Origin of the sequence: Micromonospora sp. NPDC049523, assembly GCF_040676775.1 — a bacterium.
Classification (GTDB): Bacteria; Actinomycetota; Actinomycetes; order Mycobacteriales; family Micromonosporaceae; genus Micromonospora_G.
The window spans coordinates 282,996-339,620 of record NZ_JBFAPP010000006.1; the positions used below are offsets into that span (position 1 = coordinate 282,996).

Annotated in this window: 51 protein-coding genes (2 of these 51 running past the window's edge); 22 read left to right on the plus strand and 29 right to left on the minus strand. The window is 71.4% G+C overall.

Annotated features, from left to right (window positions below; translation table 11 throughout):
* Together AB0J90_RS11750 and AB0J90_RS11755 are read right to left on the minus strand one after the other, a co-directional pair.
* On the minus strand, window positions 1-36 hold the 5' portion of the coding sequence (locus AB0J90_RS11750; protein ID WP_363594812.1) for an NAD-dependent formate dehydrogenase. The gene continues 1,122 nt to the left of window position 1, outside the view; the window shows 36 of its 1,158 coding nt (coding positions 1-36); the start codon lies at window positions 34-36; the stop codon falls past the left edge of the window.
* A 177-nt stretch (window positions 37-213) separates the two neighbouring features.
* Window positions 214-1,191, minus strand: coding sequence for a LysR family transcriptional regulator (locus AB0J90_RS11755; protein WP_363594814.1), 978 nt, complete (start codon window positions 1,189-1,191; stop codon window positions 214-216).
* A gap of 258 nt (window positions 1,192-1,449) precedes the next feature.
* Between AB0J90_RS11755 and sthA the strand changes: the two genes are divergently transcribed.
* On the plus strand, window positions 1,450-2,853 hold the full coding sequence (sthA, locus tag AB0J90_RS11760) for a Si-specific NAD(P)(+) transhydrogenase (protein WP_363594816.1): 1,404 nt from the start codon (window positions 1,450-1,452) through the stop codon (window positions 2,851-2,853).
* Window positions 2,854-2,862: 9 nt separating this feature from the next.
* On the opposite strand, the gene meaB is transcribed toward sthA, so the two are convergent.
* The 3 genes from meaB to AB0J90_RS11775 are packed head-to-tail and all read right to left on the minus strand — an operon-like array spanning window position 2,863 to window position 7,915.
* On the minus strand, window positions 2,863-3,843 hold the full coding sequence (gene meaB, locus AB0J90_RS11765) for a methylmalonyl Co-A mutase-associated GTPase MeaB (protein ID WP_363594818.1): 981 nt from the start codon (window positions 3,841-3,843) through the stop codon (window positions 2,863-2,865).
* 8 nt (window positions 3,844-3,851) lie between these two features.
* The gene (gene scpA, locus AB0J90_RS11770; protein ID WP_363594820.1) at window positions 3,852-6,059 is read right to left on the minus strand and encodes a methylmalonyl-CoA mutase; all 2,208 of its coding nucleotides are present in this window, start codon (window positions 6,057-6,059) and stop codon (window positions 3,852-3,854) included.
* A complete protein-coding gene (locus tag AB0J90_RS11775; RefSeq protein WP_363594822.1) occupies window positions 6,059-7,915 on the minus strand; it encodes a methylmalonyl-CoA mutase family protein in 1,857 nt (618 codons plus the stop codon). Before AB0J90_RS11775 ends, scpA begins: the two co-directional genes overlap by 1 nt.
* Before the next feature lie 223 nt (window positions 7,916-8,138).
* Here AB0J90_RS11775 and AB0J90_RS11780 point away from each other — a divergent pair, with 223 nt between their 5' ends.
* The 3 genes from AB0J90_RS11780 (at window position 8,139) to AB0J90_RS11790 (ending at window position 11,593) form a co-directional block, all read left to right on the plus strand.
* A complete protein-coding gene (locus AB0J90_RS11780) occupies window positions 8,139-9,005 on the plus strand; it encodes an alpha/beta fold hydrolase (protein ID WP_363594824.1) in 867 nt (288 codons plus the stop codon).
* Between the two features lie 179 nt (window positions 9,006-9,184).
* A complete protein-coding gene (locus AB0J90_RS11785; RefSeq protein WP_363594826.1) occupies window positions 9,185-10,219 on the plus strand; it encodes a PHB depolymerase family esterase in 1,035 nt (344 codons plus the stop codon).
* A 126-nt stretch (window positions 10,220-10,345) separates the two neighbouring features.
* Complete coding sequence (locus tag AB0J90_RS11790; protein WP_363594828.1) at window positions 10,346-11,593, plus strand: esterase-like activity of phytase family protein; 1,248 nt, start codon at window positions 10,346-10,348, stop codon at window positions 11,591-11,593.
* A 104-nt stretch (window positions 11,594-11,697) separates the two neighbouring features.
* Here AB0J90_RS11790 and AB0J90_RS11795 read toward each other — a convergent pair whose 3' ends face one another.
* A complete protein-coding gene (locus AB0J90_RS11795) occupies window positions 11,698-12,408 on the minus strand; it encodes a carbonic anhydrase (protein ID WP_363594830.1) in 711 nt (236 codons plus the stop codon).
* Between the two features lie 451 nt (window positions 12,409-12,859).
* On the opposite strand from AB0J90_RS11795, the gene AB0J90_RS11800 reads away from it, so the two are divergent.
* The gene (locus AB0J90_RS11800; RefSeq protein ID WP_363594832.1) at window positions 12,860-13,882 is read left to right on the plus strand and encodes an endonuclease/exonuclease/phosphatase family protein; all 1,023 of its coding nucleotides are present in this window, start codon (window positions 12,860-12,862) and stop codon (window positions 13,880-13,882) included.
* Between the two features lie 4 nt (window positions 13,883-13,886).
* Here AB0J90_RS11800 and AB0J90_RS11805 read toward each other — a convergent pair whose 3' ends face one another.
* The 10 genes from AB0J90_RS11805 to AB0J90_RS11850 form a co-directional block, all read right to left on the minus strand.
* Entirely contained in the window at window positions 13,887-15,092 is a 1,206-nt protein-coding gene (locus AB0J90_RS11805) for a low temperature requirement protein A (protein ID WP_363594834.1), read from the minus strand.
* A gap of 77 nt (window positions 15,093-15,169) precedes the next feature.
* Entirely contained in the window at window positions 15,170-16,444 is a 1,275-nt protein-coding gene (locus AB0J90_RS11810) for an enolase C-terminal domain-like protein (RefSeq protein ID WP_363594836.1), read from the minus strand.
* A gap of 69 nt (window positions 16,445-16,513) precedes the next feature.
* Window positions 16,514-17,389: an NAD(P)-dependent oxidoreductase gene (locus AB0J90_RS11815; protein WP_363594838.1), complete on the minus strand. Its 876-nt coding sequence runs from the start codon at window positions 17,387-17,389 to the stop codon at window positions 16,514-16,516.
* Window positions 17,390-17,473: 84 nt separating this feature from the next.
* Window positions 17,474-17,785, minus strand: a complete 312-nt coding sequence (locus tag AB0J90_RS11820) for a DUF2470 domain-containing protein (protein ID WP_363594840.1) — start codon at window positions 17,783-17,785, stop codon at window positions 17,474-17,476.
* A complete protein-coding gene (locus AB0J90_RS11825) occupies window positions 17,782-18,450 on the minus strand; it encodes a biliverdin-producing heme oxygenase (RefSeq protein ID WP_363594842.1) in 669 nt (222 codons plus the stop codon). The genes AB0J90_RS11820 and AB0J90_RS11825 overlap by 4 nt, the downstream gene beginning before the upstream one ends.
* A gap of 48 nt (window positions 18,451-18,498) precedes the next feature.
* Window positions 18,499-19,698: a M20 family metallopeptidase gene (locus AB0J90_RS11830; RefSeq protein WP_363594844.1), complete on the minus strand. Its 1,200-nt coding sequence runs from the start codon at window positions 19,696-19,698 to the stop codon at window positions 18,499-18,501.
* 146 nt (window positions 19,699-19,844) lie between these two features.
* A complete protein-coding gene (locus tag AB0J90_RS11835) occupies window positions 19,845-21,143 on the minus strand; it encodes a low temperature requirement protein A (protein WP_363594846.1) in 1,299 nt (432 codons plus the stop codon).
* A gap of 100 nt (window positions 21,144-21,243) precedes the next feature.
* A complete protein-coding gene (locus tag AB0J90_RS11840) occupies window positions 21,244-22,851 on the minus strand; it encodes an MFS transporter (protein ID WP_363594848.1) in 1,608 nt (535 codons plus the stop codon).
* Complete coding sequence (locus AB0J90_RS11845; RefSeq protein ID WP_363594850.1) at window positions 22,845-23,540, minus strand: SDR family oxidoreductase; 696 nt, start codon at window positions 23,538-23,540, stop codon at window positions 22,845-22,847. Before AB0J90_RS11845 ends, AB0J90_RS11840 begins: the two co-directional genes overlap by 7 nt.
* A gap of 118 nt (window positions 23,541-23,658) precedes the next feature.
* Window positions 23,659-24,909, minus strand: coding sequence for a glycosyltransferase (locus tag AB0J90_RS11850; protein WP_363594852.1), 1,251 nt, complete (start codon window positions 24,907-24,909; stop codon window positions 23,659-23,661).
* Between the two features lie 200 nt (window positions 24,910-25,109).
* On the opposite strand from AB0J90_RS11850, the gene AB0J90_RS11855 reads away from it, so the two are divergent.
* The 3 genes from AB0J90_RS11855 to AB0J90_RS11865 all read left to right on the plus strand — a co-directional run bounded on the left by AB0J90_RS11855 (window position 25,110) and on the right by AB0J90_RS11865 (window position 28,585).
* A complete protein-coding gene (locus AB0J90_RS11855) occupies window positions 25,110-26,768 on the plus strand; it encodes an FAD-dependent oxidoreductase (RefSeq protein ID WP_363594854.1) in 1,659 nt (552 codons plus the stop codon).
* Entirely contained in the window at window positions 26,765-28,231 is a 1,467-nt protein-coding gene (locus AB0J90_RS11860; protein WP_363594856.1) for an ATP-binding protein, read from the plus strand. The genes AB0J90_RS11855 and AB0J90_RS11860 overlap by 4 nt, the downstream gene beginning before the upstream one ends.
* A gap of 78 nt (window positions 28,232-28,309) precedes the next feature.
* Window positions 28,310-28,585 (plus strand): DUF2087 domain-containing protein, encoded by a 276-nt coding sequence (locus AB0J90_RS11865; protein ID WP_363594858.1) that lies wholly within the window; start codon window positions 28,310-28,312, stop codon window positions 28,583-28,585.
* Window positions 28,586-28,611: 26 nt separating this feature from the next.
* Here AB0J90_RS11865 and AB0J90_RS11870 read toward each other — a convergent pair whose 3' ends face one another.
* Window positions 28,612-29,538 (minus strand): TIGR03620 family F420-dependent LLM class oxidoreductase, encoded by a 927-nt coding sequence (locus tag AB0J90_RS11870; protein ID WP_363594860.1) that lies wholly within the window; start codon window positions 29,536-29,538, stop codon window positions 28,612-28,614.
* A 179-nt stretch (window positions 29,539-29,717) separates the two neighbouring features.
* Between AB0J90_RS11870 and AB0J90_RS11875 the strand changes: the two genes are divergently transcribed.
* The 5 genes from AB0J90_RS11875 to AB0J90_RS11895 all read left to right on the plus strand — a co-directional run bounded on the left by AB0J90_RS11875 (window position 29,718) and on the right by AB0J90_RS11895 (window position 34,298).
* Window positions 29,718-31,229, plus strand: coding sequence for an MFS transporter (locus tag AB0J90_RS11875; RefSeq protein ID WP_363594862.1), 1,512 nt, complete (start codon window positions 29,718-29,720; stop codon window positions 31,227-31,229).
* A complete protein-coding gene (locus AB0J90_RS11880) occupies window positions 31,219-31,839 on the plus strand; it encodes a TetR family transcriptional regulator (RefSeq protein WP_363594864.1) in 621 nt (206 codons plus the stop codon). Before AB0J90_RS11875 ends, AB0J90_RS11880 begins: the two co-directional genes overlap by 11 nt.
* Window positions 31,840-31,946: 107 nt before the next feature.
* Window positions 31,947-32,567 (plus strand): cyclodeaminase/cyclohydrolase family protein, encoded by a 621-nt coding sequence (locus AB0J90_RS11885; RefSeq protein WP_363594866.1) that lies wholly within the window; start codon window positions 31,947-31,949, stop codon window positions 32,565-32,567.
* Window positions 32,564-33,421, plus strand: a complete 858-nt coding sequence (locus tag AB0J90_RS11890) for a bifunctional 5,10-methylenetetrahydrofolate dehydrogenase/5,10-methenyltetrahydrofolate cyclohydrolase (RefSeq protein WP_363594868.1) — start codon at window positions 32,564-32,566, stop codon at window positions 33,419-33,421. Before AB0J90_RS11885 ends, AB0J90_RS11890 begins: the two co-directional genes overlap by 4 nt.
* 283 nt (window positions 33,422-33,704) lie before the next feature.
* The gene (locus AB0J90_RS11895) at window positions 33,705-34,298 is read left to right on the plus strand and encodes a hypothetical protein (protein WP_363594870.1); all 594 of its coding nucleotides are present in this window, start codon (window positions 33,705-33,707) and stop codon (window positions 34,296-34,298) included.
* A 346-nt stretch (window positions 34,299-34,644) separates the two neighbouring features.
* Here the strand turns inward: AB0J90_RS11895 and AB0J90_RS11900 are convergent, their stop codons facing one another.
* Together AB0J90_RS11900 and AB0J90_RS11905 are read right to left on the minus strand one after the other, a co-directional pair.
* The gene (locus tag AB0J90_RS11900; RefSeq protein ID WP_363594872.1) at window positions 34,645-35,148 is read right to left on the minus strand and encodes a hypothetical protein; all 504 of its coding nucleotides are present in this window, start codon (window positions 35,146-35,148) and stop codon (window positions 34,645-34,647) included.
* Window positions 35,149-35,195: 47 nt separating this feature from the next.
* Window positions 35,196-36,416, minus strand: a complete 1,221-nt coding sequence (locus AB0J90_RS11905; RefSeq protein ID WP_363594874.1) for a PLP-dependent aminotransferase family protein — start codon at window positions 36,414-36,416, stop codon at window positions 35,196-35,198.
* Between the two features lie 201 nt (window positions 36,417-36,617).
* Here AB0J90_RS11905 and AB0J90_RS11910 point away from each other — a divergent pair, with 201 nt between their 5' ends.
* Window positions 36,618-37,223, plus strand: a complete 606-nt coding sequence (locus tag AB0J90_RS11910; protein WP_363594876.1) for a response regulator transcription factor — start codon at window positions 36,618-36,620, stop codon at window positions 37,221-37,223.
* 123 nt (window positions 37,224-37,346) lie between these two features.
* A complete protein-coding gene (locus AB0J90_RS11915) occupies window positions 37,347-37,949 on the plus strand; it encodes a response regulator transcription factor (protein ID WP_363594878.1) in 603 nt (200 codons plus the stop codon).
* Between the two features lie 84 nt (window positions 37,950-38,033).
* Here AB0J90_RS11915 and AB0J90_RS11920 read toward each other — a convergent pair whose 3' ends face one another.
* Together AB0J90_RS11920 and lanKC are read right to left on the minus strand one after the other, a co-directional pair.
* Window positions 38,034-38,162, minus strand: coding sequence for a SapB/AmfS family lanthipeptide (locus AB0J90_RS11920; RefSeq protein ID WP_363594880.1), 129 nt, complete (start codon window positions 38,160-38,162; stop codon window positions 38,034-38,036).
* A 61-nt stretch (window positions 38,163-38,223) separates the two neighbouring features.
* Entirely contained in the window at window positions 38,224-40,842 is a 2,619-nt protein-coding gene (gene lanKC / locus AB0J90_RS11925) for a class III lanthionine synthetase LanKC (RefSeq protein ID WP_363594882.1), read from the minus strand.
* Window positions 40,843-41,169: 327 nt separating this feature from the next.
* Here lanKC and AB0J90_RS11930 point away from each other — a divergent pair, with 327 nt between their 5' ends.
* Window positions 41,170-42,219: an FAD-binding oxidoreductase gene (locus AB0J90_RS11930; RefSeq protein ID WP_363594884.1), complete on the plus strand. Its 1,050-nt coding sequence runs from the start codon at window positions 41,170-41,172 to the stop codon at window positions 42,217-42,219.
* A 79-nt stretch (window positions 42,220-42,298) separates the two neighbouring features.
* Here AB0J90_RS11930 and AB0J90_RS11935 read toward each other — a convergent pair whose 3' ends face one another.
* The 3 genes from AB0J90_RS11935 to AB0J90_RS11945 all read right to left on the minus strand — a co-directional run bounded on the left by AB0J90_RS11935 (window position 42,299) and on the right by AB0J90_RS11945 (window position 43,852).
* Window positions 42,299-42,847 (minus strand): TetR/AcrR family transcriptional regulator, encoded by a 549-nt coding sequence (locus AB0J90_RS11935; protein ID WP_363594886.1) that lies wholly within the window; start codon window positions 42,845-42,847, stop codon window positions 42,299-42,301.
* A 62-nt stretch (window positions 42,848-42,909) separates the two neighbouring features.
* A complete protein-coding gene (locus AB0J90_RS11940; RefSeq protein ID WP_363594888.1) occupies window positions 42,910-43,377 on the minus strand; it encodes a nuclear transport factor 2 family protein in 468 nt (155 codons plus the stop codon).
* A 268-nt stretch (window positions 43,378-43,645) separates the two neighbouring features.
* Window positions 43,646-43,852, minus strand: a complete 207-nt coding sequence (locus AB0J90_RS11945; protein ID WP_326558013.1) for a hypothetical protein — start codon at window positions 43,850-43,852, stop codon at window positions 43,646-43,648.
* A gap of 115 nt (window positions 43,853-43,967) precedes the next feature.
* Here AB0J90_RS11945 and AB0J90_RS11950 point away from each other — a divergent pair, with 115 nt between their 5' ends.
* Window positions 43,968-44,861, plus strand: coding sequence for a pyridoxal-phosphate dependent enzyme (locus tag AB0J90_RS11950; RefSeq protein WP_363594890.1), 894 nt, complete (start codon window positions 43,968-43,970; stop codon window positions 44,859-44,861).
* Window positions 44,862-44,905: 44 nt separating this feature from the next.
* Here AB0J90_RS11950 and AB0J90_RS11955 read toward each other — a convergent pair whose 3' ends face one another.
* From AB0J90_RS11955 to AB0J90_RS11965, 3 genes are read right to left on the minus strand one after another with little or no spacing between them, the layout of a single operon-like run.
* On the minus strand, window positions 44,906-46,138 hold the full coding sequence (locus AB0J90_RS11955; RefSeq protein WP_363594892.1) for an LCP family protein: 1,233 nt from the start codon (window positions 46,136-46,138) through the stop codon (window positions 44,906-44,908).
* Window positions 46,139-46,194: 56 nt separating this feature from the next.
* Window positions 46,195-47,274 carry an MraY family glycosyltransferase gene (locus AB0J90_RS11960; protein ID WP_363594894.1) on the minus strand — a complete coding sequence of 360 codons (1,080 nt, stop codon included), beginning with the start codon at window positions 47,272-47,274 and terminating at the stop codon, window positions 46,195-46,197.
* On the minus strand, window positions 47,271-48,272 hold the full coding sequence (locus AB0J90_RS11965; protein WP_326558017.1) for a GDP-mannose 4,6-dehydratase: 1,002 nt from the start codon (window positions 48,270-48,272) through the stop codon (window positions 47,271-47,273). The genes AB0J90_RS11960 and AB0J90_RS11965 overlap by 4 nt, the downstream gene beginning before the upstream one ends.
* A gap of 220 nt (window positions 48,273-48,492) precedes the next feature.
* Here AB0J90_RS11965 and AB0J90_RS11970 point away from each other — a divergent pair, with 220 nt between their 5' ends.
* Together AB0J90_RS11970 and AB0J90_RS11975 are read left to right on the plus strand one after the other, a co-directional pair.
* The gene (locus AB0J90_RS11970; protein ID WP_363594896.1) at window positions 48,493-49,455 is read left to right on the plus strand and encodes an NAD-dependent epimerase/dehydratase family protein; all 963 of its coding nucleotides are present in this window, start codon (window positions 48,493-48,495) and stop codon (window positions 49,453-49,455) included.
* Between the two features lie 92 nt (window positions 49,456-49,547).
* Window positions 49,548-50,132, plus strand: a complete 585-nt coding sequence (locus tag AB0J90_RS11975) for a pentapeptide repeat-containing protein (protein WP_363595035.1) — start codon at window positions 49,548-49,550, stop codon at window positions 50,130-50,132.
* A gap of 49 nt (window positions 50,133-50,181) precedes the next feature.
* On the opposite strand, the gene AB0J90_RS11980 is transcribed toward AB0J90_RS11975, so the two are convergent.
* Window positions 50,182-51,444 (minus strand): nucleotide sugar dehydrogenase, encoded by a 1,263-nt coding sequence (locus AB0J90_RS11980; RefSeq protein ID WP_363594898.1) that lies wholly within the window; start codon window positions 51,442-51,444, stop codon window positions 50,182-50,184.
* A gap of 142 nt (window positions 51,445-51,586) precedes the next feature.
* Window positions 51,587-53,071 (minus strand): protein kinase, encoded by a 1,485-nt coding sequence (locus AB0J90_RS11985; RefSeq protein ID WP_363594900.1) that lies wholly within the window; start codon window positions 53,069-53,071, stop codon window positions 51,587-51,589.
* 274 nt (window positions 53,072-53,345) lie between these two features.
* Between AB0J90_RS11985 and egtA the strand changes: the two genes are divergently transcribed.
* The 3 genes in view from egtA to egtC are tightly spaced (at most 49 nt apart) and all read left to right on the plus strand, a layout consistent with a single transcriptional unit that may run on beyond the window.
* Window positions 53,346-54,578 (plus strand): ergothioneine biosynthesis glutamate--cysteine ligase EgtA, encoded by a 1,233-nt coding sequence (gene egtA / locus AB0J90_RS11990; protein ID WP_363594902.1) that lies wholly within the window; start codon window positions 53,346-53,348, stop codon window positions 54,576-54,578.
* Window positions 54,575-55,900, plus strand: coding sequence for an ergothioneine biosynthesis protein EgtB (egtB, locus tag AB0J90_RS11995; protein ID WP_363594904.1), 1,326 nt, complete (start codon window positions 54,575-54,577; stop codon window positions 55,898-55,900). The genes egtA and egtB overlap by 4 nt, the downstream gene beginning before the upstream one ends.
* Window positions 55,901-55,949: 49 nt before the next feature.
* Window positions 55,950-56,625: the 5' portion of an ergothioneine biosynthesis protein EgtC gene (gene egtC, locus AB0J90_RS12000; RefSeq protein WP_363594906.1), read on the plus strand. It continues 74 nt past the right edge of the window; 676 of the gene's 750 nt are visible here — the first part of the coding sequence; its start codon is at window positions 55,950-55,952; the stop codon falls past the right edge of the window.

Here is a 56,625-nt window from a genome sequence, read left to right on the forward strand (position 1 = left end):
CGGGTCGTCGTAGAGCACACACAGCACTTTCGCCATGAGCGGTTCCTCTTCTCATTGCGATTGGGACGGACGGCGGCCCGGAAATGGAGAGGGCGGCAAATGGCGTCGCCCGATGGCGGCGGATTTCCGTGGTCGCTCCCTGAACACTTTCCAGCCTGCGCCGCTCACGCACCGGTCACAATGAGCAGTTCCCGAACGGCCGATCGGCGGAACCTATCGAGACAGGTCGGGGGCGTCGTCGGCGGCGGCAGTCGATCCCGAAGCCGCGAAGGTCCCGGCGGGGACCAGGTCGTCCAGGCTGCGTTGCAGGTCGAGGCCCTCCGCGACGTGCAGCAGCGCGCTGGCCACCAGCGGGGGAGGGTCGCGGTCGAGCACGACCAGCCCGACGGTACTGGTTGCCGTCGGACCGGTCAGCGGCAGCACCCGGGTGCCCGGTGGCACCCCGAGCAGGCAGAGCCAGGCCTGCGGGATCACGCTCGCCCAGCGCCCACCGCGTACGTGCGAGCAGAGGGTGGAGATCGAGTTCGTCTCCATCCGGGGGGTGACCGTCACCCCGGCCCGGTGGAACAGTCCGTCGAGGATGCGCCGGTTCTGCATGTCCGGGGTGAGCAGGCAGAGCGGTAACCGGGCCACCTCGGCCCAACCGACCTCGGACCGGCCGGCGAAGTCCCCGTTCTCGCTGGTGAGCAGGAGGTAACGCTCGTCGTAGAGGGGTACGGTCCGGAATCCGGTCAGCGGCTCGTCGGTCAGGTAGGTGAGTCCGGCGTCGAGTTCGAAGTCGGTCAGCCGGCGCAGGATCTCGTCCGAGGTCAGCGACAGCACGGTCAGGGCGGTGCCCGGATGGCGCTCGCAGAACGGGCCGGTGAGCAACGACACCGGCGGCAGCGACGCCGGTACGGCGCCCAGGCGCAACTGTCCGGTCAGGCCCTCGTGACTGGTCCGGCCGAACTGGGCCAGTAACTGCTCCCGGTCGGCGAGCAACTGCCGGGACCAGGCGAGCAGTTGCTCGCCCTCCGGGGTGAAGCCCTCGAAGCGGTTCCCCCGCCGGACCACCGCCACGCCGAACTCGGCCTCCAACTTGCGGATGCCGTCGGACAGGGTGGGCTGACTGACCCAGCAGGCTGCCGCCGCCCGTCCGAAGTGGCCTTCCCGGGCGAGCGCGGTGAGGTATTCCAGGTGCCGCAGAAACACCGTGTACCAACCCCTCCGGCGTGCCGGCGACGCACGCCCACGGTGGCAAGCATCGCACTTCCGCCGCTCCCGATCGTCCCCGTCTTGCGCCTAGCCTCCTAGGACGCCGTACGGGTGGCGGGTCGGCTCACACGCGTAGCCGACAGGGCGGGACAGCCGCGCCGACAGGCGGGGGCGGTACTGCCGGTTGGGACGACAAATGAGGGTCGTTCGCGTACCGCATAGTCAACGGAAACCTGATCTTGAAAGACTGTAGCGGTGTATGACTTCGATCTCCTCGTAATCGGCTCCGGTCCGGGTGGACAGAAGGCGGCGGTAGCGGCGGCGAAGCTCGGCCGGCGGGTGGCCGTCGTCGAGCGCGTCGACATGGTCGGTGGCGTCTGCATCAACACCGGGACCATCCCGTCCAAGACCCTGCGCGAGGCCGTCCTCTACCTGACCGGCCTCAGCCAGCGTGAGACCTACGGCCAGAGCTACCGGCTCAAGGACGACATCACCGTCGCCGACCTCGCCGCCCGCACCCAGCACGTGATCCGGCGCGAGATCGACGTCATCCGCAACCAGCTCTCCCGCAACCGGATCCGGCTGATCGGTGGCACCGGTCGGTTCGCCGACCCGCACACCATCACGGTCACCGACCACAACGGACGCGAGTCGTCGGTCACCGCCGCGAAGATCGTGATCGCGGTGGGCACCCGTCCGGCGAGACCGGCCGGGGTCGCGTTCGACGAGCGTACGGTGGTCGACTCCGACGGCATCCTCAACCTCGAACAGGTCCCCAACTCGATGGTGGTGGTCGGCGCGGGCGTGATCGGCATCGAGTACGCCTCGATGTTCGCCGCGCTCGGTACCAAGGTCACCGTGGTCGAGCGGCGCGATCGGATGCTCGACTTCTGCGACCTGGAGATCGTCGAGGCGTTGAAGTACCACCTGCGCGATCTCGCCGTGACGTTCCGGTTCGGCGAGGCGGTGGCGTCGGTGGAGCGGCATCCGCGCGGCGCGATCGCCGTACTGGAGAGTGGCAAGCGGATCGCGGCCGACACGGTGATGTACTCCGCCGGACGGCAGGGCACCGCCGACGCCCTGTCGCTGGAGCTGGCCGGGCTGAGCGCGGACTCGCGCGGGCGGATCAAGGTGGACGAGTGGTTCCGCAGCGACGTACCGCACATCTACGCGGTCGGTGACGTGATCGGCTTCCCCGCGCTCGCCTCGACCTCGATGGAACAGGGCCGGCTGGCCGGGCACCACGCCTGTGACGAGCCGGTACGGGAGCTGTCCCAGCAGCAGCCGATCGGGATCTACTCGATCCCTGAGATCAGCTTCATCGGCCGGACCGAGGACGAGCTGACCGCCGCCCGGGTGCCGTTCGAGGTGGGCGTCGCCCGCTACCGGGAACTCGCCCGCGGACAGATCATCGGTGACTCGTACGGCATGCTCAAGTTGCTGGTGTCGCCGTCGGACCGGAGCCTGCTCGGGGTGCACATCTTCGGCACCGACGCCACCGAACTCGTACACATCGGACAGGCGGTGATGGGCTGCAACGGCAGCGTCGACTACCTGGTCGACGCGGTGTTCAACTACCCGACCCTGGCCGAGGCGTACAAGGTCGCCGCGCTCGACGCGATGAACAAACTGCGGCACATCGCCCAGCTACCGCAGTGAGCGGGTGGTTCAGGCGCGGCCGGTGAACACGGCCAGCAGGCGCTCGGCGGCGAGTGTCGGGGTGAGACTGCCGTCGAGTACCTGGCGTTCGAGTTCCGGTGCGAGCGCGCTGACCGCCGGATGCTCCCGCAGTTCGTCGAGCAGGCCGGTACGTACCATCGCCCACAGCCAGCCGACCTGCTGGCGACGGCGTCGGGCGGCCAGCTCACCGGAGGCGCTCAGGGTCTCCTGGTGCCGGACCAGTTGCTGCCACACCTCGGTCAGGCCGGTGCCCTCCAACGCGCTGCAGGTGAGCACGGGCGGCTGCCACCCGGCTTCGCCCGTACGCAAAAGCCGCAGTGCCCCGCCGAGTTCCCGGGCGGCGGCGCGGGCGTCGTCGGCGTGCGGGCCGTCGGCCTTGTTCACCGCGATCACGTCGGCGAGTTCGAGCACGCCCTTCTTGATGCCCTGTAGCTGGTCGCCGGTCCGGGCCAGGGCGAGGAGCAGGAACGAGTCGACCATCTCGGCGACCGTCGTCTCGGACTGCCCCACCCCGACGGTCTCGACCAGCACCACGTCGTAGCCGGCCGCCTCCACCACGACCATCGCCTCACGGGTCGCCTTGGCGACGCCGCCGAGGGTGCCGGCGGTGGGGGAGGGACGGACGAAGGCGGCCGGGTCGGTGGCGAGCCGGGTCATCCGGGTCTTGTCGCCGAGGATGCTGCCGCCGGTACGGGTCGAGGACGGATCCACCGCCAGCACCGCCACCCGGTGTCCCTCGGTGGTGAGGTGGCTGCCCAGCGCGTCGATGAAGGTCGACTTGCCGACGCCCGGCACCCCGGTGATCCCGATCCGGCGGGTGTTGCCCGCGTGTGGGGTCAGCGCGACCAGCAGTTGCTGGGCCAACGCCCGGTGGTCCGGGCGTCGCGACTCCACCAGGGTGATCGCGCGGGCGATCCAGGCGGGTGCACCGGCGAGCACCCCGGAGGTGTAGTCGTCGACGTCCGGCATCGGTCGGGTCATGCGGCCGTCGGGTGGCCGAGTCGTTTGGCGAGTTCGGTGAGCAGGTCGAGCGCGGCGTCGGGGATGACGGTTCCGGGTGGGAAGATCGCGCTGGCGCCAGCGGCGCGGAGCGTGTCGAAGTCCTGCTCGGGGATGACGCCACCCACGATGATCATGATGTCGGGGCGGCCGAGCGCGGCGAGTTCGTCACGCAGCGCCGGTACGAGAGTGAGGTGCCCGGCGGCGAGGGAGTTCACGCCGACGATGTGCACGTCGGCCTCGACCGCCTGGCGGGCGACCTCGGCCGGAGTCTGGAACAGCGGGCCCACGTCGACGTCGAAGCCGAGGTCGGCGAAGGCGGTGGCGATGACCTTCTGTCCCCGGTCGTGGCCGTCCTGACCCATCTTGGCGACCAGGATGCGGGGCTGGCGTCCCTCGGCGTCGGCGAACGCGGCGGTGGCGGCCCTGGCCTGTTCGATGGCGGTGTTGTCGCCGGCCTCGTTCCGGTACACACCGGTGATCGTACGGATCTGGGCGGTGTGCCGACCGAAGACGTCTTCCAGCGCGTCGGAGATTTCCCCGACGGTGGCCTTCGCACGGGCGGCGTCGACGGCCAGGGAGAGCAGGTTCCGGCTCAGGTCGCCCTGCCCGGCTGGCCCGGCGGCGGCCGCCTCTCGCAGGTTGTCGAGGGCGGCAGCCCACGCCTGCGGGTCACGTTCGGCGCGCAGCCGGCGCAGCTTGTCGACCTGCTCGGTCCGTACGGCGGTGTTGTCGACGCGCAGGACGTCGATGGGTTCGTCGGCGGTCGGCCGGTAGGTGTTGACGCCGATCACGGGTTGCCGGCCGGAGTCGATCCGGGCCTGGGTCCGGGCCGCGGCCTCCTCGATGCGTAGCTTGGGGATGCCGGCGTCGATCGCGGCGGCCATCCCACCGGCGGCTTCGACCTCCCGGATGTGCTCCCAGGCACGGATGGCGAGGTCGTGGGTGAGACGCTCGACGTAGGCGCTGCCGCCCCAGGGGTCGATCACCCCGGTGGTGCCGGATTCCTGGGCGATGACGAGCTGGGTGTTGCGGGCGATCCGGGCGGAGAAGTCGGTGGGCAGGGCGAGTGCCTCGTCGAGCGCGTTGGTGTGCAGGGACTGGGTGTGGCCCTGGGTGGCGGCCATCGCCTCGACGCAGGTACGGATGACGTTGTTGAACACGTCCTGGGCGGTCAGCGACCAGCCCGAGGTCTGGCAGTGCGTACGCAGCGACAACGACTTCGGGTTCTTCGGCTCGAACTCGCGGACGAGTTTGGCCCAGAGGAGCCGGGCGGCGCGGAGCTTCGCGACCTCCATGAAGAAGTTCATGCCGACGGCCCAGAAGAACGACAGCCTCGGGGCGAAGGCGTCGATGTCGAGCCCGGCGGCCCGGCCGGCGCGCAGGTATTCGATGCCGTCGGCGAGGGTGTACGCGAGTTCGAGGTCGGCGGTCGCCCCGGCTTCCTGGATGTGGTAGCCGGAGATGGAGATCGAGTTGAACCGGGGCATCCGGGTCGAGGTGTAGGCGAAGATGTCGGAGATGATCCGCATCGACGGCCCCGGCGGGTAGATGTAGGTGTTGCGGACCATGAACTCCTTGAGGATGTCGTTCTGGATCGTCCCCGACAGTTGTTCCGGTGCCACACCCTGTTCCTCGGCGGCGACGATGTACAGCGCGAGGATCGGCAGGACCGCACCGTTCATGGTCATCGACACGCTCATCCGGTCCAACGGGATCCCGTCGAACAACTCCCGCATGTCGTAGATGGAGTCGATCGCCACCCCGGCCATGCCGACGTCCCCGACCACTCTCGGGTGGTCGGAGTCGTAGCCCCGGTGTGTCGGCAGGTCGAACGCGACCGACAGTCCCTTCTGCCCGGCGGCCAGGTTCCGCCGGTAGAACGCGTTCGACTGCTGCGCAGTGGAGAAGCCGGCGTACTGGCGGATCGTCCACGGTTGGGTGGTGTACATCGTCGGGTAGGGGCCGCGCAGGAACGGGGCGATGCCCGGGTACGTGCCCAGGAAGTCCAGGCCCTCGAGGTCGGCGGCGGTGTACAGCGGGGGGACGGTGATCCCCTCCGGTGTCTCCCAGGCCAGCGCCTCCGGGTCGGTGCCGGTCTGTTCGCGTACGGCGTCGCGCCACCGGTCCGGGTCCGCGGTGGGATCCGGTGTGCCGAGTTCCAGGTTGGAGAAGTCCGGGATCATCACGCCACCCCCAGGTCACGTAGCGTCGTTTCGATTACCCGTACCGCGTCGCAGCCGGTGTACAGGTAGGAGTCCACCCCGTCGTGTTCACCGGGTGGGCCGGCCAGCCAGATCCGTTGCGCGCCCGCGGCGGTCAGCGCCGCGGCGACCGGTGCGGCCAGCGTCGCGTACGCCTTGTCGGTGCCGCAGAGGCAGGCGACGGACGCCCCGCTGGCGGTGAAGGCGGCAGCGATCTCGTCCGCTTCGGTTGCCGGGCCGCTGCGTGTCGTGGCGACCCCACCGGCGGCGAACAGGTTCGCCGCGAACGACGCCCGGCCGGTGTGCGCGGCGATCGGCCCGAGGGTGGCCAGGAACACGGTCGGTAGGTTGCCGGTGGTCGTGGCATGCGCATCGGCCCGGTCCCGCAGGTCTTCGAACAGTTCGGCGTACCGGTGCCGGGGCAGGCCGCCGGTGGGTGTGGGCGGTGCCGGGGAGCGGACCGGCCGGCGCTCCTCCAGGTTCGGGAACTCGCTCACACCGGTGATCGGGTCCCGGCGGTGGGCGAGGTTGTCCGTACGCCGGTCCCAGGTCGCGGCGAGCCGGTCGGCGACCAGTCCGCTACCCAGGGCGGAGGCGAGCCCACCGGCTCGTTCGATCTCGGTGAACCACGTCCAGGCCGCTTGGGCGAGGTCCTCGGTCAGGCGCTCGACGTACCAGGAACCACCGGCCGGGTCGATCACCCGGCCGACGTTCGCCTCGGCCAGCAGCAGCGACTGGGTGTTGCGGGCGATCCGGCGGCTGAAGCCGTCCGGGAGCCCGAGCCGGGCGTCGAACGGTGCGACGGTGACCGCGTCGGCGCCGCCGACCCCGGCGGCGAAGCAGGCGAGGGTGGTGCGGAGCATGTTCACCCAGGGGTCGCGGGCGGTCATCATCGCCGCCGAGGTGACCGCGTGCTGGCGTTGGGCACCGGCGGCCGGGACGCCGCACGCGTCGGCGACGCGGGCCCAGACCCGCCGCGCGGCGCGTAGCTTCGCGATGGTGAGGAACTGGTCGGCGGTGGCGGCGTAGCGGAACTCCACCTGGCCGAGGGCGGCGGCGGGGTCGAGACCGGCGTCGGTCGACGCCCGCAGGTATGCCACGCCGGCCGCGATCGAGCATCCGAGTTCCTCGGCGTCGCTGCCACCGGCGTCGTGGAATACGGTCGCGTCCACGGTCACCGCCCGCAGGCCGGGGTACTGCGCCGCGCACCGGGCGGCGAGGGCGGCGGCGGGCCGCAGGTCGGCGACCTCACCGGTACGGGCCTGCCAGCCCAGCGGGTCGGCGCCGAGGTTGCCGGTCAGTTGCGCCGGGGCGAGGCCCGCTCCGGCGGCGAGCGTGAACAGTGCCGCCGCTGCCTGTTCGGTTGCGGGGCCGGCGTCCAGTACCAGGCCCACCAGGTCGAGGTAGACCCCGTCGAGTGCCGCCGGCAGCGCCGCCGGGTCCAGGCCGCCCGGTCCGAGCGTCAGCCAGATCGAGGTGCCGCCGTTTTCCAGGTCGGCCAGGATCGCCTCGTTGGTGGCGGCCGGATCCGGATCCGCGTGCCGTTGCCGGATGTCCCAGCCCGACCGGACCGGTCCGATCGGCTGTCCACCACGGGTGAACGGCGGCAGCCCGGGCAGGCCGGCCGGGGCAGGGGCGTCGACGGCCGTGTGCAGCGGCGCCACGTGGATGCCGTCGTACGTGGTCCGGCCCAGTAGCTCGTCGACCGCATCGGGGGCGGTGTTCTCGTCGGCCGCGCCGCTCTTGCGCAGCACGCCGAGCGCCAACTCCTGCCATCGGGCCAGCGTCGCGGGTGCGAAATCAGCGGCCAGGCTCGGCTCTCCTGGTGACCGGGTCATGAACGGAGACTAAGGGTGGCGTCCGACGGGCCGCTCACCGGTGGCACTGCCAGCGGCGATGGATCGTGCTGGTCCGGGGGTGTTTGCCCGAGTTGTCCGGTTCCTGGGGTGTTGCCGGCGCCCCGGGAGGGGTGTGTGGCGGTAACGCGATTGGCGGGTCCGGCGGCGGGTAAGCGGCCCGGGCGTTCGTCCACGCGCCCACGCGACCTGCCAGGAGGGGAACATGAGCAGCAGTCCCGCCGATCGCAGCTCGGCCGACACCATCGTGCTGATCCACGGGCTGTGGATGACACCGCGAAGCTGGGAGCAGTGGGTCGACCACTACTCCCGTGCCGGCTTCCGCGTACTCGCGCCGGCCTGGCCGGGGATGGAGGGTGAGGTCGAGCAACTGCGCCGGGACCCGTCGCCGATCGCGAAACTCAACGTCACCCGGATCGTCGACCACTACGACCGGATCATCCGGGACCTGGACCGGCCGCCGATCATCATGGGCCACTCCTTCGGCGGGGCGTTCACCCAGATGCTGGCCGACCGGGGCCTCGGTGCTGCCGCCGTGGCGATCGACTCCGCCGCGGTCAAGGGGGTGCTGCGGGTGCCGTTCTCCACCCTGCGGTCCTCGTTCCCGATCCTGCGCAGTTTCGCCAACCGGCGCCGGGCGGTGCCCCTGTCCCCCGAGCAGTTCCACTACGCCTTCACCAACACGATGAGCCGGGAGGAGTCCAACCGGGTCTACGGGCGTTATCACGTACCCGGGGCCGGGGGAGTGCTCTGGGAGGGCGCGTTGGCCAACCTCAACCCGAGGTCGGCGATCCGGGCCAACTTCGCCAACAGCGACCGCGCCCCGCTGCTGTTCATCGCGGGCGGCGCCGACCACGTCGCGCCGGCGGTGCAGAACAAGTCGAACGCCGGCCGTTACCGCCGGTCCAGGGCGATCACCGGCTACCACGAGTTCCCCGGCCGGACCCACTTCACCCTCGGGCAGCCGGGCTGGCAGGCGGTCGCCGACTACGCGCTGGAGTGGGCGGTCGAGGCCACCGCCGCGCACAAGCCGGAGTTCCAACGCCAGTCGGCACCGGTGGCAGGCCAGTAGCGGCCACGGCTCTCACACCACGCGCGTCCCGACGTCCGTCGGGGCGCGCACTGGCGTGCGACCACACTCGTACGGGGTGAGACATGTCACGAACGACGGTTTCGGACCGGCCGACGCGCCCCTAACCTCGGTGCACGCCGCGCCCCACCGCCGGCGTCTTCCCATCAGGAGGGCGTCCAATGAGGTTCCTCGCACGCACCGTCACCGCCGCCGCGGCGGCCCTGTCCCTGCTCGTCCCCGGCGCCGCCCCGGCCCTGGCCGCCGCCACCCCGTACACGAAGACGCCGGTCGCCGGCTCGCTCGGCACCTACCAGGTGTCCGGGGTGTACGTCGCCGGGGTCTCGTCCGGCGGGTACCTGGCGACCCAACTACAGGTCGCGTACTCCAGCCGGATCAAGGGAGCGGCGGTCTTCGCCGCCGGCCCGTACTACTGCGCCCAGAACAACGTCAGCCAGGCCCTGTACGGCTGCGCCGACAACAGCCTGCCGACGTACCTGACCAACCTGCAGGCGTACACCCGCACCTGGGCCGCGTACGGCTGGGTCGACCCGGTCAGCCGGCTGTCCGGGCAGCCGGTCTACGTCTACCACGGCAACAACGACACGGCGATCAAGAAGTCCGTCACCGACGACCTGGTCCGCTACTACCAGCACTTCGGTGCCAGCGTGCAGTACGACAGCGGCTCGTCGGCCGGCCACGCCTGGGTCACCCCGTACGGCACCGGCGCCTGTACCGCGACGGTGTCACCATTCCTCAACGACTGCGGTACGGACCCGCAGAACACCTTCCTGCGCAAGCTGCTCGGCGCGGTCAGCGCACCGAACACCGGCCCGCTCGGCGGCACCCTGACCAGCTTCAACCAGAGCACGTTCGCGGTGAACGGGAACGCGGCCGGCCTGAGCATGGGCGGCACCGGGTTCGCGTACGTGCCGTCGAGCTGCGCGTCCGGGCAGTCCTGCAAGCTGCTGGTCGCGCTGCACGGCTGCCAGCAGGGCTACAACAGCGTCGGTACGGCCTTCGTGGACCGCGCCAACCTCAACCAGTACGCCGACACCAACCGGCTGATCGTGCTCTACCCGCAGGCCACCGCCTCGGTGGTGAACCCGAACGGCTGCTGGGACTGGTGGGGCTACCTCGGCAGCACCGCCTACCCGATCAAGGGCGGTCCGCAGTTGGAGACCGTGATGAACATGGTGCGCCGGCTCGGCGGCTGACGCGCCGAGCGGGCTCGACTGGGTAGGTAGCGGGGGCACGGTCTCCAGGGCCGTGCCCCCGGATCATTGATTGATCGACAATTCCTGGTCAACCGCGGTTCAACCGGGACGCCTACCGTGCCGCGCATGACAGCTACCGCTCGACGGCTCGGGCTCGGCCTCGGTATCGGCGCGTTGACGCTCGCCGTACTCGCCGTGCCCACCGCCGCGGCCAACCTCATCGGGGCCGACCGCAACGAGGTCAACCTCACCGGGCAGGGTGGACCGGCGAAGCCGTTCCGCCAGGCCACGCTCACCAATTTCGCCGCACTGCCGGCCATGTCCTTCGTACCGGCCAGCGAGCCGTCCGGGTCGCTGCTCGGCACCGCCCCGGTCAACGGGGTCGTCGCACCCTTCGCCGACCAGCCGGTGCAGGGCTTCAGTGGCGTCCAGCGCAACGCCGACGGCACCTTCGACGTACTCACCGACAACGGTTTCGGCAACAAGGCCAACAGCTCCGACTTCGTCCTGCGCATCCAGCGGGTCGCGCCGAGCTTCGGCACCGGATCCGTCGACGTGCTCGGTGGTCTGAACCTGACCGACCCGAACGGGCTGGTGCCGTTCGCGCTGACCCGCCCGGACCGGGTGCTCACCGGCGCCGACTTCGACATCGAGTCGATGGTGAAGACCAAGGACGGCTCGTACTGGATCGGCGACGAGTTCGGCCCGTACCTGCTGCACTTCGACCGGGCTGGCCGGCTGCTGCAGGCACCGGTGCCGCTGCCCGGCGTACGGGCACCGGAGAACCCGGCCGGGCAGCCGAACCTGCCCAGCAGCAAGGGCTTCGAGGGCATGGCGCTCGCCCCGGACGGTCGTTCGCTCTACCCGCTGCTGGAGGGCACCGTCGCCGGTGACCCGGCGGGTGCGCTGCGGCTGTACCAGTACGACCTGGTCGCCGGCCGCTACACCGACAACTGGTGGACCTACCAGCTCGACTCGCCCAGCAACGCCATCGGTGACGCGATCAGCGTCGACAACAACCGGATGCTGATCATCGAGCGGGACAACGGCGAGGGCGCCTCCGCCCTGTTCAAGAAGATCTACCTGATCGACCGGCGGGACCGGGACCGGGACGGCAAGGTCGACAAGACCCTGGTCGCGGACCTGCTCAACATCAACAACCCGCACAACATCGGCGGCTTCGGGCCGGTGTTCCGGTTCCCGTTCACCACCATCGAGGGCCTGGTCATCCTGGACGACCGGACGCTCGGCGTACTCAACGACAACAACTTCCCGTCGTCCAACGGGCGTACCCCGGGCAAGCCGGACAACAACGAGTTCATCACCATCCGGTTGAGCGCGAACCTCGACGCGGACAAGCGCGTACTGCCGTAACCCACCGACGAACCGAAGGTGCCCCGGCCCGCGAGCAGCGGACCGGGGCACCTTGCCGTCGGCGGTCGGGGGGAGCCGGGCCGGCGGTGGTCGTACCGGCAGGATCAGCCGACCAGGGTGACCTTGCCGTTGTCGAGGTCGTAACGGGCGCCCACGACGCCGAGCGCGCCCTCGTGGACCTTCTCCCGGACGATCTCGCTCTGGTCGAACAGGGCCTGCACCTGGGCGAGGACGTTGGCCTTCACCGCGGCCTCGACCACGTCACCGGGGCCGCCCACCAGGGGCTCGACCACCGGGCGCAGCGCCTCGACGATGGTGCCGATGTGGCCGGGGGCCTCGCCGCCGTTCTCGATCGCGTCGATGGTCGCGACGATGGCGCCGCACCGCTCGTGGCCGACGACCACGATCAGCGGCACCCCGAACTCCTCGATCGCGAACTCGATGCTGCCGAGCAGCAGGTCGTCCACGATGTTGCCGGCGACCCGGTTGTCGAACAGGTCGCCCAGGCCCTGGTCGAACAGGATCTCCGGGGAGACGCGGGAGTCGGCGCAGCCGAGCGTGATCGCGAACGGGTGCTGTCCGCTGGCCAGGTCGTGCAGGTCCTTCAGGGACTGGTGCGGGTGCCGGGCGTCGCCCTTGTAGAAGCGCTTGTTGCCGGCGATGAGCCGGTTGAGGGCGGTGGTGGGGGTGGGTGCGGGCGGCTCGGTCGGGTGGGCCGAGGCCGGGGCGGCGAGGCCGAGAACGCCGGCCGCACCGGCGGCGGTGAGACCACCGGCGGCGAGCAGCGAGCGGCGGGACACGTTCTGCGAAGACAAGGGGTGTCTCCTCGTGGTGGGAGCGAACGGGGAAGAGGATGGGCTCTCGTCGGCGGGTGACCCGTGACCCGGCGAGGACCCCGCAGATACTGCGCCCACCGGCCGACCTCGCGAAACCCCGATTTCGTACGGTCAGAGGAGTCGATCGAGGCGACCTGCGCAAAGACGCCCAGTCAGAAACCTGACAGTGATCTGGACGACGGCCGGGCAGCTCCGCCCCGTTTCGTCGACGCTGCAGTCCGTGATCAGATCAGTCCGGCGAGCTTGTAGAGAACCAGCGAACCACCGTACGGCGACGGGCGGTGGGCAGGTCCGCGAGCCGGCCGGGCATCGGATACCCTCGTCGGGATTTCACCTGTTTCGGCGTGGGCATCGACGGCGGTCGGCGAACCGGTGCCCGGCGGCTCGGACCGGCCACTCGTCGTTCGGTGACGGACGGAGCGGCGTACGAATGACTTCTCTGCCGAGGCGCTCGTGGCGGGGCGTGATGTCGCGGGCGGATGGTCGACCGGGCGGGATCCGCGCCGTTGCCGTACTCGGTGTGCTGCTGTTGCTGGTGGCGGCGGTCGCCGGACCGGCGCTCGTCCGGCCCGGTCCGCCCCGGGCGCAGGTCGAGCCGGCGCCGGGCGTGCGGGCGTTCTGCCCGGAGGCCGGCCGGGGGCCGTGCGCCGAACTGGGCGGGTTGAGCGGTGCCGTCGACCGGCACGATCCGGACCTGCCGTCGGCGCCGCCCGAGCAGGTGCCGTTCGGGGTGCTGCAGCTCAACCTCTGCAACAGCGGTTTCGCCGGCTGTTATGCGCAACTCAACAACGGCAGGGCGGTCGACGAGGCGTACGCGACGATCACGGCGCTGCGCCCGCAGATCGTCACCCTCAACGAGATCTGCCGCGAGGACGTGGCATCCGCCCTGCACCCGGCGATGGTCCGCAACTTCCCGGACGACCAGGTCTTCTGGGCGTTCCAGCCGGCGGGCGACCTGCCCGACGGCTCGCGGCCCTACCGGTGCCGCAACGGCGACGAGTACGGCATCGGAATCCTCGGCCGGGTACGCGCGGGGCACAGCGACGCCGTGTCGGTGTTCAACGGCCTCTACCCCGACCAGGGCGGCTATCCGGACGAGATGCGGGTGTGGCTGTGCGTCGCGGCGCCCGGTGCCTACTACGCCTGCACGACGCATCTGACGTACATCTCGTCGTCGATCGCCATGCGGCAGTGCCGGCGGCTGGTGGACGTGGACATACCCGAGATGCGGGCGGTGGTCGGATCGACCGCCCCGGTGCTCGTCGCGGGCGACTTCAACCTCGCCGCCGGCGGCTCCCCGGACATCCGGGACTGCGTGCCCGCCGGCTACCACCACGCCGGTGACGGCGGCGTGCAACAGCTCATCGCCGGCACCGAACTCGGTGTGCCGCAGCCCCGTTCGCACCCGATGCGGCACACCGACCACCCCGGCTGGTTCGTCACCTTCCCCTGACGATTCAGCCGGCTGCCGCCGGGCCTCGGTCCAGGTCCTCCGAACTGCCGCGGACGCCGCCTCCGGCGACGCTCGCGTCCGGACCCTGGTCGGCCCCGGAGTCACCTCCGGGCAGGCGCCGGTTCAGCTCTTCCGCCGCACCGAGCCCGGCCACCAGCAGGGTCAGCAGCCCGAGCGCCGCCAGCGCCGGCAGCACCACCACCAGCGGCAGCAGGGCCAGGCAGGCGGCGCTCGCGCCGATCCGCCGCCAGGTGAGCCTGCGGTGGATCCGCCAGTCGGTGTAGGCGAACGTGGCGAGGAAGAGGGCGCAGCCGCCGAAGAGCAGCCCCGCCTCGCCACCGTGCAGCGGCTCGACCGGCTCCATCACCACGTGGCCCAGGCCGTCGGCGATCGCGATGATCGCCAGGCTGAACAGCACGTGCCCGTACACCAGGATCGCCCGCCGCAGGGGTGCCTGGTCGTCGGCCCGCTCCAGCGCCGACCGGAAGGCCCGCACGCCGTAGCCGAAGTAACACCACCAGAGCGTGCAGACCAGGGCGTACGCGGCGGCTATCGCGGTCACCCGGATGTTCGTCAGCGGTTCGTTGACGGCCACCCCTCCGAGCTGGATCACGGACTCGCCGATCACGAGCATGATCAGCAGCCCGTAGCGGTGTGCGTAGTGCCGGGACTGCACCCGGATCTTGCCCACCGTCATCCGGGCCAACCAGGGACTCAACACGTCGATGCCGGCGGCGACCGCCCAGAGCACGATCCGGGCCGCCCCCTCCAGTGCGGCGCCGGTCAGCAGCAGCGGCGCGGTCACCAGGACCACCCCGTGCGGGCCGAGGACGAAGGCCCGCCAGCGGGGTCGACTGCGCAGCGTCACGACGCCCAACAGGATGCGGCCGGACAGGGCGAGGCAGACGAAGGGCAGACCGCGTTCGCCGTACGCCTCGGGAATGGTCATGGCCAGCAGCAGGCTGTCGAAGCCGAGGGCGAGGATCACCGCGCGTCCCCGCGCCATGGCGACGTCCTGTTGGTCGGTGTAGAGGACGACGCCGCCCCAGACCCAGTAGACGGTGATGAAGAGGATCAGGACCTTGCCGATCCCCGCCCAACTGTGCTCGTCATGCAGCAGGTGGGAGAACTGGGTGAGGGCGAAGACGAAGGCCAGGTCGAAGAAGAGCTCCTCCCAGGTCACCCACTTCTCCGCCGGCTGGCGTCCCACCGCCACACCATACCGAGGCGCTGACCAGGGCAGACCCGCTTCGGACCCGGAGGACCCTCATTCGCCCCTCCCGTGCCTCAGGGCGCCTCGATGCCGCCGTCGGGGCGGCGCACCCGCGCCGACCAGCGTTCGTGCAGATGGGTGACCGGCGGGTACTTCGCCGCGACCCGCTCGTCCAGCTCGATGCCCCAGCCCGGGGCGTCGTTCGGGTAGAGGTAGCCGTTACGGGTCACCAGCGTGCCGGGGAAGACCTCCCGGGCGGCGTCGTCGTACTCGTGACCCTCCTGGATGCCGAACGCGGGCGTGGTGACGTCGAGCGCCACGTTCGCCGCCGCACCGACCGGGGAGACGTCGGCCGGCGCGTGCCAGGCGGTCTTCACCCCGGTCAGTTCGCAGAGCGCCACCAACTTGCGGGTGGGGGTCAGCCCGCCGACCGCGGTGATGTGCAACCGGAGCAGGTCCACCCCGCCGCCCAGGACCAGCCGGGCGGCGTCCGCGACCGAGCTGACCTGTTCGCCGACCGCGATCGGCACCGGCGATTCGGCGCGGATCTGCGGCAGCCGGTCGTACTCCTCGGGTGCGATCACGTCTTCCAGGAAGAACAACCGGTACGGCTCCAGCGCGCGAGCCAGCAGCACCACCTGCTTCGGGGTGAGCCGGCTGTGTACGTCGTGCAGCAGCTCGACCTCCTCGCCCAGCTCGTCGCGGGCGGCGGCGAACAACGCCGGGGTGGTCCGCAGGTACTGCTGCACGTCCCAGCCGTCCGGGTACGGCTGCCCCGGATACCCGCCGCCCACCGCGGGAGCGCCGTACGCGCCCAGGCCCGGCTGACCCACCTGCAGGCGGATGTGCCGGTAGCCGGCCGCCATGAACTCCCGCGCCTGCTCCAGGGTTTCCGCCACGGTCGCCCCGCCCGCGTGGATGTAACACTGGGCGGCGGTGCGGACCCGCCCGCCGAGCAGTTCGTAGACCGGCATCCCGGCCCGCTTGCCGGCGATGTCCCACAGCGCCAGGTCCACCCCGGCGAGCGCGTTGTTGGTCACCGGGCCGTTGCGCCAGTACGACGAGAAGTGGACCATCCGGAAAATGTCCTCGATGTCGGCCGGGTGCCGGCCGATCAGCATCGGGGCCACGTGCTGCTCGATGGTGGCGACGACGGCGGTGAACCGCTGGGTGAAGGTGGCGCAGCCGAGCCCGTACAGGCCGGGTTCGTTGGTGTCGATCCGGACCACCACCAGCGGCGGACCCTCGGGCGCGGTGACGATCGCCCGTACCCGGGTGATCCGCAGGCCGTCCCGGGCCGGCCAGGGCGCCTGGGTCTCGGGCAGTACGGGCAGTTCGGCCTCGGTCATCGATCCTCTTCGGCTCGTACGGGCACGCCGACCCGGCGGCGTGGTGGGGTGAGGGGACGGTAGCCGGCGTCAGGACAACAGCGCCGGGTCGGCCACGAACCGGTGCTCCGGTTCGAAGCCCAGCACCTCCCGGGCCGCCTGGGTGTCGATCGCCGAGGTCCGTCCGGGCAGGTTTGCCCGCCGGGGCACGTCGGGGTGGTAGCGGTCGAGCAGTTCCGCGGTCGGGAACGGGGCGAGGATGTCGTCGGCGGCGACGAAGAGCACGTGCGCTCCGGGCCCGGGCCGGGTGAGCCCGAGCCAGCAGGCCCGCGCCGCGTCGCGTACGTCGAGGTAGCTCCAGAGATCCTTGGCGCCGGAACCCGGGTCCTGCGCGAACTCGGCGGCCCGGCGGGCCAGCCGGTCGTCGTGCTGGCCGACGAACGGGAACCGGAGCGCGACGACGCTGCCACCGTGACGGCGGGCCATCATCTCGGCGGTCGCCTCGTCGGTCTGCTTGCTCAGCGCGTACGCCTCGGTCACCTGCAACGGCAGCCGCTCGTCGACCGGCACGTACGCGGGGTGCAGCTCGACCTCCGCCCAGGGCAGGCCGGTGACGGAGAAGCTGGACGCGATCACGGCGTGCCGTACGCCGGCCCGGCCGGCCTCCTCGAGCACGGCGAAGGTCGCCCGGGTGTTGCGGGTGAACACCGCGTGCGCGGTGTCCAGGTGCGGCGCCGGGATCGCCGCCAGGTGCACCACGGCGTCCACGCCGGCCAGCGCGGATCGGACGATCTCCGGGTCGCCGGCGTCGCCGACCACGACCCGGTTGGCCGCCAGGTCGTCGGCGTCCTCCAGGACGAGGGCGGTCGCCGGCACGCCCCGGTCGGCGAGGTCGGCCAGGACCGCGCGGCCGATCAGTCCGGCCGCGCCGGTCACCAGGACCCGTTGCGGATCTGCGCTGGTCACGTCTGTGGTGCCTTTCGTCGGGCGGTGGTGCGGTCCCGGTTCCACGGTGGAGCGGGCCGAGCGGTAGGTGCGTCGGGGCGGAGGCTATTGCGCGCCCCGCGGTTCGATGCCGAGCGCGTGGCACGCCTCGCGGTACATCCGGACCACCTCGCGGCGTACCTCGGCGCGTTCGGTCAGCCGGTCCCGGAACGGGATCCGGACCGGCACGATGATGCCGTCGACGGCGGCGTCGAACTCGATGCCGTCCGCGTCCAGGCCGCTGACCCGGGCACCGGTCGCCGCCGGTTGGCCGCCGAGCGTACGGCAGATGAGCAGCGAGTCGTCGGCATGGTCGTCATTCATGTGGCGACCGATCGCGGCGACCACCTCCGGGGTGAAGACGTCCGTGTCGCTCATGCCGCCACCCGGTCCGGCCCACCCGGCGCCCGCCCGAGTTCGGCGAGTACGGCGGTGTTGTACCGGTACGCGAGGCGTACCTCGCCGACCACCGCGACCCGCTGCGATTCGTCCAGCGGCAGCGTGTCCAGGAGGTCGCGGTACGCCTGTTTGTAGGCGCGCGGGTCGGGGATCGCCGGGAACCGGTAGAACGTCGCGCCGGGGCCGTCGCCCAACTGGTAGGTACGGGCCAGGGCCCTGCCGATCGCCAGCCCGCCGGAGAGGTCGCCCAGGTAGCGGGTGTAGTGGTGGGCGACGAACCCGACCGGCCAGGTCTCGCCGACGCTGCTGATCCGGTCGACGTACTCCTGTGTGGTCGGATTCGTGGGGATCCGGTCGGCCCAGTCCGCCCCGACGAGGAACTCCAGGTCGGTGACGAGTGCGGGCAGCCGGGTCAGCCGGTCGTCGACGAACCGACCGACCACCGGGTGGTCGCGCACCCGGTCGGCGACGGATTCCAGCGCCCGGTAGATCGCGTGGTGCTGGGCCACCAGCGTGGCGTAGCCGGCGTGGTCGAGTTCACCGGCGATCAGCGCGGAGACGTACTTTTCGGACTCGGCGGCCTGATGCTCGGACCAGGTCGCCTGACGTAGCCGGACGGAGAACGGCTCGTCTGTCGTACTCATGGGCTACCTCCGGGTGCGGGGGCGAGCGTCGCGTACAACCAGTATCGATCAGAGCACGCGTGGCGCGGCCAGTCGCCGGGCGGCGAGTTCGGCGAGCAGGGCGGCCCCGTCGGCCAGCACGCTGTCGTCGAACGCGGCGCGGGGCGAGTGGTTGCTCGGCGCGGTCTTCGGGTCGTCGCCGGCACAGGCGCCGAGGAAGACGTACGCCCCCGGCACCAGGTCCAGTACGCGGGAGAAGTCCTCGGAGCCGGTCATCGGGTTGGTCAGGTCCTCGAACCGCTCCGGGCCGAACACGTCGCGTACGGTCGCGGCCGCGAACTCGTGCTCGGTGACGTCGTTGACCGTCGCCGGGTACTCCTGCTCGAACCGGACCTCGACCCGCATCCCGTGCGCGGCGGCGATGTGCTCGCACAGTGCGACCGCGTACTCGCCCGCCTGTGCGTTCGTGGCGGAGGAGAAGCTCCGTACGGTCGCCTCGAAGTTCGCGTCGTCCGGGATGATGTTGCGTCGGGTGCCGGCCTGGAACACCCCGACGGTCAGCACCACCGGGTCGAACACGTCGAACCGCCGGGTGACCATCGCCTGCAACGCGGTGACCATCTCGGCGGCGACCGGGATCGGGTCGAGCGTGTGATGCGGGGTGGAGCCGTGCCCGCCGGCCCCGACGACCCGGACGAACAGTCCGGCGGACGCGGCCATCAGTGGCCCGGGCCGGGAGGAGAAGACGCCCCGGCCGAGGGTCCCGGAGAGCACGTGCAGCCCGTACGCGGCGCTGACCGGCCGACCGGCGGCGGTCAGCACCCCTTCGGAGATCATGTGGCTGGCGCCGTCGAAGCCCTCCTCGCCGGGCTGGAACATGAACACCACGTCACCGGCGAGTTCGTCGCGTCGGGCGCTGAGCAGTCGGGCGGCCCCGACCAGTCCGGCGGTGTGCAGGTCGTGGCCGCAGGCGTGCATGACGCCGTCGTGCCGGGAGGTGTAGGGCAGGCCGGTGTTCTCGGCGACGGGCAGGGCGTCCATGTCGCCCCGGAGCAGCACCGCCGGGCCGGGTCGGCCGCCGCGCAGCACCGCGGTGATCGAGGTGAGGTCGGTGCCGGTGCTGATCTCCAGCGGCAGCGGGGCGAGCGCGGCGAGCACCCGTTCCTGGGTCCGCGGCAGGTGCAGGCCGATCTCCGGGATCTGGTGCAGTTCGCGGCGCAGTGCCGCCAACTCGTCCTGCAGTGTCGCGGCGTCCTCGCGCAGGCCCATCTTCTCCCCATCTCCGCCGCCGACGGGCACCGGTCCGACCGGTGCACCGGTGCCGGGCAGCTCACCGGTCGAATCCTAACGACCTTGAAGCGCGGTGCACCCGTACCGATCAAGGAGCTTGCCCACGGCGGCGGCCGGGTCCGGTGTCACCGGTGCTGACGGCGCCAGGCGGTTTCCCGCGCCTCGCTCGCCAGACGCTCCTCCAGCACGGCTTCCCGGATGCTGCGCCGGGAGCCGCGGAGCAGGACGAGTTCGCTGCCGACCAGCGCGACGCTCACCGCGGCCAGCAGGCCCAGCGACACCAACGCCGGTACCTGGATGGCGAGCGGGATCAGCGCGGCGGTCAGTACGACGGCACCGACCCGGGTCCAGGTCACCGTGCCGAGCATGCGCGCCTGGAAACCGAGGTGGCCGAGCAGGTAGAGCACCATGCCGCCGTACAGCAGGGTGACGGCGATCGGGTGCATCGGGACATGGGAGATCTTCGGGTCGCCGATGTGCTTGAGTGCTTCCTTGCCGCCGAGCGACAGCAGCATCAGCCCGGCGATCATCGGCAGGTGCAGGTAGATGTAGGCGTCCCGGGCTAGCATCACCCGCTGCAGCCCGTGCGCGGCGTGCAGTGCCTGCTCGGCGGCGAGCGCCACGATGTCGAAGTACGCCCACCAGAGGGCGACGGTCACCACGATGCCGAGCACCGCGGCGATGATCAGCGGCCAGGTGATCGGATGGGGGAGTTGGGTGCCACCCACCCCGACCGAGATGATCAGCTCGCCGAACGCGACCAGCAGGATCAGCGAGAACCTTTCGGCCCAGTGGTCGGCCGAGGCGATCCGCCAGCCGCTTGCCGCGCCCAGGAAGCCGGCGCCGTATTCGACCAGTACGGCGAGCATCCAGAAACCGATCTGGGTCCAGGTACGGGCCGACCCCTCCGGCAGATGCTGCGGTACCAGTGCGGCGAGCAGCAGGAACGCGGTGGCGACCACGATCGTCGCGCTCACCCGGGGCAACTGCGCGCGCAACTGCGGCTGGTCGGCGGCGATGTGCCACTGCAACACCACGAACAGGATCCGGATCACGAAGTAGCAGCAGGCGAAGACGAGTGGGCCGGACAGGCCGCCGGGGATGTCGACGAAGGCCTCCGAGATGGTCAGGGCCACGACGAAGATCGCGGCCATGACCGTGAACAGCACCACCGGCACCATTCCCTCGCTGGCGCGGATCGAGTTGCCGGCCCAGGCGTAGGCGATCCAGCACCACCAGAGCAGCGAGATGATCAGCAGGGCGTGCAGCAGTCCGATGCCGGTGAGGTTGTCGGTGGTCGCCCGGGCGATGTTGAAGAAGGCGTAGACGAAGACCAGGTCGAAGAAGAGTTCCAGGCGGTTGACCCGAGTGCCCTCCCCGGCGGCCCGGATCCGCAGCGGTCGCCGCGCCTCTCTCTTGCCCACCCCGCGAGTCTGGCAGCCCGTACGCCCCGAATAGGGGGTCTTGCCCGACTCTTTACGAGCCGGCCACGCGATGACCGGCTGCGTTACGAGCCGGCTCTGATCAGGAGCCGGCCTCGGTGGGCAGCAGGTGACGGACCTGCGGGGCACCTTCGGCGAGCGCCACCGCCCGCTGCTCCGCCTCCCGGTCCGTACCGGTCAGTCGGCCGCCGTGCTGACGCAGGTGCTCGTCCCAGGAGGGGAGTTGGTAGACCTCGACGAAGCAGGCCGGTGACTCGCCCTCGCGGTACAGACCCCACCGGGTCGCGCCGGTACGCTGCCGCGAGCCCCGTACCAGCTCCATCGCGTCGACGAACTCCCGCTCGTGCTCGGCCCGCACCACGTACGTCACCAGGACCACCACCGGTCCGATCCGCGGGTCGGGTTCGTGGGTCAGCCGCAGCGCCGGCCAGTACGCCTCCGGGTCCTGGTTGTTGCCACGCAGGTCCGGCAGGGGCCAGAGACGTACCGTCACCGCGCCGAGCACCATCAGCACGGCCGCGGCAAGGTGCGCGGCGACCAGCCCGGCCATGTCGCCGACCACGCCCCAGGCCAGCGCGCCGATCGCCTGCCCACCGGCGAAGACCACCTGGTACACCGCGAGCCCCCGGGCGCGTACCCAGCCGGGCAGGTAGAGCTGGATCTCCGCGTTCAGGTTCGACAGCACGGTCACCCAGGCCAGCCCGGCCGGGACCAGTGCGACCAGCACCACCGGCAGGCTCGACACGAGCGCCACCACGACCAGCGCCAGGCCGTAGAGCAGCCCGGCGGTGAGCAGGAACTGGCCGGCGGTCAGGTGTACCCGTACCCAGGGCAGGATCAGCCCACCGGCGATCGCGCCGACGCCGAGGGCGGCGAGCAGCACCCCGTACCCGCTGGAGTTCAGGTGCAGTTGCCGGTTGGCCACCAGCGGCAGCAGCGCCCACAACGCGCTGCCGGGTACGAGGAACAGCAGCGCCCGCAGCAGCAGCCGGCGGACCACCGGGGAGTGGCGGACGAACCGCCCGCCAGCGCGCAGGGCGGCGGTGAACCGCTCCGGCACCTCGACCGCGCGCGCGTGGTCCGTACGCCAGCGCAGCAGCGCGAACCCGAAGACCAGTACGGTGATCGCGTTGATCGCGAAGACCGGCGCCACACCCGCCCGGGCGATCAGCAGTCCGGCGATCGCCGGGCCGATCGACCGGGCCGCGTTGACGCTGATCGAGCCGAGTGCCGAGGCGGACTGCAACTGGTTACGCGGCACCAGTTCCGGGATGATCGCCGCCCAGCACGGCAGCGTCAGCGCCTGCCCGACGCCGATCGCGAAGGTGAGGGTGAGCAGCAGCGCCGGTGGCATCCGGCCGGTCGCGGTCAGGATGGTCAGCAGCAGGCCGACGGCGGCGAGGTAGACCTGCACCGCGATCAGCAGGTGCCGGCGGTCGAACGCGTCGGCGAGCGCCCCCGCCGGCAGCGCCAGCAGCAGGATCGGCAGCATGCTCGCCGTCTGCACCAGCGAGACCAGCGTCGAGGCGTTACGTTCGTCGATCAGCAGCCACTGCGCGCCGACGGTCTGCATCCAGGTGCCGATGTTCGCGGCGAGCAGCGCCAGCCAGAGATTGCGGTACGCGGCACCGCGCAGCGGTGCCCAGGCCGAGGTGGACGGCTCGGCGGTCGCGGGTCCGGCGCTTACCACCTGCCGTCGGCGCGGAGGACTTCCTGACCCGAGAGGTACAACTCGTCCGGCTCCAGGAGCAACAGCCGTACGACTTCCCGGGCGACCTGCTCCGGTTCGGCGTAGATCTCGTCGAGGAACTCGGCGCCGACCCGTTCCTGGAGCCGGGTGTGCATCGGGCCGGGGTGGATCTGCATCACCTTGATGCCGTCGCTCCCCTCGGCCTGGGCGAGCGACTCCACCAGGCTCTTGCCGAAGTTCTTGCCGGCCCGGTAGACGGGGATGCCGGGGCGGGGTTTGTCGACCGCCATCGCCCCGATGTAGACGATGTTGCCCCGGCCCCGCTCGCGCATCCGGATCAGCGCCTCGCGCAGCAGGTACGCCGTGCCGAGCACGTTCACCTCGATGACCTTGCGCAGCGCCTCCGGCGACATCTCCTCCAGCGCCCCGCCGGCCCACATGCTGGCGCAGTGCGCCAACCCGTCGAGTGCCCCGTAGCGCCGGTTCACCTCGTCGAGCGCGTGCGAGACCTGGTCGTACGAGGAGACGTCGCAGGTCGTGCCCGCGCATTCCAACTCGCTGGTGGTGGCCGCGACCTCGTCGGCGACGTTGCCGAGGACGAACACCCGGTGGTCGGTGGTGAGCTTGCGGGCGACCTCCAACCCGAGTCCGCTGGTGCCGCCGGCCACGACGAAAGTCCTGGCGCCCATGCCCCCTCCAGCCCTGCTCCGGTGGTGCCCCGTACCCCAGACCCTGTCACCGTGGTGCCCGCTGGTGGGCGACCGAGCGGGTATGTCGCCCGAACGAGGCCCACCGTCGGGGAGAGGGCTATCCGGCGAGGCGGTCGACCGCCCGTACCACCGCGCCCGCGCCGTCCTCGGCGGCCAGGCGGGCCGCGACCGCGCGAGCCCGGTCGGCGAAGGCCGGCTCGTCGACGGCGGCCCGGATCGCGGCGGCGAGCCGGACCTGGTCGAGCCGCCCGGCTGGCACGATGTCCGGGCTGACGCCGAGTACGGCGAGCCGGGCCGCCCAGAAGGGCTGGTCGGCCATCATCGGGATCGGGATCGCCGGCACTCCGGCCCGCAGCCCGGCCGCGGTGGTGCCGCAGCCGGCGTGGTGCACGAGGGCGGCCATCCGGGGGAAGAGCCAACTGTGCGGTGCCTCCCCGATGGTGATCACGTCGTCGGTCACCGCCCGGACCGGGGCCGCCCCGTCGTCGACCTGGATCACCGCGCGTACGCCGGCCCGGCGCAGCGCGGCCGCGATCAGCGCGCGGAACTCCTCGTTGCCGCCGACCATGCTGCCGAAGCCGACGTAGACCGGGGGCGGCCCGGCGTCGAGGAAGTCGACCAGGGTCGGTGGCGGCCGCCAGCCGGGTGATTCCGCCGGCCACCAGTAGCCGACCACCTCCAGGCCGGGTCGCCAGTCTGCGGGTCGGGGCAGCACGCTGGGGCTGAAGCCGTGCAGGATCGGCCAACCCCGTGCCGTCGCGGCCTCGACCAGGGTGTGCAGCCTGGTCGGGGGGAGGCCCAACCGGGTCCGCAGCCGCCGGGAGGCGTTCGCGTAGACCCGCCGGGCGATCAGCTGACCCAGCCGGGCCGCGTTCCGGTTGCCCCAGCGGCCCAGGGACCGCGCGCCGAGCAGCATCGGCGGGAACTCCCCGGTCGGGTGGATCGGTTGCAGGAACACCCCCATGCTCGGCACACCGTGCCGCTGCGCCACCGAGTAACCCAGTGGGGCGGTGGTGGTGGAGCAGAGCAGCAGGTCCACCCCACGGTCGGCGGCGACCTGGATGCCGTCGCCGAGTTCGTCGACGAACCGGGTGCCCAGCCGGACGAACCCGGCCAGGCTGCGGGCCCCGGCGCCGAAGCGCCGCGGTCGCCGTCCGCCCGCGGCCCGCAGCGCGGCCAGGTCGCCGGGGAGTGGCGCGAAGTCCAGGCCGCAGCCGGTCACCAGGGCCGCGAAAGAGGGCTGCGCGGCGATCGTGACCCGGTGCCCGGCCGCTTGCAGCCGGGCACCCAGACCGGTGTACGGCGCCACGTCACCGCGTGATCCGGCGGTGACGATCAGCACCCGCATCGGTGCGCCGCGACCCTGTGCAGCATGCCGCGAGCCTCGCACGCGGGCGCCGGTGCGTCCGCCGGGTACGGAAATCGCGGCACCCGACGGCACCGATGTCCGGTTGGGCGTCGACCACGAGGTCGGCACGACGGCCGGAGTCATCTAGGGTTGCCGGAGACTTGGCAGGCAGCTCTACCTCTCCTTCAGGATGAAACTTCATGGTGAACCCCGCGATCCTGACCGTCGACGACGATCCCGCGGTGTCGCGTGCCGTGGCTCGTGACATCCGGCGGCGCTACGGCGACCGGTACCGGGTGGTGCGGGCCGACTCCGGCGACGCGGCACTGGCCGCGCTCCGGGAGCTCAAGCTCCGGGGCGAGCAGGTTGCCGTGCTGCTGGCCGACTACCGGATGCCGCAGATGAACGGCATCCAGTTCCTCGAAGCGGCGATGGACCTCTTTCCGCAGGCCCGGCGGGTGCTGCTGACCGCGTACGCGGACACCGACGCGGCCATCGACGCGATCAACGTGGTCGACCTCGACCATTACCTGCTCAAGCCGTGGGACCCGCCGGAGGAGAAGCTCTACCCGGTGCTCGACAACCTGATCGAGGCCTGGCTGGCCACGCCGGACGCCACGGCCACCGAAACCCGGGTGATCGGGCACCGCTGGTCCGCGCCGTCGTTCGCGATGCGCGACTTCCTGGCCCGCAACCTGGTGCCGTTCCGGTGGCTGCTCGCCGACGAACCGGAGGGTGAGCGGTTGCTGACCGCGGCCAACTTCACCGCGGCCGACGTACCGGTGGTGATCACCCCGGACGGCAAGGCACTGGCCACGCCCACCGAGGCGGACCTGGCCGCCCACGTCGGCCTGAGCACCACACCGGCATCCGACTTCTACGACGTGATCGTGGTCGGTGCCGGCCCGGCCGGGCTGGGCGCCGCGGTGTACGCCGCCTCCGAGGGCCTGCGTACGGTGCTGGTCGAGCAGCGGGCCACCGGTGGGCAGGCGGGCCAGAGCAGCCGGATCGAGAACTACCTCGGCTTCCCGGAGGGGGTGTCCGGGGCGCAGTTGACCGACCGGGCCCGCCGGCAGGCGCTGAAGTTCGGTGCGGAGATCCTCAGCACCCGTGAGGTGGTCGGCCTGGAGGCGGCCGGCACCGCCCGCCTGCTCCGGTTCGGCGACGGGACCTCGCTCGCCGCGCACTCCGCGGTGCTGGCCACCGGTGTCTCCTACCGGATGCTCGACGCGCCGGGGCTGGCCGAGCTGACCGGTCGGGGTGTCTTCTACGGCTCCGCCGCGACCGAGGCGCCCAGCTGTAGTGGCGAGGACGTCTACATCGTCGGCGGCGCGAACTCGGCCGGCCAGGCGGCGCTGCACTTCGCCCGGTACGCCCACCGGGTCAACATCGTGATCCGCGGGGACAGCCTGGCGTCGTCGATGTCCCGGTACCTGATCGAACAGGTCGAACGGACGCCCAACATCACCGTGCACCCGAACACCGAGGTGGTCGGCGGCTCGGGCGAGGAGCACCTGGAGCGGCTGACGCTGTGCCAGCGGCGTACCGGCAGCACGCGTACGGTCGACACCTCCTGGCTGTTCATCTTCATCGGGGCCGAGCCCCGGACGAACTGGCTCGACGGGGTGGTCTCCCGGGACGAGCGGGGCTTCATCGTGACCGGCCCGGCGCTGCTGCGCGACGGGCAGCGGCCGGCCGGCTGGTCGTTGCCGCGGGACCCGTACCACCTCGAATCGAGCCTGCCGGGGGTGTTCGCCGCCGGTGACGTACGGGCCGACTCGGTGAAGCGGGTCGCCTCGGCGGTCGGTGAGGGCGCCATGGCGGTCACGGTGGTACACCGGTATCTGGAGGCGCAATGAGTGACCAGGGGACCGACCGGCTGGACCGGGAGCAGTTGCGCACGCTGTTCCTGTTCGAGTCGCTGACCGACGAGCAGCTCGACTGGCTCGCCGAGCAGGGCCGGGTGGAGCGGCGCGAGGCGGAGACCTGCATCTTCGCCGAGGGCGAGCCGGCGACCTGCTTCTACGTCCTGCTCAGCGGCACCGTCATGCAGTCCGGGCGGGTACGCGGCGAGGAGGTCGAGGTCATCCGGACCAGCCAGCGGGGCGTATACGGCGGGGCGATTCGGGCGTACATGCCCGACGACCCCGACCAGCGGTACGCCAACACGCTGCGGGCGATCACCGACTGCGAGTTGTTCGTGCTGCCGGCGGAGGTGTTCGCCAAGGCGATGCGGAAGTGGTTCCCGATGGCGGTACACCTCCTGGAGGGGTTGTTCTACGGCATGCGGCGTACCCAGACGCTGCTCGGTGAGCGGGAACGGCTACTCGCCCTGGGCGCGCTTTCCGCGGGGCTGACCCACGAGCTGAACAATCCCGCCGCCGCGGCCGTACGGGCCACGTCGACGCTGCGCGGCCACGTCACCGGGATGCGGCACAAGCTCGCCATGATCGCCGACGGTCGGCTCGACGGCACCCGCCTGCACGACCTGGTCGAGTTGCAGGACGACGCGGTCAAGCGGGCGGCGACCGCCCCCGAACTCTCCGCGCTGGACGCGAGCGACGCCGAGGACACGCTGACCGACTGGCTCGACGAGCACCACTTCGCCGACGGCTGGCGGCTGGCCCCGACCCTGGTCGCCGGGGGTATCGACACCGACTGGCTGGACCAGGTCGCGCTCGCCGTCGGCGACGAGAACCTCGACCCGGCCGTCCGGTGGCTGACCTACACCGTCGAGACCGAGCAGCTCATGCGGGAGATCGACGACGCGGTCGGGCGGATCTCCGGCCTGGTCGGCGCGGCGAAGCAGTACACCCAGTTGGACCGGGCGCCGTACCAGACGGTGGACGTGCGTGACCTGCTCAACGCCACGCTCACGATCATGAAGGCGAAGATCCCGGCGGGGGTACGCAAGGAGAAGCACTACGACCCGAACCTGCCTGCCATTCCCGCGTACGCGGCGGAGCTGAACCAGGTCTGGACCAACCTGATCGACAACGCGCTCGGTGCGATGGGCGACAGCGGAACGCTCTCGGTGCGGACCAGCCGGGAAGGCGACATGCTGGTGGTCGAGATCGGGGACACCGGGCCGGGTATCCCGGACGCGATCCGAGACCGGATCTTCGAGCCGTTCTTCACCACCAAGCCGGTGGGTGAGGGGACCGGGCTGGGGCTGGACATCTCGTACCGGATCGTGGTGACCAAGCACCGGGGCGACATCCGGGTGATCTCGACGCCGGGCGACACCCGCTTCCGGGTCTACCTGCCGATCGTCCCGCCGCCGGTGGTGCTCGCCGACGCGGAGGCGCCGGCCACGGCGTAGCCCTGCGGCCGTCGCTCCCACGGGGATCGGGCCGGTCGGTCGGGAAAACGGGTTGTCCGGCCGACTACGGTGCGAAGGGTGGGTAGTGACCGAGAAAAGGTGTTGCGTACGTTTCTCAGGGACGACCGGCTGGTGATGATCCCGGCGAAGGCCGGCAAGCGGCGCGTGCTGCTGGAACACATCGTCACCGCGTTCGAGCCCGGGGTGCGGTTTCCCGAACGGGAGGTCGACGCGGTGCTGCGGGCGTTCTACGAGACGGACTGGGTGTCGCTGCGGCGTTACCTGATCGCCGAGGGGCTGATGGCCCGCGAGGACGGCTGGTACTGGCGTACCGGCGGCCCGGTCGAGCTGTGACGACCGGGCCGGGCTGAGTCGCCGCCTCAGTTACCGGTCAGCACCGGCGCCAGCGCCCTGAGCTGGGCCAACTGCTCGTCGGCGGTACGGGCGAGCGGCTGTACGCAGACGTGGTCGGCGCCGGCGTCGTGGTGCGCCCGGATCCGCTCGGCGATCTGCTCCGGCTCGCCCCAGGCCACGATCGCGTCGACCAGCTTGTCGCTGCCCCCGTCGGCGAGGTCCCGCTCGTCCCAGCCGAGTGCGCGCATGTGGTTGGCGTAGTTCGGCATGGCCAGGTAGCCGGTGGTGAAGACCCGGCCGATCGTCCTGGCCCGGTCCGGGTCGGTGGTCAACACGACGGTCTGTTCCGGCGCGAGCACCGGATCGGGCCCGAGGACCGCGCGGGCCCGGGCGGTGTGCTCGGGTGTGACGAAGTAGGGGTGGGCGCCCTCGGTGCGGCTGCCGGCCAGTTCGAGCATGCCCGACCGCAGCGCGGCCAGCATCCGGGGCACGGGAGCGGAGACCGGACCCTCGTACGGGGCGGCGTCCATGGCGTCGAGGTAGGCGCGCATCGCCGCCAGCGGCCTGCGGTAGTCGTGGCCGCGGCTGGACACGAGTGGGGCGTGACTCACACCGAGGCCGAGGATGAACCGGTCGCCGGACGCCTCGGCGAGGGCCTTCGCGCCGTTCGACGCGGCGGTGGCGTCGCGGCCCCAGATGTTGACGATGCCGGTGGCGATCATCACCTCCCGGGTGGCGTTGAGCAGGATGCCGGCGTGGACCAGCGCCTCCTTGCTGGCCGGGGTCTCGCCCACCCAGACCGTGCCGTAGCCGAGGTCCTCGAGTTCGCTGACCGCCGCACCGGCGGTGGCCGCCGACTCCTGGCCGATCCGGTTGCTCCAGACGCCGACCCGGCCCATCCGCTGCTTCAACCGGGCGAGATCCACCTCGCCGGGGCGCACCTGCTGTTCCATCCGACCTCCACCGCCTCACGTCTCCGGCCGCCGACGGCCGCTGCGCGGTCGCCCAAATTTGATCTTAGGCTCCGGGGCCCGTTCCGACCGGTCGCCGCCACCGGGACGCGAATTGACAGTGACTCGATTTTGAGAGCTACTATCATTTCAGTTCGTCTCCTACTTTCCCTGGAGTTGGCATGAAGACCCCATCCAGCCGGTGGTGGGCGCTGGCCGCCCTCGCCCTGGCCATGCTCACCATCGGGCTCGACACCACGGTGCTGACCGTGGCGATGCCGACCCTGGCCACCGACCTCGGCGCCACCACCGCCCAACTGCAGTGGTTCAGCAGCGCGTACACGCTGGTGCTGGCGGCGACCCTGCTCCCGGCCGGTGCCCTCGGCGACCGGTACGGGCGGCGCCGGCTGCTGCTCGGCGCCCTGCTGCTGTTCGGCGCCGCCTCCGTGATCTGCGCCTACGCCGGATCCGCCAACGGGTTGATCGCCGCCCGCGCGGTGCTGGGACTCGGGGCGGCGATCATGATGCCGCTCTCCATGGCCGTGCTACCGGTGATCTTCACCGACGCCGCCGAGCGGGCACGCGCCCTCACCGTCTGGGTCACCGCGACCGCCATCGGCCTGCCGCTCGGCCCGATCCTCGGCGGTTGGCTGCTGACCCACTTCTGGTGGGGTTCCATCTTCCTGATCAACGTGCCGCTGGTGGTTCTCGGCGTGATCGCGGTCGCGCTGTTCGTACCCGAATCGCGCAGTGACCGGCCCACCCCGCTCGACCTGGTCGGAGTCCTGCTCTCCTCGCTCGGCCTGCTCGGCCTGACCTACGGCTTCATCCGCGCCGGACAGGACGGCTGGAGCGACCCCGGCACCCCGCTCACCATCGCCGCCGGACTGCTCCTGCTGGTCGGGTTCGTGGCCTGGCAACGCCGTACGGCGCACCCGCTGATCGACCTCGCCCTGTTCCGCAGTCGCGGCTTCACCTGGGGCAGCATCCTCGCCACCGGAGTCAACTTCGCCCTGTTCGGGCTCCTGTTCGCGGTGCCGCAGTTCCTCCAGTCGGTCACCGGAGCGACCGCGCTCGGCACCGGAGTCCGGCTGCTGCCGCTGATCGCCGGCCTGCTCGTCGGCACCCGGCTCGCCGACCGGCTGGTCCGGACGTTCGCCCCCGGCCCGGTGCTCGCGGTCGGATTCGTGCTGCTCACCATCGGTCTCGCCCTCGGCGCGAACACGGCCACCGACACCGCCTACTGGTACACCGGTACCTGGATCGCCCTCGTCGGCGCGGGCATGGGGGTGGCCCTGCCGACGGCAATGAACGCCGCCCTCGGCGCGCTGTCCACCGAACGTTCCGGATCGGGTTCGGCGCTGATCCAGGCCCTGCGACAGGCCGGCGGCACGATCGGCGTCGCCATCCTCGGCACGATCCTGAGCTCCGGCTACCGCTCCGGGCTGGGCGACGAGGTACGGCTGCCGGTCAGCGACAGCGTCACCGCCGGGGTGGCGGTGGCACGGCAACTGGGCCGGCCCGACCTGCTCGACACGGTGCGGTCGGCGTACGTGCACGGCATGGACCTGATGCTCTGGGCCTGCGCCGGAATCTGCGTCGTCGCCGCGATAACGGCGGTGATCGTGCTGCCCCGACGGCGGCCGGCGGCGCAACCGGTGCCGGATGCGCCAGAATCTGTGCATGTCGGCTGAACCAGAGACGCTCGGGCTGCGCGAACGCAAGAAGATCCGGACCCGCGCGACGATCCGGGAGCACGCGATGCGGCTGTTCGCCGAGCAGGGTTACGCGGAGACGACGGTCGAGCAGATCGCCGAGGCGGCCGAGGTCTCACCCAGCACCCTGTTCCGGTACTTCCCGTCCAAGGAACGGCTGGTGCTGACCGACGACCTCGACCCCATCCTGCTCACCTCGTTCGTCGACCAGCCGGCCGACCTTCCGGTACTGACCGCGTTCCGGCGATCCGTCGAGTCGGTGTTCCTCCGCCTGACGCCCGAGGAGCGCGAGCAGGAGGAGGCGCGGCAACGCCTGATCTATTCGGTGCCGGAGCTGCGGGCGGCCCAGATGGACGAGCTGCTCCGGACCATCGACCTGCTGGGTCAGGCGGTGGCCGATCGGCTGGGCGGCGACGCCGACCAGTTCGAGGTACGGGTCCTCGCGGGTGCGCTGGCCGGCGCGGTGCTGGGCACCATCCGAGGCAAGCCGCCGCGGATCTCCGAACTGCTCCGGGCCATCGAAGTGCTGGAATCGGGATTCCCGCTGGTACGGGCGGTCGACGGCGCCCGTACCGGCGGTCCGGCCTGACCCGCTGCGGACACACCCGGCGACGGCGGGCTGGGCTCGGGCGCGACCGTGAACCCTGGCAGGATCTACCCGGCAGCACCAGCGACCGACGCGGAGGACGAGCGCGGATGCGCGACGAGAAGATCGGGGACTTCCTGGACCGGCTCGCCGACCGGGTCCCGGCACCCGGCGGTGGCGCGACCGCCGCCCTGCACGCCGCCCAGGCGGCCGCGCTGCTCGGCATGGTCGCCCGGTACAGCACGGGGGAGAAGTACGCCGATCACCAGGACACCATCGACCGGATCCGTGAGCGCGCCGACGAGCTACGCGGCGCCGCGCTCCAACTCGCCGCCGACGACGCGTCCGCCTTCACCGTGGTCACCGACGCCTATCGGCTGCCCAAGGAGTCCGAGACGCAACGGGCCGACCGCTCGCAGGCCATCGCATCCGCGCTGGTCGGTGCGGCACAGCCGCCGGCCCGGGTGATCGCGGCGGCGGCGACCATCGTCACGCTGGCGGAGGAACTGCTGCCGGTCGCCAACCCGAACGTCAGCTCCGACGTGGCCGCCGCCGTCGAAGCCGCCCGCGCCGCCGCGACCACCGCACGGGTCAACGTCGAGATCAACCTCAGCGGCGTACGCGACGACGCCGCCCGCGCGGAACTGGTCGCGGCCACGGATCGGGTCGACGAACTGGCCGAGCGGGCGGGCCGGGTCACCGCCGCCGTACGGGCGGGAATCGCCGGATGAGCGGGCTCCTGCTCGGCGGTCGTGAACTGGCCGCCGCCATCCGGGCCGAGACCGCGCAACGGGCCGCCCTGCTCACCGCCGCCGGTACCCCGCCCCAGCTCACCGTCGTGGTCGCCACCGACGACGAGGCCAGCGCCTGGTACGTGCGGTCGATCAGCACCGCGGCGGTGAAGATCGGGATCAACTGTGCCGTCGTCGAGTTGGGCGCCGACGCCGACGTGGCGACGGTCCGCGCCACCCTGGACCGGCTCAGTGCCGACGAGTCGGTGCACGGCATCATCCTGCAGACCCCGCTGCCGGCCGGGGCGAGGCTGGAGGACCTGGCCGGGGCGATCGCGGTGGAGAAGGACGTCGACGGGGCGAACCCGCTCAGCCTCGGCCGGCTCGCGGCCGGGCTGCCCGCGTACGCGCCCGCGACGGCCGCGGCGGTGCTGGCGATCCTCGACCACCACGGCGTCGAGCTGGCCGGCCGGCGGGCTGCCGTGATCGGGCGGTCCACGGTGGTCGGCAAGCCCGTCGCCCACCTGCTGCTGGACCGGCACGCCACGGTGACCGTGTGCCACTCCCGTACGCCCGACCTGGCCGGCGTGACCTCGACGGCTGACGTCCTGGTGGCCGCCGTGGGCCGGGCCGGACTGGTCACGGCCGAGCACGTCAAGCGGGGCGCGGTGGTCGTCGACGTCGGCACCAACCCGACCCCGGACGGCGGGCTGGTCGGCGACGTGGACGCGGAGTCGGTCGCGGAGCACGCGGCCGGGCTCACCCCGGTGCCCGGCGGCGTCGGCCCGGTCACCACGGCACTGCTGCTGGACCACACCGTACGGGCCGCGGCCACGCAGGTCGGCGTGGTCTAGCCGGGGCACCGGTCGCGCCCGGACAGCGAACGGATCGACGGTAACCCATTGACCGGGCGCTGCCCGGCATGCTCCGATGGTCGTTATCGCCACGGCGTCGGGGGCAACCACGCCGGCCGGCGGAGCCGGATCAGGCACAGGCGGTGGTCGTCGTGTTCGGGCGTGCCACCGGACCGGGTTCGTGACCAGAGCTCAGCCAACGCCCCGGCACCGTAGGGCCCACCATCACGCGACACGACCGTGCTGGCGTTCCCACCGGGGTCAGACCGGTGATGGGAAGACCATGCGAGTTTCTCCGGAAGATGTCGAGTCGGCCACGGCGTCGGCCTGGTGGCGCAACCGGTTCGTCTGGGTTGGCGTCATCCTGCTGGCGGTGTCGGCCACGGTCGTACTCCTGGTCAACACCGCTGGTTCGCAGCCGGCGCCGGCCGACGACCTTGCCAGTCAGCTCGGCCGCCGCCTGGTCGTGGTGCTCGAACAGGTCGGGCCGGAGCAGCACCAGGGCCACGGCGAGCACGCAGGGGACCTGCCCGCGCAGACGAAGGTCGTCTGCGGCGTACGCGTCTTCGGCTTCGAACCGGCCGAGGCGGCCACCGTCGCCGAGGTACGGACGGCGTACGGATTCCACCTCTGCGGGGTGGCCGAGCCGAACCGACCCTGGGACTGGGCGGTCAAACTCGTCGGGCCGATAGTGGTGGCGATGGGCACCGAGCCGCCCACGGTGCAGGTGGCCGAGGCGACCGACGAGGTCTCGTTCAGCGACCGCGTCGGGCAGCTCTTCCCCGAGCAGTACCAGCAGCAGGCGCGCCAGGAGTCGCTGGGCGAGCCGGGAATGCGCGAGCTGCGCCAGCGCTACGACCGGGCCGCGGGTCTGTAGGAGTGTGGCGCGTATCGGACTACTCAGTCGAGTCCGGCATGTCGGTCTGATGACTGGATTAGCGGGTCGATGCTGATTGGTTATGACATAGCCCACAGCGGACCGGCGTCTCGTTGCGTACCGGCGTCGACACCGGGCAGGGTACGAGCCTTACCCGCGCTGACCTCGGCGTTTCCGCCTCACCCGCACCGGGAGCTTCCGTGCCCGCCCACCGTCGCCCGCTACCGCCCCCACCCCGGCCCGCGATCGGGGTGCTTGCCGCGATCCTCGTCGGCAGCGTCGGCCTCGGCGTCGCGCTCACCGCCGTCGGTACGGCGAACCCCGACCGGGTACCGCGTGCGAACGGTCAGCCGACGCAGGGGCTCGGTCGCGCCGCGACCGCCGGCCTGGCGGTCACGCCGTACGACCCGGTGTCGGCGAGCCCGACCGACATCATCGTGCCGATGAGCCCGGCCTCGGCCGAGACCAGCATGCCGACGCCGTCGGTGGCGGGCTCCGGCGGCACCGGAGCCGCCGGTCCGGTCACGAGCACCGGCGCTGCCTCCCACCCCCGGCCGTACGCCGCCCCGTCGAAGACGCCGCGGTCGACGCACACCTCGACGCCGGGCCGTCCCACGCCCACGCCGAGTAGCCCGACTCCGACGCCGCCGGTCACCTCGGCACCGGTTACGCCGTCGCCCACCCCGAGCGAAACCCCTACGCCGTCGCCGTCCACCACCCAGGACCCCGAGCCGACGCCCACCCCGACCGTCACTGCGAGCCAGGACCCGACGTCGACCCAGGTCCCGGCACCGACCGGCAGCGCCGACCCGACCGCATCGCCGCTCGGCTGAGCCGGGCTCACACCCATCGCCGCTCGGCTGAGCCGGGCTTACACCCGCGGAAGTGTCGCCCAGCTCAGGGTCTGTGCGTGCGCCTCTCGTCCGGGACCGCGGACGAGGTCAGGTGGGCCACGGCCCGCGCCAGCCGGCTGGCGCCCTCCTCCAGCAGGTCGGGTGCGAACAGTGAGAACGACAGGCGCAGCCGGTCGTCACCGCGGTCGGTGACGAAAAAGTGGGTGCCGGGCAGGTACGACACCTCGCTCGCCTCGGCGTACGGCAGCAGTGCGGTCGCGCTGACCGGCGCGGGTAGCCGCAGCCAGAGGAACCAGCCCCCGGCGGGAGTGTCGAAGGTGACCTCCGGCAGGTGCTGCCGGACGGCCGAGACCAGCGCGTCACGCTGCCGCCGGTAGCGGTCCCGTACCCGTTCGAGGTGGTGCTCGTACGCACCGGCACGGGCGAACTCCGCCATCGACAGGGCGTTGGCGTGGTTGACCCCGCCGCCGCTGTCGATGTAGCCGCGCCCGGCCAGGGCGGCGATCACGGGCGGTGCGGCGGTGAGCCAGCCGAGCCGCAGCCCCGGCGCCACGGTCTTGGCGAACGAGCCGAGCCGGATCACCGTCCCGTCCTCGGCGGCGCTGTAGAGCGACGGCGGCGCCGTCCCGTCGTACGCGAGTTCGCGGTAGGTGTCGTCCTCGACCAGGACGAGCCCGGTCTGCTCGGCCACCGTGACCAGCTCCGCCCGGCGGGTCTCGCCCAGGCTCCACCCGGTCGGATTGCCGAACGTCGGCACCAGGTAGAGCAACGGCACCCGGCGCCCCTCCCGCCGCAGGTGAGCGACCAGGTCACGGGTTGCCGCCGGATCTATCCCGTCCCGGTCGGCCGGGGTCGGCACGAGCGTCACACCGTGGTCGGCGAGGACCCGGAAGGCCAGGTGGTACGTGGGTGCGTCGACCAGCACCGTGTCGCCCCGCCGGCAGAGCAGGCTGGCCACCAGGTCGAGCGCGTGCGAGGCACCGGCGGTGACGAAGATCCGTGACGGGTCCGGTGCCCGGCCGTCGGTGTGACCGAGCCGTTCCGTCAGCCACTCGACCAGCGGAGCCGGACCGTTCGCGTAGCCGTACGTCAGCGCGGAGCCGCCGTACCGGCGTAGCGCGCCGACGCACGCATCGGTCCACTCCTGCACCGGGAGGGTCGCCGGGTCGGGGTGGCCCCAGGAGAGGTCCACGGTCTCCGGTCGGCTGTGGAACTGCACGATCGGCAGCGCGTTCGGTAGCGCGTTCGACGCGGTGGGGGACATCTGCCCAAGATAGTCACCGGATCGGACGGCGCGAACCCTCGCGACCGGGCGGGGTCGAGGCCCCATGGCGGACAGCGCGTCCGTTCGCGGCACGACGGCCGTTTGCGTACCGTGCGGGCTTCGTAACCTGACGTTACGATGTCGGTCGGTCCAATCGACACGAAGGGTCACCATCGGCCGACGCCGAGATCGGGAGGCTCCGTGATCCGTGTGCTGATCGTCGAGGAGGTGGGACTGCTCCGGGGTGCGCTGCGGATGTTGCTGTCCAGCGAGGACGACCTGGAGGTGGTGGCCGATCTTGCCCCGTCGGCCGACGTCGCCTGCGTGGTGCGGCGGGAACGGCCCGACGTCGTACTGATCGACATCGGACCGGCCCGCCACGATCCGCTCGCGGTGCTGCGGCAACTCCAGGTGACGGCGCGGGGGACCAGCGTGCTGGCGATGAGCACCCACCGCTGTCCGGTGACTCTGCAGGCGGCGCTCCGCGCGGGCGTACGCGGATTCATCGACAAGAACCTGCCGCCGGCCGAACTGGTCCGGTTGCTCCGATTGGTCGCGCTGGGGGAGCGGGTGATCGACCCGGTGGCCGCCGTCGCCGCGCTGAGTCCACCGGTCGGGCCGCTCACCGTACGGGAGCGGGAGGTGTTGCGGGCGGCGGCGGAGGGCCTGCCGTTGAGGGAGATCGCCTGTCGGCTGTACCTGGCGTACGGGACGGTGCGCAACCACCTGACCGTGATCCTGCGCAAGACCGGCGCCCGCAACCGGCTGGAGGCGGTACGCCGTGCCCAGCGCAACGGTTGGCTGTGACCGTCAACCGCCGTGCCACCGGGCGCAACACCAGCCTTCATGCTTAAATCCCTACATATGCCGACTCTGTCGACCTGAACTTGCTTTCGGCGCCACCTCGAACGCGAGAGAGGTAACGGTAGATTGATCCGGACGCTGCTGGCTCTCGACGGTGCGCTGATCCGTGGCGCGCTGGCCTTCGTACTGACCACTGAGGACGACATCGACGTGGTGGCCGAACTCGATCGGATCGAGCAGGTCGAGCCGGCGATCCGGTCGAGCCGGGCGGACGTCGCCGTGGTCGACTCCGGGCTGCTCGGCACCGGAAGACCCACCGAGGCGGCGCCGCGCTACGAACATCCCTGCCCGGTGCTCGTGCTGGTCGACACCCGGCGACCCGGGTCACTCGGCGGCGCGTTGCGGGCCCGGAGCCGGACCGTCGGTTTCCTCGGCAACGACGTCACCCCGCAACGGGTGGTGGACGGGGTACGCCGGCTGGCCCGGGGCGAACCGGTGGTCGACGCCGATCTGGTCGTCGCGGCGTTGAACACGGAAAGCCCGCTGACCGTCCGGGAGACCGAGGTGCTCGAGATAGCCGCCGACGGGGCACCGGTGGTGGAGATAGCGGCGCGGGTCGGGCTGTCACCGGGAACCGTACGCAATCACCTGTCCCGGATCGCGGCCAAGGCCGGCGCGCGGACCCGGATCGAGGCGGTCCGGATCGCCCGCGACGGAGGCTGGATCTAGCCGTCCCGGCAACCGGGCCGCGAGCCTGGGAGGAAGCCCTGGGTGGGCGCGTACACACCCACCCAGGGCTCGGTGTCGAACCGATCAGTTGCAGGTCACCAGGGACAGCGAGCTGTCGCCGCAGAGCAGCAGGCTGGCCCGGCTTCCGCCGGTGTCACCACCCTTGAGCTCCTCCGCGGTCAGTTCCAGGCCCTGCAGGTCGAGAAGCGCCATGTCGTGCCACCTCATCTCATTCGTTCGATCGGTTGTCCACCCTCGCGGGCGCGAGGGAGTCTCAGGCGGGGTCGCTCGGTGAGCGCTGCGCGGATGGAGCCCAGGGGGTGAGGAACGGCAGCGTCACCGGTCGGTCGGAGCGGGCCGCGGCGATCGCGAGCAGCACGCCCGCGCTGCCGGTGGCGAGGTCCATGGAGAGCCGCAGCAACTGTTCGCCGGGGAAGGCGAGGCCGTCCCGGTAGGGCATCGCATGCCAGCTCAACCGCCGAAGCTGACCGGCCAACTCCCGCCGGTCCCGATCCGGCGCGCTCACGTCGGCGGGGGCCGGATCGGCGGCAGCGACTCGGGCGGCGAGGTAGACGACGATGCCGGCCCGGCCGGCGAACAGACCGGACTGCACGTAGAGCGGTGACCGGGCGGCCCGCCGGATCGCCGCGGACGCCTCGGTGAACTGCTCGTCCGGTCGGTGCCGGAGAAACTGGTCGAGGACCAGCCCGATGCCGACGCTGCCGTGCGCCAGGTAGGGCATGGTCCGCCAACCCTCGTCGACCTCCATCGCACCGTCCGCGCGGACCACGCAGCGCCGCAGGTCCTCGCGGAGCGCGGTGGCGGCGAGGTCGAGCAGGGCCGGGTCGCCGCAGGTTTCGTACAGCCGCAGGAACATCAGCGCCGGGCCCGACCGACCCCGGGTCAGCCCGGCGTACGGATGCTGCCCGCCACTGATCCGGCCCCCGGTGTCGTCGGCTCGGCGTACCCGTTCGGCGACCAGGTCGGCGGCCCGCCAGGCGGCCTCCCACAGCCCCGGCTCACCCGTGCGCCCGGCCAACTCCGCCAGGTTCAGCGCCATTCCGGACAGGCCACCGGCCAGGTCGTGCCCGAGCCGGGTCCACGGCTCCCGCAGGCAGATGTCGAGTACGTCGAGCGCCCGTTGCCGGTGGCCGAGGTGCTCCAGTGCGTACGCGACGCCGTGCAGTCCGTCGTAGAAGCCGCACCGGCTGCCCGAGGGCGGATCGAGTGCCCGCTCGACCAGCCAGTCCTCGTGCTCGGGGAACCGGCCGGCGCCGCTGACCGCGAGTGCGTACAGGACTCCGGCGGCGCCGTGGGCCAGGTTCAGCCCGCCCGCGCGGAACTGTTCGATGTCGCCGGGGAAGAGCCGGTCCGTACGGCCCGGGCTGGCGCTGGCCAGGATCGCTCCCGCGAGCCGGGTACGCAGCGCCGGCCAGTCCGCCGGTTCGCTCGGGAAGTCCAGTGCGGCGGCCTCCACCGCGCCCCGACCGCCGGTGATCTCCTCGACCGCCTCGTCCAGGAACGTCCGCGGCACCGGGAAGTGTGCGGCGATGATGTCGGCGAAGTGCGCCGCCTTGGCCGGTGCCAGCCGGACCAGTTGGGTCAGCGGCAGGAACAGTGCCAGCCGCAGGCAGGCCAGCGCGTACCGGTCGACGGCGAAGCCGGTCCGATCACGCGGGGCGGCGAACCCCTGGTTGCGCAACCCCGGTCGGCCGGTCTCGGTCACCGGCGCGGCGACCTCGAAGTCGACCAGGGTGACCCGGTCGTCCGGCCCGATCATGATGTTGAACAGGTGCAGGTCGCCGTAGACCACGCCCCGCTCGTGGATCGCCTCGACGGTCGCCTCGACCTGCGCGTACACCCCCAGCGCCCAGGTCGCGTACGCGCCCAGCCGGTCGGCGTCCGCGTCGGCGTCGATCAGTGGGTAGCGCTCCACCAGGACCCGGTTCAGCGGCTGTCCGACGACGAACTCCAGGGCCAGGAAGCGGTGCTCGCCCAACACGAACTCGTCGTGCACCCGCGGCAGGTGCGGCACGTCGGCCAGCCGGTGCAGCATGGCGCCCTCGCGGGCCAGCCGGGCCACCGCGTCGGCACCGGTGGCGTCCAGCCCGGCGTACGGGCGGGCCTCCTTGAGCACCACCTGGGTGTCGGTGCGCAGGTCCCGCCCGACATAGAGGCCGCCGCCGTTGGAGAAGTGGATGACCCGTTCGATCCGGTACGGCAGGTCGGTGGTGCTGGTGGCGTTGCGGGCGGCGAGGTGCGGGGCGAGGAAGTCCGGCAACGTCACCCAGTCCGGCAGGTGCAGCACCGGATCCCGCCGGTCCGGTACCAGCGTTCCGTCGGGGCCGGCGATCGCCGGCACGACCTGCCCGTGCGGGGAGAGGCAGTAGCGGGCGGCGAAGCCGCCATAGCGTACGAACACCGGGCCGGCGCCGTACCGCAGGTCACTGAGGATGTACGGCCCGGCCTGGCCGGAGAGCCGTTCGTCGAGTTCCTTGCACGCCAGCTCCAGCTCGTCCGGGTCCCGAGGGTAGATGGTGACGAACTTGCCGCTGGAGCCGCGCGGCGCGTACTTGGCGTTGCGCATCAGCAACAGGCGTGGCCCACGGAGGAACTTGAACGACAGTCCACGCGGTACGCAGTAGTCCCAGACGCCCGCCAGCACCCGGTCGGCGTTCTCCAGGGTGGCCGAGAGGTGGATCTTCCAACCCTGGGCCGGCAGGGCGCCGCCGACCGGCCCGTAGACGTACCAGTCGTCCTTCGGCTCCCGCTGCCAGCCGTCCGGTACCGCGCGGGCGGCGACGCTGAACTCGGCCGTTGCCGTGCCGGTGGTGGCCAACGAGTCGTAGAAGAGCGGATCGACCGCGCAGTACGCGTCGTAGCGTTCGTCCATCGTCGCGGCTCCTCCGGCGGATCCCTGCGGGATTCCCTGGCTTCCGCCCGTGGGAATCCCCGACTTGATCGATGATCCGAGTCTCGTGTACGGGACGGCACAGTCTCTAGTGCGCTAAGTCATCGTCCCGCGTGCGGGACGCACAGGCGCCGGTGACAAATGTCAGTGCGGGTCGCGCTGGCGCGGCGCGCCAACAACGCCGGGGCCGGCCACGAACCAGGGCCGCCTGACGCTCGACCCGGCGAAGGTCTACCGTCGGCCGACCAGCAGTATTGCCCTGGCTCCTCGGGTCGGGTCGATTGCTGCTGCCCAGGAAGGGATCACGCCATGTCTCACTCCCAGTTCGCCCAGCTCGGCGATGGCGCCACTTCGGGCGGGACGGTCATCGTGGTCGGCGCGGGCATCGTCGGCGCCTCGGTGGCCTATCACGCTGCCCGGGCCGGTGCCGTCGTGACCCTCGTCGACGCCGGGCAGCCGGGCGCTGGCGTGACGGCAGACTCGTTCGCCTGGATCGGCGCGTCCGGCGTACGCACCGGTCCGGCCGCCGCGCTGCGGGCGACCGCGACGCAGGAGTACCGCCGGCTCGAGGCCGAACTCCCAGGACTCCCGGTGACCTGGTCCGGGTCGCTGTCCTGGGGTGCGGCGGACAGCGCGCCGCAGGCGGGGCCCGGGCAGGAGATCGTGGACGCGGCCACCGTGGCGACGCTCGAGCCCGCCCTGCGGCAGCCGCCGGAGTGGGCCGTCTGGGCACCCGGCGACGGCTCCGTCGACTCGGTGGGCGTGACCGAACGGCTGGTCGCGGGTGCCCGCGCCCATGGCGCCCGGGTCCATCCGGACACCCCGGTCACCGCGGTCCGCCGGGACGCGGCGGGTCGGGTTGCCGGGGTCGAGACGGCCGCAGGACCCCTCCCCGGTGCGACCGTGGTGCTCGCGGCAGGGGTCGCCACGGCCGCGCTGGGTGCGCCGCTCGGCGTACGCGTCCCGGTCGAACCGTCGCCGGCGACGCTCTTCCGGTTCCGCGCTCCGGCCGGTCTGGTCCGCACCGTGGTCAACAACCCGGACTTCGATCTTCGGCAGGTCGCCGGGGACCGGCTACTTGCCGCCGCGGACTCGCCGGAACGGACCCTCGCCGCCGTCCGGTCCACCTTCCGTGGCGCCGCGGACGTCGAGTTGCTCAGCACCCGGGTCGGCGCCCGCCCCATGCCGGCCGACGGTGAGCCGATCGTCGGTCCTGTCGTCGAGGTGCCCGGCCTCTACGTGGCGGTGCTGCACTCCGCGGTCACACTCGCCCCGGCCGTGGGCCGCCTGGTCGCGCGGGAACTGGTCGACAACGCGGTCGAGCCGATGCTGGCGGGCTGCCGTCTCGACCGTTTCTGAGCGGGGCTGACAGGGGCGTAGCAGTGTTGCTGGTCGGCCGCGCAGGTCGGCGAATGTCGGCCGCGGTTCGTGGTCGGGCTCAGCGACCGCTGAGGGTGTGTGCCCATGGCTCGTCGATGTCGGCGAGGCCCAGGGCGGTCGTCACGTTTTCGAGCATGCCGGCGCCGAACCATTGCCGGACAGCTTCGTCGGATCCCACCAGCTTGCTGACGAGTTCGACCTGCTTGGCGTAGCACCACCGCACGGCGTCGCCGACGAGAGGCTCGTCGGCCGCGCAGTTGGCGTGCATGAGGAATCGCAGTACGTCACGGTCCTGGATCAGGGCGCTGTAGGCGGACCGGGCCGTACGCAGGGCCACCTCCGGCGGCTGGGGTATCGGCCCGGCCTCGGCGACGTAGGCGGCCAGGGTGTTCGCCATCAACTCGGACACGTGGAAAACGGCGTGGGCGAAGAGCGTCTGTTTGTTGGCGAACAGTCGGTAGACGTAGGGCTGCGAGATACCGGCGCGTTCGGCGATCTCGTTGGTCGTCGTCCCGTAGAAGCCCTTGCGTGCGAAGCACGTGACCGCGGCATCCAGGACCACCTGGCGGCGCTGGTCGCTCTTCTCGCTCGAGCCGGGGGCGGGCATGACCGACAGTCAATCACGGCAGCGCGGCACGGGGTCGGCACCCCGCGCCGCGCCCGAACCCATCAGCTGCCGAACGCGATCTTGTCTGAGCCGGCCCCACCCGTGCCGGGGTCCAGCGCCTCGATGGCCACGAGCGGGTTCCAGTAGTCGACGTAGCGGGTGATCCGGCCGGCGTCGTCGGTGTAGACCACCGAGATGCAGGTCTGCTCGTACGGCTTACCCGTGGCCACCGCTCGTCCCGTCGACCGGAATTCGGCGATTGCCGTCGCCGGGTCGGTGGTGTCGTGGAAGACCAGGTCCACGAACTGCACCTCGAAGGTCTCCGGGAAGTTGTTCATGTGGGCGAGCAGCGCGGCACGCCCCTGGACTCGGCGGGGAACGCCGGTCGGGGCATAGGGGAACTCGAGGATGCCGTCCGGGGTGAACAGGTCGATCCACTCGTCGATCCGGCCCGATGACACCAGTCGCAGGTGCTCGGCGAGGGCGTGCTGCGCGGCGGATCGCCGCTCGGAGACCAGGGCGTTGCTCATGCGCGCTCCTTCATTAGTGGTTGACCAATAACAAACGTACCGTCGGGCATCCCGGCCCCGGAAGCGCGACCACGGTGGGGCTTCTCACGACCTCCGGCCCTTGGCAGATATGGGTTCGGGCGCTCTGCGGACCCGTAACCGCGGTGGGCCGGACCGCGACGGACCAGCCCCGGATCCGTTCCGCTCACCCGGAACGGCCAGCGGGCCGGTACGCGGAGGGGGAGCCGCGTACCGGCCCGCTGGCCGATTGTGACGCTATGGGGAGGGGTTACTTCGAGGGCTGCGGTACCTCGCAGCTGACCTTGGGGTTCAGCCCGACGTAGTTGAGCGGGCCGGCGATGACCGTCACGACCGTGGTACCGGCCTCCGCACAGTTGTCGTTGGAGCTGTCGAAGTAGCCGCGTTGACCGGCCGCTATCGCTCCGATGATCAACCAGATGACAAGGATGGCCGCTCCTGCTGATCCGATGCGCACTGTTGCCTCCTCGTCCGAGAGCCTGGATCTGCGTGCTCCTGATACCCACTACGGCGGGTCACGCAAACGCGTACCGGCGGGCTTCGATCGATGACGGTCGGTTACCGTGACCGGGGTGGCGGACGAGACATGGTGGAGCGGACGGGTACGGCTGCGCCTGCCGTCGCCGGTCACCGAACTGCACGACGAGCGGCTGGCTCGGCACGGCGTACGGCTGCTGCTGAAGCGGGATGACCTGATCCATCCCGACCTGCCCGGCAACAAGTGGCGCAAGTTGAAGTACAACCTGGTGGCGGCGCGGGAACGGGATCTGCGGACGCTGCTGACCTTCGGCGGGGCGTACTCCAACCACATTCGGGCGGTGGCGGCGGCCGGTGCCTACTTCGGGTTCGCCACCGTCGGGGTGATCCGGGGCGAGCAGCACCTCCCGCTGAACCCGTCACTGGCGTACGCGGTGGATCGCGGGATGCGGCTCACGTACCTGGACCGGTCCGGTTACCGCGACAAGGACGACCCGGGACTGCTGGCCCGGCTCCGGTCGGAGTTCGGTGAGCACTACCTGTTGCCGGAGGGCGGCAGCAACGAGCTTGCCGTACGCGGCTGCGCCGAACTCCCGGCCGAGATCAGCGAACCGTTCGACGTGATCTGCGTGCCGGTCGGCACCGGGGGCACGCTCGCCGGGGTGGCCGCCGGTTTGCCGCCGGGCCGGTCCGCGATCGGCTTCTCGGTGCTGCGAGGCGGGCAGTTCCTGGACGCCGAGGTGGGGCGGTTACAGCGCCAGGCCTGCGGCTCGGCGACCGCAAACTGGCGGATCGAGTACGACTTCCACTTCGGCGGGTACGCCAAGCGCCGCCCCGAGCTGGACGCTTTTGTCATCGACTTCGCCGACCGGCACGGCCTGACGCTCGACCCCGTCTACCCGGCGAAGATGATGTACGGCATCTTCGCGCTGACCGCGGCCGGCGGATTCACCCCCGGCAGCACGATCGTCGCGGTGCTGACCGGCTGAGCCCGCCGCGCCGACGGGCCGAGACGCCGAACCCGGTGGACCGGTCAGGCGGTGTCGGTGCTGAGCAGATCCTCCGGATGCTGCGCGACGTAGTCACCGACGGTGCCGGTCTTGAACGCCTGCCAGAGCCGGTCACACCGGTCCGCTACGAGGTCCGGGTCCGGCGCGTGTTCGTGCCCGCGGCCTGCCGGGCGCCCGGTCGGCGCGGTGAGGAACCAGATGCTGTCGGTCCCGACCGCGCCGGCTGCCTGCGCCACCTCGCGCAGCTCCTCACGGCCGAAGTGGTCGTCGACGGAGACCGCCCGGGTGAGCGCGTCGAGCAGGCGGTAGCTGTCCAGCGCGTTGCCGTCCGGTGGGGTCGAGGCGACCTTGACCAGCACCGCCCGGAGCAGGTTCTGCTGGCGCTGGATCTGGTCGACCGTCCCGTCCGGCAGGTTCTCCGACTGTCGCAGGTACGCCCGCACCCGGTCGCCGTCCAGGCGGTTCACGCCGCCGTGGAACCGTACGCCGGTCCGGTCGGTGACCGCGGCGGCGACCGTCACGTCGACTCCGCCGAGCACGTCCACCACGGGCGCGAGCTCATCGAACTTGATCACCATGAAGTGGTCGATCCGCACCTCGGTGAGCTGTTCGATAGTCCGTACCAGCAGTGTCGGACCGCCCAGCGCGTACGCGGCGGCGACCGTCGTACGTCCGTGACCGGGCACGTCCACCCCGGTCAGGTACGGAATCGAAACCACCGAGGCCGAGTCGTCCCGGGGGTCGAAGCGGATCAGCATGATCGCACCAGTGGGCGGCTGCCCGACCCGGCTCGGCACCGCATCGTCGGCGGGGGCGTTGGCCGGGACCGGGTCGTCGGCACGCCGCTCGAGCACGGACCCGTCCGGACCGCCGCCCTGCCCCTCGCCGGCCGGCTCGTCCTGCGGCCCGTCCGACGCCTCGCCGTCCAGGTCAGTCCCCCGATCGGGTCCGCGTAATTCGGCGCCGACGGCCAGGATGCTCCGGGCACTCTGCACCGCCGCGCTGGTCACCGGCCGCTCGGCACTCTCCACCGGGCCGAACACCTCGCCGACCCGGGAGATCCGGCCGGTCAGGTCGGAGCTGGTGAGGTAGCCGACGGCGAGCACGCCCACCGTGCCGGCCGACACCAGGATGGTGGTGCTCAACGCGAGCCGGCGCAGCCGTCGGCCCCAGCGGTGCCCATCCGGTTCCGCCGGTGGCCGTCGCGGTGGTCGCGGGGTGATGCCGTCGAAGAGGAAATCGAGCCCGTCGTTCACCCCACGTCACCACCGCGTCGTCGGCGGGCCGGGATCCGTACCACGTCCACGTCGAATCAACCTCGCACCGTGTCGGGAGCGCGGCCGGCCGTCGTCGCGGACGTCGGCTGTTCGCGCCGGGTCGGTTGTCCGTAGCCGGATGGCACCTGCAACAGCAGCACGATCAGTACGGCCGCGGCACCCAGCGCCCCGAGCAGGGCGGTACTGCCGGGAACCACACCGGCCGAAACCAGCACCGCGATCAGCCCGGCGGTCGACGTGCCCAGGAAGAGGGTGCCCAGCAGCGCGTGCGGTCCGACGCCGGTACGCAGCAGCCGGTGCGCGACGTGGTCGGTGCCACCCTGAAGCCACGACCTGCCGGCCCGTTGCCGGGACACCAGCACCAGTCCGGTGTCGACCGCGGCGACGAAAATGATCAGTAGCAGGACGGCGGACCGGTCCACCGTCGCCCGTCCGGGCGCGACCATCGCCGCACTGGTGGCGATGAGGAAACCGATGAACAGGGATCCGCTGTCACCCATGAAGATCCGTGCGGGCGCGGCGTTGTGCAGCAGGAATCCGGTGCAGGCGGCGGCCAGGCAGAGCAGTAACAGGGCCAGGTCGGGCTGGCCGGCGACAACGGCGAAGACGGACAGCGGTACGGCGGTCGCGCAGGCCACCGTGGCCAGTGCCCCGTCGGTGTTGTCCAGCAGGTTGAACGAGTTGGTCACCACGATGATCCAGCCGACGGTGAGCAGCAGGTCGAGCTGCTCCTGACCGACCAGGTTCAGCCGTACGCCGCCCAGGGCCACGGCGGTGGCCAGCAGCGCCTCGATCGCCATCCGGGTGCTCGGCTTGAGCGTACGGGCGTCGTCGACCAGTCCGAGCACGGCGATGCCGAGCGCGGCGGCGAGCACGAGCCAGATCCGGGACCCGTCGAGGTCCACGAGGGCGGCGGTCGGGATCAGCGTGGCGACGACGAGGGCCGCCCCGCCGAGGTACGGCGTGACCCGGCGGTGTGCCTTGTGCGGGGCGGGTCGGTCGGTGAGGCCGCAACGCAGCGCCACCCGCCGCGCCGGCTCCACGAGTACGGCGACCAGCAGCAGCGCGGCGAGTGCACCGATCGCCGGCTCGGTGGCCGGCAGTGGCACGTTCACGCCGGCAGCATCTGGATGCGGCCGGCCTCTTCGGCCCGCGCCTCGGCGACGGTCTCGCGCAGGATGTCCTCCAGCGTGCGCGTCGGCGTCCAACCGATCATGCGATTGATCTTGGTGATGTCGGGTACCCGCCGGACCATGTCCTCGAAGCCGAGACCGTACGCGGTCTCGTAGGGCACCAGCCGTACCTCGGAGGTGCTCTGGGTCTGCTTCACGATCCGCCAGGCGAGGTCGAGGATGCTGATCTCGGCGGGGGAGCCGACATTGACCGTCTCGCCGATCGCCGCCTCGCAGTCGAGCAGGTCCATCAGCGCGCCGACCACGTCGGTCACGTGCGCGAAGCAGCGGGTCTGTGACCCGTCACCGTAGACGGTGAGCGGCTGGGACCGGACCGCCTGGCGGACCAGGCGCGGGATGACCATGCCGTACGCGGGGCTCTGCCGGGGACCGACCACGTTGAACAGCCGGACGACCATGCTCGGCAGGGACCGCTCCTTGTGGTACGCGTTGGCCAGGATCTCGTCCACCGCCTTGGCCGTGCTGTACGCCCAGCGCACCACGGCCGGGCTGCCCAGGATCCGGTCGGCGTCCTCGGTCAACGGCCCGCGCGAGTTCTTGCCGTACACCTCGGACGTGCTGGCGATGAGGATCTTGCGCCGGTAGCGGTGCGCCGCCTCGATCACGATCTCCGAACCGCGGATGTTCGTGGTGAGCGACTTCAGCGGCTGCTCCACGATCAGTTTGACACCGACCGCGGCGGCGAGGTGGACCACGGTGTCGCATCGGTGCACCAGTTCGTCGACCACCAGTTCGTCGAGCACCGAACCTTGGACGAAGTGCAGGTCAGGGTGGGTCGATGCCTGGTCGAGGTTGGCGATCCGCCCGGTGGACAGGTTGTCCAGGACGACCACCCGGTCGCCTCGGGCGAGTAGCGCGTCCACCAGATGCGAGCCGATGAAACCGGCGCCGCCGGTGACCAGAATCGTGCCGCGTGGCATGGAACGTCCCCTCTGTATCGCTCGCTGACGTGCCGCGAGTCTCGTTGGAATTCAGCCCCGTTGAGCACGATAGGCCATATACCATCGCCAGGGCGACAAATACTGATTTCATCCAACATGATCGTCTATCACGTGGTCCCGGGCGGGAAATGTGCCTCACGACTGGGGTGTCGCCCGACGTCCAGGTTGTCTAACTGTTCCGTGCAGAGAGGGATATCGGGTGAGAGTCCTCGTTACCGGCGGAGCCGGCTTCATCGGTGCCAACACCTGCCGAGAGTTGGTCGATAGGCCGGAAATCGGGCAAGTTGTCGCATTGGACGACCTGAGCACCGGCTTCGAGGCGAACCTGGCCGACCTCCCGGTCCGGCTCGTGACCGGGTCGATCCTCGACCGCGACCTGCTCGACGAACTGGTGGACGGGATGGACGCCGTCATCCACCTCGCCGCGCGCCCGTCGGTGCCCCGCTCGCTGGCCGACCCGGTGGCGAGCCACGAGGCGAACGCGACCGGCACCCTCTACCTGCTGGAGGCGTGCCGTCGCGCCGGGACCTACCTGGTCGCGGCCTCGTCCTCGTCGGTATACGGCTCCGTGGCCGAGTTGCCCAAGCACGAGGATCTCGCCACCCGACCGATGAGCCCCTACGCGGCCAGCAAGCTCGCCGCCGAGGCGCAGGTGCTGGCGTACCACTCGGCATTCGGGGTGCCGACCCTGGCACTGCGGTTCTTCAACGTCTACGGGCCGTTGCAGTCGGTCGGGCACGCGTACGCCGCCGTCATCCCGGCCTTCGTAGACGCCGCGTTGCGCGGTGAGCCGCTGGACGTGCACGGCGACGGGGCCCAGAGCCGGGACTTCACCTACGTCGGCACGGTCGCCCAGGTGCTCGCGGACGCGGTCGTACGCCGGGTCACCTCGACCATCCCGGTCAACCTCGCGTACGGCAACCGCGTCTCGCTGCTGACCCTGATCGGCAAGCTCGCCTCGCTGGTCGGCCGCCCGGTCGAGGTCGCGCACGGCCCGGCCAGGGTGGGTGACGTACGCGAGTCGCAGGCGGACTCGACCCGCCTCAGCGCTCTGTTCCCGGCGATCCGTCCGGTGCCGCTCGACGACGGCCTGGCCCAGACCGTCGACTGGTACCGCAGCCAGTCCCGGTACGCCCCGGAGCCGGTGCCGGCCGCCGGTTGATCCGGCCCACACCCCCCGGACCACCACCACGGCGAGCCACCGGCTCCGGGCATGTTGTCGTAGCCCGGCACTAGGCTGCCGTGGTGGTGAAGATGATCGAGGGTGAGACGTTCCGGAACGAAGACTGGTACGGCGACGAGTTCACCGACAGCACCTACGTCGGGTGCACGTTCCTGCACGTCGACCTGATGGAGGCATCGACGCGGGGCACGGTGTTCCAGGACTGCACCTTCGGCAACGTCCAGTTCAACGCCTCCCGGCACACCGACTCGGCGTTCCTGCGCTGCACGTTCAAGCGCTGCAACCTCTTCGAGGCCGAGTTCACCGGCTGCAAGTTCGTCGGCAGCACCTTCACCGAGTCCGACCTGCGTCCGCTGCGGGTGGTCGGCGGCGACTGGTCGTTCGTCGGCCTGCCCGGTGCCGACCTGCGGGGGGTGAGGTTCGACGGCGTACGGATGCGCGAGGTCGACCTCACCGCGGCCAACTGCACCGAGGCGGCCCTGGTCAACGTGGATCTCTCCGGTGCCCAACTGCAGCACGTCAACCTCGTCCGGTGCGACCTGCGTGGCAGCGACCTGAGCGCGCTCGATCCGAGCGCCGCCCGGCTGAGCGGCGCGGTCATCGACGCCGCCCAGGCGGTGGTGATCGCCCAGACGCTCGGTCTGGAGGTCCGCTGAGCCCTTCCGTCGGCTGAGATCCGGCCGCCAGCGCGTGACCGGGCGGGGTTCAGAGCCGTTCGACCGCCCGGCCGACGCACCGGTTGCGGCTGTCGAAGACGTACGTCGCGGACGAGCCGATCATCTCGTAGTCCAGTCCGTCGTGGTCGGTCACGATCAGTACCGCGTCGGCGGCGTGCACTTCGTCCTCGGTCAGGTCCACCACGGTCACGCCGACCGGGATGTGGTGCGGTTCGGCGTACGGCTCCACCGCGCGGACCTCGGCGCCCAGCGCGCGCAGCCGGGCCGCCACCTCGATGGCAGGGGAGTCGCGCATGTCCCCGGTGTTCTTCTTGTACGCGAGGCCGATCAGCAGCAACCGGGCCCCGTTGATCGTGCGGCCCTGCTTGTTCAGACCCACCATGAGCCGCTGCACCACGTGCTGCGGCATCTCGTGGTTGATGTCGTTGGCCAGCTCGACGAACCGGAACTGCCGACCGAGCGTCCGTTTGACCTGCCAGGACAGGTAGCACGGGTCGATCGGCAGGCAGTGGCCGCCGACGCCCGGGCCGGGCCGGAACGGCATGAAGCCGAACGGCTTGGTGGAGGCGGCGTCGATCGCCTGCCACACGTCGACGCCCAGCTCGCTGGCGCACATCGTCAGCTCGTTGATCAGGGCGATGTTGACCTGGCGGAAGGTGTTCTCGATCAGCTTGGTCAGCTCGGCGACCCGGGTCGAGTCGACCGCGACCGTCTGTTCGACGATCCGCCGGTAGAAACCGTCCACCCGGGCGAGGGCGCTGGCGTCCACCCCGGAGACGACCTTCGGCGTGTTCTCCAGCCGCCAGGTCGGGTTGCCGGGGTCGATCCGTTCCGGGCTGTAACCGAGGTGAAAGTCGCCGGGGCTCTGCAGACCGGTGGCCTCCTCCAGCAGCGGCCGGAGCAGCTCCTCGGTGGTGCCGGGATAGGTGGTCGACTCCAGGATTACCGTGCAGCCCGGCCGGACGTACGGGGCGATGGCCGTACCGGCGTGCTCGACGTAGCTGAGGTCCGGTGCGCCGTCGCGTAGCGGGGTCGGCACGCTGATCACGCAGACGTCGAAGTCGCGGGCGTCGGTGTAGTCGCTGCTCGGCCGGTAACGTCCGGTGGCCAGCGCCGCGTTGAGCCGGCTGGTGGAGATGTCCTCGATGAACGACTCTCCGGCGCTGAGCCGCTTGACCCGGCTGTCGTCCAGGTCCAGGCCGACGACGTCGAGGCCGGCCTCCACCGCGCGGATCGCCAACGGCAAGCCGACATATCCCTGACCGATGACGACCAGCTTCTCAACGCTCATACGGGGCTCCTAGGGCTGTAACCAGGTAACCCGCACTTTATGGCGACTTATAAGTGCATGAGCGTGAAACGGGATTAATGGCGTTCTCGCGTTCCGAGGTGGCACGCCCCGTGCCGGCTCCCGGCGAAGGTGCCGGTCGAGGTCAGGGGTTGCCCGGCGACGCTACCGGCACCTGCGGCTCGGCCGGGGCATCCGGTGTAGCGGGCGCGTCGGTTTCGGGTGGTGGGGTCTGCGCCGCCGACGTCTGGCTCGCGCTCGGTCGGGCGGTGGTCGGCGCCGGGCTCGGTGTATCGCTCGGCGCCGCGCTCGCCGAGGCGCCCGGGGAGCCGGTCACGGTCGGGCCGGACGGCGCGCCGGGGGCCGGTGCGTCCGAGGTACGCCCGGACGGTGCGGGATCGCCGCGATCGGTGCCCGCGCTCGGGCCGGCGCCCGGTGCCGCCCCGGTGGCGGTGGGGTTGGCCGGCGGCGTCTGTCCGCTGCCCCCGTCGTCGGGTCCGAACGCGAGTACGCCCAGCAGCGCACCGCCGGCCAGCAGTGTGGCGGCCCCGGTCATGACGACCGCACGGCGACGGGACGCCCCGTTCGGGCGGGCACCGGCCGGAGCGGGCACGCCGATCCCGTCGGAGGGGCCGGACCGGACGACCGGCATCTCGGGCAGTGTGCCCGTACCCACGCCACCGTCGGTGCCTGCCGACCGCGCGGCGGCGACGGCGGCCAACCCCACTCCGACCGCGGCGGAGCCGGCGACGGGTGAGTGGGCGGCGCCGGCGGTCCCGTCGGCGGCGGACAGTGCGGCGTCGGCCGCCTCGGCGAATGCCGCCGCGGTCGGGTACCGGTCCTCGGGCGCCTTCGCCAGCGCGCGGCTGACCAGTGCGGCGACCGGTGCGGGCAGGTCGGCCGGCGGGATCGGGGGCGGGTCGTGCAGGTGCCGGATGGCGACCTCCAGCGCGGTCTTGCCCGTGTACGGCGGCTCCCCGGCGAGGCAGTGGTACGCCACCGCGCCGAGTGCGTAGATGTCGGTGGCGGCCGACACCGCTCGGCCCGCAGCCTGCTCCGGCGCCATGTACAGGGCGGTGCCCGGAACCGCGTTGGTGCTGGTGATCCGGGTCATGGTGGCGGAGCGGGCGATTCCGAAGTCGACCAGGACCACCGTGCCGTCCGGCTGGATCAGCAGATTTCCCGGCTTCACGTCCCGGTGCACGATCCCGCTGCCGTGCGCGGCGTCCAGGGCCCGTGCCGCCTGTGCCACCACCGACAGGGTCTCTGCGACACCCATCCGGCCGGCTGCCTCGATCCGCCGGGAGAGTGGTTCGCCGGCCACGTACTCCATGACCATGTAGTCGGCGGTGGTGCCCTCGCTCAGCGTCTGCTCGCCGTAGTCGTACACCTGTACGATGCCGGGGTGGTGCAGGAGGGCCATCATCCGGGCCTCGGCGCGGAACCGGGTGATGAAGTCCGGCTCGGCCACCAGTGCGGGCAGCATCACCTTGACCGCGACCTGCCGGCCGAGCAGGAGGTCGGTCCCGCGCCACACGTCACCCATCCCACCCGTGGCGAGGCGTGCGTCGAGTTGGTAGCGATCGTTGAGGAGAACTCCCGGAGCCAGCACGACTGGATCCCTACCCAACTCACATCCTTGTCACTCCTTGGTCCACAGCCGAGGACGGGGTCGCGCCAAGGGCTTGCGTTGATCGGCATGGATTTGTTGTGCTGCTTCGTGCGGATGCGGCTACAACGCGTCCGGTGCCGCGTACGGATCGTGAATCCGTTTCGTGATCGGGACGGAGTTCGTCTGGTAGACACGAGGAGGTGGCACTCCCGACAGGCCGGCCGGTGAAGGTCGGATTGGAAAACGACGGCAAGGGTAGTTCCAGTCGGTCGAACGAAGGGAGATCGATGCCGTGATACCGGCCGACCTCGATACGCCAGCCGTCCTGCGCGAGTTGTCCGACGCGGAGGGCTACCTGGCGAAGATCTGTTTCAAGACCGGTCCACCGATGCTCAGCGGCGTAGAACTGGAATGGACCGTTCACGACCGCGACGACCCGGCCCGACCGGTCGACCCGGACCGATTACGGGCCGCGCTCGGATCGCATGCACCACCGACACTCGACCCGGCCGGCGTCTCCTCGCCACTGCCGGGACACGGCACGGTCAGCGTCGAGCCCGGCGGGCAGGTCGAGATCTCCTCCGCCCCGCACCGCTCCCTACGCGCCCTGCACACGCACACCAGCGCCGACATCGACCGCCTCACCGAACTGCTGGCCAGTGCCGGACTGAGGCTCGGTCACAGCGGTATCGACCCGTACCGCACGCCCACCCCGGTGGTGGAGACTCCCCGATACCGCGCGATGCGCACCGCTTTCGACCGCCGCGGCCCAGCCGGGCGGACCATGATGTACAGCACCGCCGGCCTGCAGGTCTGTCTCGACGCCGGCACTTCGGAGGGGTTCCGGGACCGCTGGGACGCACTCCATTGGCTCGGACCACCGCTGCTCGCCGCGTTCGCGACCGCACGGCACCACGCCGGTCGCGACACCGGCTGGGCCTCGGCCCGGATGGCGGCGTGGTTCGCCATCGATCCGCCCCGGACCCGACCGGCCTGGACGGCGGCCCGCGCCGGCACGGATCCGGTCGCCACCTGGTCGGCCTACGCACTCGGTGCGCCACTGCTCTGTGTACGGCGATCGGACGGCGACTGGCGGGTGCCGGACGGGATCACCTTCCGCGACTGGATCGGTGGCGCACTGCCGCAGCCGCCGACCGAGGAGGACCTCGACTACCACATCAGCACCCTGTTCCCCCCGGTACGGGCCCGCGGCTACCTGGAGGTCCGTTACCTCGACGCACAGCCACCCGGCGAGTGGATCGCACCCGTCGGGGTGCTCGCCGCGCTGCTCGACGACACCGAGGCGCTCGGCCTGGCCAGGGAGGCCTGTGAGCCGGTACTCGACCGCTGGGACGAGGCGGCCCGGCACGGCCTGGCCGACCCGGCGCTGGCGCAGGCGGCTGCCGCCGTACTGCGGGTCGCGCTGGCAGCGGTCGACCGTACCGACCTGGCGCCCGCGACCCGTGACCAGATCAGCCACATCGTGCAGCGGCGACTGGGCGCCGCGGACAGGAGACGACCATGACCTCTGCGGGATCGGACCAGGACCTCCGGGTACGGATCGCAGACGAGTTGCAACGGGCCCGTACCCGTAGCGCGCTGCTCACCGAGGCGGTGGACGAGACGGAGCTGATGCGCCAGCACTCGCCGATCATGTCGCCGCTGGTCTGGGACCTCGCCCACGTCGGCAACCAGGAGGAGCTCTGGCTGGTACGTGACGTCGGTGGCCGCGAGCCGGTCCGCCGCGACATCGACGACCTGTACGACGCGTTCAAACAGCCCCGCCGGGACCGGCCGGCGCTGCCGCTGCTGCGGCCCGACGAGGCCAGGTCCTACCTGGTCACCGTCCGGGACAAGGTGCTCGACCTGCTCGACGGGATCCGGTTCGACAGCCGTCGGCTGGTCAGCGACGGGTTCGCGTTCGGGATGATCGTCCAGCACGAGCAGCAGCACGACGAGACGATGCTCGCCACCCACCAGTTGCGGGTCGGTCCGCCGGCACTCGCCGCGCCGCCGCCACCACCCGCGGTCGTGTCGGTCTCCGGTGAGGTACGGGTGCCCGGCAGCCGGTTCACCATGGGCACCTCCACCGACCCCTGGGCGCTCGACAACGAGCGCCCAGCGCACGTGGTCGACGTACCCGAGTTCTTCATCGACGCGGCGCCGGTGACCAACGGCGAGTACCTGGCCTTCCTGACCGGCGGCGGTTACGACAACGAGCGCTGGTGGAGCGGGCCGGGCTGGCAGCACCGGCAGGAGGCGGGGCTGACCGCGCCGCTGCACTGGCGGCACGACGGGACCGAGTGGGGTTACGTCCGCTTCGGCCGGTACTCCCGGTTGAACCTGGACGAGCCGGTGGTGCACGTCTGCTTCTACGAGGCCGAGGCGTACGCGGCCTGGGCGGGCAAGCGGCTGCCGACCGAGGTGGAGTGGGAGAAGGCGGCCCGCTGGGACCCGGCCACCGGACGCTCGCGCCGCTACCCGTGGGGAGACGCCGATCCCGGTCCGGAGCAGGCGAATCTCGGTCAGCGGCACCTGGCGCCCGCGCCGGTGGGCGCCTACCCGGCCGGTGCGTCGCCGCTCGGCGTGCACCAGTTGATCGGGGACGTGTGGGAGTGGACGTCGAGCGGGTTCGAGGGCTACCCCGGCTTCACCGCGTTCCCCTACCGGGAGTATTCGGAGGTCTTCTTCGGCAACTCGTACCGGATGTTGCGGGGTGGGTCGTTCGGCACCGACCGGTCGGCCTGCCGGGGCACGTTCCGCAACTGGGACCTGCCGATCCGGCGGCAGATCTTCAGCGGCTTCCGCTGTGCCCGCGACCCCCGACCGGAGGAGATCGGCGCGTGAGCCACCGGCACGCATACGGTCGTCTCCGGCTGCCCCAGGTTGCCTGCTGATGTGCCGGCACCTGGTCTACCTCGGGCCACCGGTACCGCTGGCCGCCCTGCTCTTCGACCCGCCGCACGGGCTGGTCCGGCAGTCCTGGGCGCCCCTGGACATGCGCGGCGGCGGCACCGTCAACGCCGACGGTTTCGGTGTCGCCTGGTACGCCGACACCCCCGAACCGGTGCGCTACCGCCGGGCGACCCCGATCTGGGCGGACGCGGCCCTGCCCGCGCTGGCCGCGTCCACCCGTTCCGGGGCGGTGCTGGCGGCGGTCCGTTCGGCCACCGTCGGTATGCCGGTGGTGGAGACGGCGGCGGCGCCCTTCACCGAGGGACGCTGGCTGTTCAGCCACAACGGGGCGGTACCCGGCTGGCCGGAGGCGCTGGTGCCGCTGGCCGAGGGGCTGCCGGTCCGGGACCTGCTCACGCTGGACGCCCCCACCGACGCGGCGCTGCTCTGGGCGCTGGTACGGCACCAGCTCCGCACCGGCGTGCCACCGGGCGAGGCGATCGCCGGCACCGTACGGATGGTCGCCGCCGCCGTGCCCGGAGCCCGGCTGAACCTGATGCTCACCGACGGCACCACGGCGGTCGCCTCCACCGCCGGACACGCCCTGTCGGTACGCACCGGCCCCGGTTCGGTGCTGATCTGCTCCGAACCGCTCGACGAAGACCCGGCCTGGGCCG

Bases quoted from the DNA above. Each gene is read 5' to 3' on its own strand.
- AB0J90_RS11940 (WP_363594888.1), bottom strand. From the start codon at position 43,377: ATGAGCAACGCCCTGGTCTCCGAGCGGCGATCCGCCGCGCAGCACGCC.
- AB0J90_RS11890 (WP_363594868.1), top strand. From the start codon at position 32,564: ATGAGCGGGCTCCTGCTCGGCGGTCGTGAACTGGCCGCCGCCATCCGG.
- AB0J90_RS11810 (WP_363594836.1), bottom strand. From the start codon at position 16,444: ATGACCGAGGCCGAACTGCCCGTACTGCCCGAGACCCAGGCGCCCTGG.
- AB0J90_RS11790 (WP_363594828.1), top strand. From the start codon at position 10,346: ATGACAGCTACCGCTCGACGGCTCGGGCTCGGCCTCGGTATCGGCGCG.
- AB0J90_RS11870 (WP_363594860.1), bottom strand. From the start codon at position 29,538: ATGGAACAGCAGGTGCGCCCCGGCGAGGTGGATCTCGCCCGGTTGAAG.
- AB0J90_RS11895 (WP_363594870.1), top strand. From the start codon at position 33,705: ATGCGAGTTTCTCCGGAAGATGTCGAGTCGGCCACGGCGTCGGCCTGG.
- AB0J90_RS11825 (WP_363594842.1), bottom strand. From the start codon at position 18,450: ATGAGTACGACAGACGAGCCGTTCTCCGTCCGGCTACGTCAGGCGACC.
- meaB (WP_363594818.1), bottom strand. From the start codon at position 3,843: ATGCCGGACGTCGACGACTACACCTCCGGGGTGCTCGCCGGTGCACCC.
- AB0J90_RS11820 (WP_363594840.1), bottom strand. From the start codon at position 17,785: ATGAGCGACACGGACGTCTTCACCCCGGAGGTGGTCGCCGCGATCGGT.
- AB0J90_RS11850 (WP_363594852.1), bottom strand. From the start codon at position 24,909: ATGCGGGTGCTGATCGTCACCGCCGGATCACGCGGTGACGTGGCGCCG.
- AB0J90_RS11930 (WP_363594884.1), top strand. From the start codon at position 41,170: ATGTCTCACTCCCAGTTCGCCCAGCTCGGCGATGGCGCCACTTCGGGC.
- AB0J90_RS11780 (WP_363594824.1), top strand. From the start codon at position 8,139: ATGAGCAGCAGTCCCGCCGATCGCAGCTCGGCCGACACCATCGTGCTG.
- AB0J90_RS11965 (WP_326558017.1), bottom strand. From the start codon at position 48,272: ATGCCACGCGGCACGATTCTGGTCACCGGCGGCGCCGGTTTCATCGGC.
- lanKC (WP_363594882.1), bottom strand. From the start codon at position 40,842: ATGGACGAACGCTACGACGCGTACTGCGCGGTCGATCCGCTCTTCTAC.
- AB0J90_RS11880 (WP_363594864.1), top strand. From the start codon at position 31,219: ATGTCGGCTGAACCAGAGACGCTCGGGCTGCGCGAACGCAAGAAGATC.
- AB0J90_RS11975 (WP_363595035.1), top strand. From the start codon at position 49,548: ATGATCGAGGGTGAGACGTTCCGGAACGAAGACTGGTACGGCGACGAG.
- AB0J90_RS11775 (WP_363594822.1), bottom strand. From the start codon at position 7,915: ATGACCCGGTCACCAGGAGAGCCGAGCCTGGCCGCTGATTTCGCACCC.
- AB0J90_RS11920 (WP_363594880.1), bottom strand. From the start codon at position 38,162: ATGGCGCTTCTCGACCTGCAGGGCCTGGAACTGACCGCGGAGGAGCTC.
- AB0J90_RS11905 (WP_363594874.1), bottom strand. From the start codon at position 36,416: ATGTCCCCCACCGCGTCGAACGCGCTACCGAACGCGCTGCCGATCGTG.
- AB0J90_RS11845 (WP_363594850.1), bottom strand. From the start codon at position 23,540: ATGGGCGCCAGGACTTTCGTCGTGGCCGGCGGCACCAGCGGACTCGGG.
- AB0J90_RS11900 (WP_363594872.1), bottom strand. From the start codon at position 35,148: ATGGGTGTGAGCCCGGCTCAGCCGAGCGGCGATGCGGTCGGGTCGGCG.
- egtB (WP_363594904.1), top strand. From the start codon at position 54,575: ATGACCTCTGCGGGATCGGACCAGGACCTCCGGGTACGGATCGCAGAC.
- AB0J90_RS11885 (WP_363594866.1), top strand. From the start codon at position 31,947: ATGCGCGACGAGAAGATCGGGGACTTCCTGGACCGGCTCGCCGACCGG.
- AB0J90_RS11875 (WP_363594862.1), top strand. From the start codon at position 29,718: ATGAAGACCCCATCCAGCCGGTGGTGGGCGCTGGCCGCCCTCGCCCTG.
- AB0J90_RS11855 (WP_363594854.1), top strand. From the start codon at position 25,110: ATGGTGAACCCCGCGATCCTGACCGTCGACGACGATCCCGCGGTGTCG.
- AB0J90_RS11935 (WP_363594886.1), bottom strand. From the start codon at position 42,847: ATGCCCGCCCCCGGCTCGAGCGAGAAGAGCGACCAGCGCCGCCAGGTG.
- AB0J90_RS11860 (WP_363594856.1), top strand. From the start codon at position 26,765: ATGAGTGACCAGGGGACCGACCGGCTGGACCGGGAGCAGTTGCGCACG.
- AB0J90_RS11785 (WP_363594826.1), top strand. From the start codon at position 9,185: ATGAGGTTCCTCGCACGCACCGTCACCGCCGCCGCGGCGGCCCTGTCC.
- AB0J90_RS11830 (WP_363594844.1), bottom strand. From the start codon at position 19,698: ATGGGCCTGCGCGAGGACGCCGCGACACTGCAGGACGAGTTGGCGGCA.
- AB0J90_RS11800 (WP_363594832.1), top strand. From the start codon at position 12,860: ATGACTTCTCTGCCGAGGCGCTCGTGGCGGGGCGTGATGTCGCGGGCG.
- scpA (WP_363594820.1), bottom strand. From the start codon at position 6,059: ATGATCCCGGACTTCTCCAACCTGGAACTCGGCACACCGGATCCCACC.
- AB0J90_RS11980 (WP_363594898.1), bottom strand. From the start codon at position 51,444: ATGAGCGTTGAGAAGCTGGTCGTCATCGGTCAGGGATATGTCGGCTTG.